The 49870-nt window shown below is 64.1% G+C and carries 50 protein-coding genes and 3 tRNA genes (1 of these 53 only partly in view); 22 read left to right on the forward strand and 31 right to left on the reverse strand.

The genetic code is table 11. The features are described 5' to 3' along the window. From AADZ90_RS17310 to AADZ90_RS17345, 8 genes are all read right to left on the reverse strand, one after another. On the reverse strand, positions 1 to 368 hold the 5' end (the start) of the coding sequence (locus AADZ90_RS17310) for a 3-hydroxyacyl-CoA dehydrogenase NAD-binding domain-containing protein (protein ID WP_367311153.1). Its footprint begins 1825 nt before the window's first position; the window shows 368 of its 2193 coding nt (coding positions 1-368); its start codon is at positions 366 to 368; its stop codon lies off the left edge, out of view. Positions 369 to 378: 10 nt separating this feature from the next. Further along, complete coding sequence (locus AADZ90_RS17315) at positions 379 to 861, reverse strand: hypothetical protein (RefSeq protein ID WP_367311152.1); 483 nt, start codon at positions 859 to 861, stop codon at positions 379 to 381. 58 nt (positions 862 to 919) lie between these two features. After that, positions 920 to 2134: an acetyl-CoA C-acetyltransferase gene (locus tag AADZ90_RS17320; protein WP_367311151.1), complete on the reverse strand. Its 1215-nt coding sequence runs from the start codon at positions 2132 to 2134 to the stop codon at positions 920 to 922. 14 nt (positions 2135 to 2148) lie between these two features. Then, complete coding sequence (locus tag AADZ90_RS17325; protein ID WP_367311150.1) at positions 2149 to 2784, reverse strand: glutathione S-transferase family protein; 636 nt, start codon at positions 2782 to 2784, stop codon at positions 2149 to 2151. A 400-nt stretch (positions 2785 to 3184) separates the two neighbouring features. Next, positions 3185 to 4963 (reverse strand): acyl-CoA dehydrogenase C-terminal domain-containing protein, encoded by a 1779-nt coding sequence (locus AADZ90_RS17330; protein ID WP_367311149.1) that lies wholly within the window; start codon positions 4961 to 4963, stop codon positions 3185 to 3187. A 52-nt stretch (positions 4964 to 5015) separates the two neighbouring features. Further along, positions 5016 to 5414, reverse strand: coding sequence for a MerR family transcriptional regulator (locus AADZ90_RS17335; RefSeq protein WP_367311148.1), 399 nt, complete (start codon positions 5412 to 5414; stop codon positions 5016 to 5018). A gap of 173 nt (positions 5415 to 5587) precedes the next feature. Continuing rightward, positions 5588 to 6076: a hypothetical protein gene (locus tag AADZ90_RS17340; RefSeq protein ID WP_367311147.1), complete on the reverse strand. Its 489-nt coding sequence runs from the start codon at positions 6074 to 6076 to the stop codon at positions 5588 to 5590. Next, a complete protein-coding gene (locus AADZ90_RS17345; protein ID WP_367311146.1) occupies positions 6073 to 6465 on the reverse strand; it encodes a MerR family transcriptional regulator in 393 nt (130 codons plus the stop codon). Before AADZ90_RS17345 ends, AADZ90_RS17340 begins: the two co-directional genes overlap by 4 nt. Positions 6466 to 6587: 122 nt before the next feature. Here AADZ90_RS17345 and AADZ90_RS17350 point away from each other — a divergent pair, with 122 nt between their 5' ends. From AADZ90_RS17350 to AADZ90_RS17390, 9 genes are all read left to right on the forward strand, one after another. Beyond that, a complete protein-coding gene (locus AADZ90_RS17350; protein WP_367311145.1) occupies positions 6588 to 7010 on the forward strand; it encodes a PaaI family thioesterase in 423 nt (140 codons plus the stop codon). After that, positions 7007 to 7540, forward strand: a complete 534-nt coding sequence (locus AADZ90_RS17355) for a PaaI family thioesterase (protein WP_367311144.1) — start codon at positions 7007 to 7009, stop codon at positions 7538 to 7540. Before AADZ90_RS17350 ends, AADZ90_RS17355 begins: the two co-directional genes overlap by 4 nt. Before the next feature lie 179 nt (positions 7541 to 7719). Then, positions 7720 to 7926, forward strand: a complete 207-nt coding sequence (locus tag AADZ90_RS17360; RefSeq protein WP_367311265.1) for a cold-shock protein — start codon at positions 7720 to 7722, stop codon at positions 7924 to 7926. A gap of 78 nt (positions 7927 to 8004) precedes the next feature. Beyond that, entirely contained in the window at positions 8005 to 8244 is a 240-nt protein-coding gene (locus AADZ90_RS17365; protein ID WP_367311142.1) for a hypothetical protein, read from the forward strand. Positions 8245 to 8493: 249 nt separating this feature from the next. Beyond that, entirely contained in the window at positions 8494 to 8907 is a 414-nt protein-coding gene (locus AADZ90_RS17370) for a hypothetical protein (protein WP_367311141.1), read from the forward strand. A gap of 659 nt (positions 8908 to 9566) precedes the next feature. Then, positions 9567 to 9641, forward strand: a tRNA-Glu gene (locus AADZ90_RS17375). Positions 9642 to 9651: 10 nt separating this feature from the next. Beyond that, positions 9652 to 9726, forward strand: a tRNA-Asp gene (locus AADZ90_RS17380). 416 nt (positions 9727 to 10142) lie between these two features. Further along, positions 10143 to 11483: an MATE family efflux transporter gene (locus AADZ90_RS17385; RefSeq protein ID WP_367311140.1), complete on the forward strand. Its 1341-nt coding sequence runs from the start codon at positions 10143 to 10145 to the stop codon at positions 11481 to 11483. After that, positions 11480 to 12367: a hypothetical protein gene (locus tag AADZ90_RS17390; RefSeq protein WP_367311139.1), complete on the forward strand. Its 888-nt coding sequence runs from the start codon at positions 11480 to 11482 to the stop codon at positions 12365 to 12367. The genes AADZ90_RS17385 and AADZ90_RS17390 overlap by 4 nt, the downstream gene beginning before the upstream one ends. On the opposite strand, the gene AADZ90_RS17395 is transcribed toward AADZ90_RS17390, so the two are convergent. The 4 genes from AADZ90_RS17395 to AADZ90_RS17410 form a co-directional block, all read right to left on the reverse strand. Further along, complete coding sequence (locus AADZ90_RS17395) at positions 12360 to 13133, reverse strand: crotonase/enoyl-CoA hydratase family protein (RefSeq protein ID WP_367311138.1); 774 nt, start codon at positions 13131 to 13133, stop codon at positions 12360 to 12362. The two genes, AADZ90_RS17390 and AADZ90_RS17395, sit on opposite strands and share 8 nt — an antisense overlap. Before the next feature lie 12 nt (positions 13134 to 13145). Next, positions 13146 to 14021: a hydroxymethylglutaryl-CoA lyase gene (locus tag AADZ90_RS17400; RefSeq protein WP_367311137.1), complete on the reverse strand. Its 876-nt coding sequence runs from the start codon at positions 14019 to 14021 to the stop codon at positions 13146 to 13148. Between the two features lie 117 nt (positions 14022 to 14138). Next, on the reverse strand, positions 14139 to 14789 hold the full coding sequence (locus tag AADZ90_RS17405; RefSeq protein WP_367311264.1) for a glutathione S-transferase family protein: 651 nt from the start codon (positions 14787 to 14789) through the stop codon (positions 14139 to 14141). A gap of 289 nt (positions 14790 to 15078) precedes the next feature. Next, entirely contained in the window at positions 15079 to 15471 is a 393-nt protein-coding gene (locus tag AADZ90_RS17410) for a c-type cytochrome (protein ID WP_367311136.1), read from the reverse strand. A 78-nt stretch (positions 15472 to 15549) separates the two neighbouring features. Here AADZ90_RS17410 and AADZ90_RS17415 point away from each other — a divergent pair, with 78 nt between their 5' ends. Further along, a complete protein-coding gene (locus AADZ90_RS17415) occupies positions 15550 to 15987 on the forward strand; it encodes a DMT family transporter (protein ID WP_367311135.1) in 438 nt (145 codons plus the stop codon). On the opposite strand, the gene AADZ90_RS17420 is transcribed toward AADZ90_RS17415, so the two are convergent. From AADZ90_RS17420 to proS, 3 genes are all read right to left on the reverse strand, one after another. After that, complete coding sequence (locus AADZ90_RS17420; protein ID WP_367311134.1) at positions 15984 to 16664, reverse strand: ABC transporter ATP-binding protein; 681 nt, start codon at positions 16662 to 16664, stop codon at positions 15984 to 15986. The genes AADZ90_RS17415 and AADZ90_RS17420 overlap by 4 nt on opposite strands. After that, positions 16657 to 17979 (reverse strand): FtsX-like permease family protein, encoded by a 1323-nt coding sequence (locus AADZ90_RS17425; RefSeq protein ID WP_367311133.1) that lies wholly within the window; start codon positions 17977 to 17979, stop codon positions 16657 to 16659. Before AADZ90_RS17425 ends, AADZ90_RS17420 begins: the two co-directional genes overlap by 8 nt. A 64-nt stretch (positions 17980 to 18043) precedes the next feature. After that, positions 18044 to 19381 carry a proline--tRNA ligase gene (proS, locus tag AADZ90_RS17430; RefSeq protein WP_367311132.1) on the reverse strand — a complete coding sequence of 446 codons (1338 nt, stop codon included), beginning with the start codon at positions 19379 to 19381 and terminating at the stop codon, positions 18044 to 18046. Positions 19382 to 19514: 133 nt separating this feature from the next. Here proS and AADZ90_RS17435 point away from each other — a divergent pair, with 133 nt between their 5' ends. The 4 genes from AADZ90_RS17435 to AADZ90_RS17450 are packed head-to-tail and all read left to right on the forward strand — an operon-like array spanning position 19515 to position 25076. After that, positions 19515 to 20639: an AI-2E family transporter gene (locus AADZ90_RS17435; RefSeq protein ID WP_367311131.1), complete on the forward strand. Its 1125-nt coding sequence runs from the start codon at positions 19515 to 19517 to the stop codon at positions 20637 to 20639. Between the two features lie 3 nt (positions 20640 to 20642). Continuing rightward, a complete protein-coding gene (locus tag AADZ90_RS17440) occupies positions 20643 to 21317 on the forward strand; it encodes an HdaA/DnaA family protein (RefSeq protein ID WP_367311130.1) in 675 nt (224 codons plus the stop codon). A gap of 55 nt (positions 21318 to 21372) precedes the next feature. Beyond that, positions 21373 to 23547 (forward strand): RNA degradosome polyphosphate kinase, encoded by a 2175-nt coding sequence (locus tag AADZ90_RS17445; RefSeq protein ID WP_367311263.1) that lies wholly within the window; start codon positions 21373 to 21375, stop codon positions 23545 to 23547. Beyond that, on the forward strand, positions 23544 to 25076 hold the full coding sequence (locus AADZ90_RS17450; protein ID WP_367311129.1) for a Ppx/GppA family phosphatase: 1533 nt from the start codon (positions 23544 to 23546) through the stop codon (positions 25074 to 25076). Before AADZ90_RS17445 ends, AADZ90_RS17450 begins: the two co-directional genes overlap by 4 nt. Before the next feature lie 107 nt (positions 25077 to 25183). On the opposite strand, the gene AADZ90_RS17455 is transcribed toward AADZ90_RS17450, so the two are convergent. The 14 genes from AADZ90_RS17455 to AADZ90_RS17520 all read right to left on the reverse strand — a co-directional run bounded on the left by AADZ90_RS17455 (position 25184) and on the right by AADZ90_RS17520 (position 40274). Continuing rightward, positions 25184 to 25675 (reverse strand): hypothetical protein, encoded by a 492-nt coding sequence (locus AADZ90_RS17455; RefSeq protein ID WP_367311128.1) that lies wholly within the window; start codon positions 25673 to 25675, stop codon positions 25184 to 25186. Between the two features lie 92 nt (positions 25676 to 25767). After that, positions 25768 to 26283, reverse strand: coding sequence for a hypothetical protein (locus AADZ90_RS17460; RefSeq protein WP_367311127.1), 516 nt, complete (start codon positions 26281 to 26283; stop codon positions 25768 to 25770). A gap of 6 nt (positions 26284 to 26289) precedes the next feature. After that, positions 26290 to 26670, reverse strand: a complete 381-nt coding sequence (locus AADZ90_RS17465; RefSeq protein WP_367311126.1) for a hypothetical protein — start codon at positions 26668 to 26670, stop codon at positions 26290 to 26292. A gap of 2 nt (positions 26671 to 26672) precedes the next feature. Further along, a complete protein-coding gene (rpoD, locus tag AADZ90_RS17470; protein ID WP_367311125.1) occupies positions 26673 to 28658 on the reverse strand; it encodes an RNA polymerase sigma factor RpoD in 1986 nt (661 codons plus the stop codon). A gap of 461 nt (positions 28659 to 29119) precedes the next feature. Next, positions 29120 to 31042 (reverse strand): DNA primase, encoded by a 1923-nt coding sequence (gene dnaG / locus AADZ90_RS17475; protein WP_367311124.1) that lies wholly within the window; start codon positions 31040 to 31042, stop codon positions 29120 to 29122. A gap of 111 nt (positions 31043 to 31153) precedes the next feature. Beyond that, a complete protein-coding gene (locus AADZ90_RS17480; protein ID WP_367311123.1) occupies positions 31154 to 31690 on the reverse strand; it encodes a sarcosine oxidase subunit gamma in 537 nt (178 codons plus the stop codon). Then, positions 31683 to 34586 carry a sarcosine oxidase subunit alpha family protein gene (locus AADZ90_RS17485; protein ID WP_367311122.1) on the reverse strand — a complete coding sequence of 968 codons (2904 nt, stop codon included), beginning with the start codon at positions 34584 to 34586 and terminating at the stop codon, positions 31683 to 31685. The genes AADZ90_RS17480 and AADZ90_RS17485 overlap by 8 nt, the downstream gene beginning before the upstream one ends. After that, positions 34583 to 34825 (reverse strand): sarcosine oxidase subunit delta, encoded by a 243-nt coding sequence (locus AADZ90_RS17490; RefSeq protein ID WP_367311121.1) that lies wholly within the window; start codon positions 34823 to 34825, stop codon positions 34583 to 34585. The genes AADZ90_RS17485 and AADZ90_RS17490 overlap by 4 nt, the downstream gene beginning before the upstream one ends. Next, the gene (locus tag AADZ90_RS17495; RefSeq protein WP_411997078.1) at positions 34822 to 35457 is read right to left on the reverse strand and encodes a hypothetical protein; all 636 of its coding nucleotides are present in this window, start codon (positions 35455 to 35457) and stop codon (positions 34822 to 34824) included. The genes AADZ90_RS17490 and AADZ90_RS17495 overlap by 4 nt, the downstream gene beginning before the upstream one ends. 159 nt (positions 35458 to 35616) lie before the next feature. Beyond that, entirely contained in the window at positions 35617 to 36117 is a 501-nt protein-coding gene (locus tag AADZ90_RS17500) for a hypothetical protein (RefSeq protein ID WP_367311119.1), read from the reverse strand. Between the two features lie 2 nt (positions 36118 to 36119). Further along, complete coding sequence (locus AADZ90_RS17505; protein WP_367311118.1) at positions 36120 to 36554, reverse strand: hypothetical protein; 435 nt, start codon at positions 36552 to 36554, stop codon at positions 36120 to 36122. Next, positions 36532 to 37785: a sarcosine oxidase subunit beta family protein gene (locus AADZ90_RS17510; protein ID WP_367311117.1), complete on the reverse strand. Its 1254-nt coding sequence runs from the start codon at positions 37783 to 37785 to the stop codon at positions 36532 to 36534. The genes AADZ90_RS17505 and AADZ90_RS17510 overlap by 23 nt, the downstream gene beginning before the upstream one ends. A gap of 89 nt (positions 37786 to 37874) precedes the next feature. Continuing rightward, complete coding sequence (locus AADZ90_RS17515; RefSeq protein WP_367311116.1) at positions 37875 to 38492, reverse strand: DUF4453 domain-containing protein; 618 nt, start codon at positions 38490 to 38492, stop codon at positions 37875 to 37877. Between the two features lie 342 nt (positions 38493 to 38834). Continuing rightward, entirely contained in the window at positions 38835 to 40274 is a 1440-nt protein-coding gene (locus AADZ90_RS17520; RefSeq protein WP_367311115.1) for a Glu/Leu/Phe/Val family dehydrogenase, read from the reverse strand. 355 nt (positions 40275 to 40629) lie between these two features. On the opposite strand from AADZ90_RS17520, the gene AADZ90_RS17525 reads away from it, so the two are divergent. Genes AADZ90_RS17525 through AADZ90_RS17535 form a run of 3 tightly spaced genes read left to right on the forward strand, consistent with a single transcriptional unit; the run spans position 40630 to position 44032 of the window. Next, positions 40630 to 42807 carry a Tad domain-containing protein gene (locus AADZ90_RS17525; protein ID WP_367311114.1) on the forward strand — a complete coding sequence of 726 codons (2178 nt, stop codon included), beginning with the start codon at positions 40630 to 40632 and terminating at the stop codon, positions 42805 to 42807. Then, positions 42807 to 43427, forward strand: a complete 621-nt coding sequence (locus AADZ90_RS17530; RefSeq protein WP_411997079.1) for a TadE/TadG family type IV pilus assembly protein — start codon at positions 42807 to 42809, stop codon at positions 43425 to 43427. The genes AADZ90_RS17525 and AADZ90_RS17530 overlap by 1 nt, the downstream gene beginning before the upstream one ends. A 2-nt stretch (positions 43428 to 43429) precedes the next feature. Further along, positions 43430 to 44032, forward strand: a complete 603-nt coding sequence (locus AADZ90_RS17535; protein WP_367311112.1) for a TadE/TadG family type IV pilus assembly protein — start codon at positions 43430 to 43432, stop codon at positions 44030 to 44032. On the opposite strand, the gene AADZ90_RS17540 is transcribed toward AADZ90_RS17535, so the two are convergent. Further along, entirely contained in the window at positions 44029 to 44499 is a 471-nt protein-coding gene (locus AADZ90_RS17540; protein ID WP_367311111.1) for a hypothetical protein, read from the reverse strand. The two genes, AADZ90_RS17535 and AADZ90_RS17540, sit on opposite strands and share 4 nt — an antisense overlap. After that, complete coding sequence (locus AADZ90_RS17545) at positions 44496 to 45137, reverse strand: TetR/AcrR family transcriptional regulator (RefSeq protein WP_367311110.1); 642 nt, start codon at positions 45135 to 45137, stop codon at positions 44496 to 44498. The genes AADZ90_RS17540 and AADZ90_RS17545 overlap by 4 nt, the downstream gene beginning before the upstream one ends. Positions 45138 to 45237: 100 nt before the next feature. Between AADZ90_RS17545 and AADZ90_RS17550 the strand changes: the two genes are divergently transcribed. The 5 genes from AADZ90_RS17550 (at position 45238) to AADZ90_RS17570 (ending at position 49760) form a co-directional block, all read left to right on the forward strand. After that, entirely contained in the window at positions 45238 to 45525 is a 288-nt protein-coding gene (locus tag AADZ90_RS17550; protein ID WP_367311109.1) for a hypothetical protein, read from the forward strand. 42 nt (positions 45526 to 45567) lie between these two features. Then, entirely contained in the window at positions 45568 to 46854 is a 1287-nt protein-coding gene (locus AADZ90_RS17555; RefSeq protein ID WP_367311108.1) for a homoserine dehydrogenase, read from the forward strand. Positions 46855 to 46877: 23 nt separating this feature from the next. Beyond that, complete coding sequence (glpX, locus tag AADZ90_RS17560; RefSeq protein WP_367311107.1) at positions 46878 to 47840, forward strand: class II fructose-bisphosphatase; 963 nt, start codon at positions 46878 to 46880, stop codon at positions 47838 to 47840. Next, positions 47837 to 49582 (forward strand): single-stranded-DNA-specific exonuclease RecJ, encoded by a 1746-nt coding sequence (gene recJ, locus AADZ90_RS17565; RefSeq protein WP_367311106.1) that lies wholly within the window; start codon positions 47837 to 47839, stop codon positions 49580 to 49582. The genes glpX and recJ overlap by 4 nt, the downstream gene beginning before the upstream one ends. A 103-nt stretch (positions 49583 to 49685) precedes the next feature. Further along, a tRNA-Glu gene (locus AADZ90_RS17570) sits at positions 49686 to 49760 on the forward strand. The last annotated feature ends 110 nt before the right edge of the window (positions 49761 to 49870 follow it).

Here is a 49870-nt window from a genome sequence, read left to right on the forward strand (position 1 = left end):
GTGCCGGGCAAGGCCGCCGCGATCGGCTTGCCACCCTTGTTGGTCTTCGGGTCTATCCCTGCCCGCTCGATCCGGCGCAGCACGCCGTGCATGTCCATCACGCCCTCGAATAGCGACGTCGCCGGATCATCCCCGCCATCGTCCTTCATCTTGGCGATGACGTTCAGATCCATCCCGCCGCCGAACGAGCCGTCCTTGCCCGAGGTGATGACGATCCCCTTCACCGCATCGTCACCCAGAGCCTCGGCCACCAGGTTGTCGAGATCGGTGAACCCTTGCTGGCTCATCACGTTCATCGACTTGCCCTGGGTGTCCCAGGTGATCACGGCCACGCCGTCGGCATCCGTCTCCATCGTGAAATCGGTCATCTCTCTCTCCTCAGTCTCGTGTTGTCTCAGGCCCCTTAGGGCAAATCTTCCGGCCCGCCTCGACCATCACCTGGTTGAAGAGCGAGGGGTCGGGCAGCGCATTTTGCGACGACGCGGCTTTCCAGAGATCGCCGCGCAGCTTCATGATCGACGTCACCGGAAACGGATCCTCAATATAGATCCCGCCCCGCAGGCAGGAGGAGACATGGGTCCCCTCGATCCGCTCCGGCCCCTGGAACTGCGCGGCAAGGCAGGTTCGCACGAACTGCGTGACGCCGATCTGCTCCAGTCGTTTCCGGAACGCGTCGAACATCACCCGCAGGTCGGATCTCGTCCGCATCGTGATCGTGTGATCGAACGTCGCGAGCGTGAAGGGCCATTCGATCACCTCGCAGTAATCATCGAAATCTCCGCTTTCGTAGGCCGCGCCCATCCTGTCCAGCATCTCCTGGTAAAGCCGCTGCGCCCGGTCCGGCGTGAGGTCTCCGGCCACGGGGCCGCCCGGCGGTGTCCCGCCCGATTCCCCCGGCTGGCCGGATCCCGTCACCGGATCAGACCCGCTCGATCACCGTGGCCGCGCCCATGCCGGACGCCACGCAGAGCGTTGCGAGGCCCACTTCCTTGTCGGTCCGCTCCATCTCGTCCAGCAGCGTGCCGATGATAATCGCGCCCGACGCGCCCAGCGGGTGGCCCATCGCGATCGCGCCGCCATTGACGTTGAGCTTCGCATGATCGACGTCGAACCGCTGCACGAAACGCAGCACGACGCTGGCGAAGGCCTCGTTCACCTCGAAAAGGTCGATATCGCCGATCTCCATGCCCGTCTCGGCCAGGATCTTCTCGGTCACGGGCACCGGCCCGGTCAGCATGATCGTGGGATCGGTCCCGATCTTGGCCGTCGCCTTGATCCGCGCCCGCGGCGTCAGGCCATTGGCCTCGCCGAACGCCTTGTCGCCGATCAGCACCGCCGCGGCCCCGTCCACGATGCCGGACGAGTTGCCCGCATGGTGGATGTGGTTGATCCGCTCCAGATGCGGGTACTTCATGATCGCGACCTTGTCGAAGCCGGGCATCACCTCGCCCATCTCCTTGAAAGAGGCCTTCAGCGCGCCGAGCGACTGCATGTCGGTTCCCGGCCGCATGTATTCGTCATGATCCAGGATCGGCACGCCGTTCACGTCGCGCACGGTCACGACGGACTTCTCGAACCGCTTGTCGTCCCAGGCGGCCTTGGCGCGCTTCTGGCTTTCGACCGCATAGGCATCCGCATCGTCCCGGCTGATCCCGTATTCCGTCGCGATGATATCGGCCGAGATCCCCTGAGGCACGAAATAGGTGTCCATCGCGATCGACGGATCGACGGCGATCGCCGCCCCGTCCGATCCCATGGCGACCCGGCCCATCATCTCGACCCCGCCGGCGATATAGCCGTGGCCCGCACCGCCCTTCACCTGGTTCGCGGCCAGATTCACCGCTTCCATGCCAGAGGCGCAGAACCGGTTGATCGACAGGCCCGGGATCCTCTCGTCGAGGTCCGAGGCCAGCACGGCGGTCCGCGCCAGACACCCGCCCTGCTCGCCCACCTGCGTGGCGTTGCCCCAGATCACGTCCTCGACGGCATAGCCGTCCAGCCCGTTGCGTTCCTTCACCGCGTTCAGCGTCAGCGCCGACAGCCGCGCCGCCGTCACCTCGTGCAGCGCCCCGTCCTTGCGGCCCTTGCCCCGCGGCGTCCGCACCGCGTCGTAGATATAGGCGTCTTGGGTCATGTCTCTCTCCTCGTTCAGGCGCGGTCCGCGGGGGAGCCGGGCATCAGGTCGTAAGGGTGTTTCCATCCTGGCAGGGCGGCGATCCCCGTCAGCCAGCGGTCGATATTCAGATAAGCGCTGCGGTCGAAGCCGAAAGGCTCGTCGTAGAAAAGATACCCGCAGCAGGCGAGATCCGCGATGCTCGGACGATCCGCCACCAGCCAGTCCCGCCCCTCGAGATTGGCATCGAGCACCTTCAGCGCCGAGTTCAGCCGCATCGCCATGAACGCGTTCACATCCGCATTCCGCTTGGCCTCGGGCAGGAAGTTCATGTTGAACCTCAAGGGCCCGCCCACACCCGACAGCTTGTGGTTGTCGAAGAGCAGCCAGCGCAGGATCTCCCGCCGCTCCGCATCGCCGGTCCAGCCGAACTTGCCGCTTGTCTCGGCCACGTAATCCTGGATGACACCCGACTGGCTCAGCACCAGGTCGCCATCGACCATGACGGGGACCTCATACATCGGATTGAGCGCCTTGAATTCCGGGCTCCGCGTCGCGCCGTTGAAGAAGTCGACAAAGACCGGCCGCCAACCGAGCCCCGACAACTCCAGCGTCAGCGCCGCCTTGTAGGCGTTCCCGCTCTCTCCGAAACAATGCAGCTCGATCGTCATCTCACCCCTCCCGGCCGTCGGTCCGACGGCACCCGCCGATTTGAGTATTTTTGGCCAGATGAAGCGGAAACACTCTTCTCCGCTAACCGGCCATTAAGGTTAACGCGCCTATCCTCGGATCGCGGTACAGGCTGGAGAGCCGATGACCGCGCCAGGTGAAGCTCCGCCCCTCTACGGCCGCAGGGCAGCCGCCGAGTGCCGTGGACGGGCGAAGTGGATCTGCCATCTTCATCTGGCCGAAAATACTCAACTCCCGAACCCGCCACTCGCGCCGACGCAAGAGCCGCAGGCAGGCGGCCCCAGCCAAGGCCACGGACATCACGCTCCCGCAAGGGCAGCCGTTCGGTCATCGTTCCTCCCGTATGGAAAGGGCGGCCCGCGAAAGGCCGCCCTGCCCGTCTCAGAAATTCGCCGCTTCCAGCGCCATCACCGGCTCGGCCCCGCTTTCGATGCGGGCCAGGTGCGTGCCGGTCATCGGCAGCTGGCGGGCCATGTAGTAGCGGCCCGTCGCCAGCTTCGTCTCGTAGAACTCCGTATCCGACGCGCCGCCCTCCAGCGCCGTCAGCGCCGCCTTGCCCATCCGCGCCCACATCAGCCCGAGGCAGACATGACCGAAGAGATGCATGAAGTCGTAAGACCCCGACAAAGCCGCATTCGGGTTCTTCATGCCGTTCTGCATGAAATACATCCCCGCCGCCTGCAGATCCTTCGACGCCGCCTTCAGCGGATCGAGGAAATCGGCCTTCAGCGCCGCGTTCCCCTCGTTCTCCTTGATGAACGCCTTCACCATCTCGAAGAACGCCATCACCGTCTTGCCGCCGTTCTGGGCCAGCTTGCGGCCCACCAGATCCAGCGACTGGATCCCGTTCGTGCCCTCGTAGATCATCGTGATCCGGCAATCGCGCACGAACTGTTCCAGCCCCCATTCCCGGGTGAAGCCCGACCCGCCCAGCGTCTGCTGGGCCAGCACCGTCGTCTCGAACCCCTTGTCGGTCAGGAAGCCCTTGATGACCGGCGTCAGAAGCGAGATCATCGCCTCGGCCTCGTCATCGCCCGCCTTGTGCGACCGGTCGATGAGGGACGCGCCCCAGAAGGTGAAGGCCCGCGCGCCTTCGACAAAGCTCTTCTGGTCCATCAGGTTCCGCCGGACATCGGGATGCACGATGATCGGATCGGCGGGCTTTTCGGGTGCTTTCACGCCGGTCGCGTCGCGGCCCTGCAGCCGGTCCTTCGCGAAGCCCAAAGCGTTCTGGTAGGCGACAACGCCCTGCGCATAGCCCTGCAGGCCCACACCCAGCCGCGCCTCGTTCATCATGGTGAACATGGCGCGCATGCCCTTGTGCTCTTCCCCGATCAGGTAGCCCACCGCGCCGTCGTAGTTCATCACGCAGGTCGCGTTGCCGTGGATGCCCATCTTCTTCTCAAGGCCGCCGCAGGACAGCGAATTCCGCTCGCCCAGCGAGCCATCCTCGTTCACCAGGAACTTCGGCACGATGAAAAGGGAAATCCCCTTCACCCCGTCCGGCCCGCCCGGGATCTTGGCCAGAACCAGATGGATGATGTTGTCGCACATGTCGTGCTCACCGGCCGAAATCCAGATCTTCTGACCCGAGATGCGGAAGCTCCCATCCTCCTGCGGCTCGGCCTTGGTGCGGATCAGGCCCAGATCCGTGCCGCAATGGGGCTCGGTCAGGTTCATCGTCCCGCCCCACTCGCAGCTCACCATCTTCGGCAGATAGGTCGCCTTCTGCTGCTCCGACCCATGGGCGTGGATCGCGTTATAGGCGCCGTGGGTCAGGCCCTGATACATGTTGAACGCCATGTTGGCCGACGAAAACATCTCGCCCACCGCCGTCGACATCACGTAGGGCAGGCCCTGCCCGCCATACTCCGGGTCGCAATCCAGCGCCGTCCAGCCGCCCTCGCGGACCTGATCGAACGCCTCCTTGAACCCTTTCGGCGTGCGCACCACGCCGTTTTCCAGGACGCAGCCCTCTTCGTCGCCCGTGGCGTTCAGGGGCTGCATCACCTCCATCGCGATCTTGCCCGCCTCGCCCAGGATCGCATCGGTGAATTCGCGGTCCAGGTCCTCGTAGCCCGGAATGTCCTGCGCACTCACATCCAGCACATCGTGCAGGACGAATTGCATGTCCTTGGTCGGGGCGTCGTAGATCGGCATATGTCTCTCTCCCTAAGGTTCGTATGCGGCGCCCACTCCGCGCCGCGCAGTCTTACTCGGCGGCGACGCGCGCCCCCATCTCGGCGAGCTTTTCTGCCCCCCATTGCATCTGGTCCTTCAGCTCCGCGATCGCCACGTCCAGCTCCGCGCGCTGTTCCTCCATCTCCTTCAGATGACGCCCGGCCACCTCATAGGTGCGGGCCAGCTGGACCTGCTGGGTCGGATCGGCATCGTAAAGGTCCAGAAGCTGCCGGATCTCCTCCAGGCTGAAGCCAAAGCGCTTGCCGCGCAGGATCAGCTTGAGCCGCGCCCGGTCCCGCTTGGTGAACAGCCGCTTGGTGCCTTCACGGATCGGGAAGATCAGCTCTTTCGCCTCGTAGAAGCGCAAGGTCCGGGGCGTGACTTCGAACATGTCGCACATCTCCCGGATCGTCATGGTTGTTTCAGTCATTACTCGGTCCTCGGTTGCCGCACGGTTAGTTCGTGCCGGGCGGCGATGTGAAGACTTCGAGGCCACCTTACAAGCAAGGCTTACGTGAACGTAAACGTAACGCGGCGTCACGACATCGGTTTACGAAAGGTCAATAAAAGTGACCCTACGGCAGGCGCAAGAATTGAACGCCCCTATTCGAGGATCAACAGGAACGGATCGGGCTTCAGCTTCCAGCGCCCGCCATCGGGCGTGGTGAGTCGCCAGCCCCCGCCGGACCAATCATGCTCGTTCGAAACCCAGATGAAGTGCGACACCGTCGGCACCAGCAGATAGGTCTCGATCAACTGCTCCAGCCGCACCTCGCCAATCCGGTCGCCCGGGGCCGCATACAGCTCGTAGACGACGAAATCCGGATCATTCGAGGAAATCAGATTGTCCGCGTTTGGGATCAGCAGGAACCGCCCCGTCGGATCGGGCACCGCCACATGGGCGTAGCGATCGACGCTCCACGGCGGGATATCGGCGCTTTCCGGCAGAACCTCGATCCGCGCCCGCCCGGCATCCGCCGACACGACGACCCCGTCATAGTCGCGCTGCCAATCCGTGGGCGGTGTCTTCGGTGTATCCGCCCCAGCCGTCCCGCCCAGGACCAGCGCCAGAAGGATCGCCGCCAGCCTCACCCCAGCGTCTCTGCCGTCTCGTCCCGCAGCGACTTCAGTTCGGCCATCGTCTCTTCCAGCTGCACCTTTTCCTGGGCCAGGTTCTCCAGCTGCCGGTCCGCAAGCTCCACGAAGGCGCGCATCTGCGCATTCGTCCCCTCATGTTCGTAGATCAGCAGCCATTGCCGGATCTCCTCCAGCGAAAACCCCCAGCGCCGCCCGCGCAGGATCAGCGTCATCCGCGCGATCTCCTTGGATCCGTAGAACCGCGACCGGCCCTGCCGCTCGGGGGACAGCAGCTCGATATACTCGTAATAGCGCAGCGTGCGGGGTGTCACATCGAACCGCTCGCACATCTCCTTGAAAGACAGGCGGATATCGTCCCCGCCACCCGGTTCACTATCGGCCATGCACACACTCCCTTACCCTATGGTAGGACGGTTCGCCGGGTCGGGCAACGCCCCAGAAGCGTTCACCTTTTTCCTTGAAGCCCGCGCCCCTCCCGGTCCACATGGACGATGAAGGAGCCTCCATGCCAGACGTCGAAAAACTTGCCCGCCAGTTCATCGAGGCGATCCCCCACGCCCGCGCGCTCGGGATGAAACTGGCCGAAATCGACGCGGGCCGGGCCACCATCGTGATGGCCTACGACGAAAAGCTGATCGGCGATCCGGAAACCGGCGTGATCCATGGGGGCGCCGTGTCGGCGCTGATGGATACCTGCGGCGGGGCGGCGGTCATGTCCCACCCCTCGGCGCCCATCGGCACGGCCACCATCGACCTCAGGATCGACTACATGCGCGCCGCGACGCCGGGCCAGGCGATCACCGCACGCGCCGAATGCTACCACGTGACCCGCTCCGTCGCCTTCGTCCGCGCCACCGCGACGGATGAGGATACGGACAACCCCGTCGCCGCCGCCACCGGCGCCTTCACGCTGGAACGCAAGCCATGAAGCGCCCCGAACCTGTGCAAGAGGTCAAGCAACGCCGGGATACCGCGCTCGAGGCGCTGGTCGGCGGCGTCCCCTATATCCAGTTCCTCGGCATCACCTTCGACCGCCGGGGCGACGAACTCACCGGCGTCCTCCCCTTCGACGACAAGCTCATCGGCAACCCGATCCTCCCCGCCCTCCACGGCGGCGTGACGGCGGCGTTCCTCGAGACCACCGCGATCATCGAACTCACCTGGGCGCTTCTCTGGGAGGATATCGAGGCGGGCCGCCTCGACCCCGCGAACGGCAGCCGCCCCCGCATGCCCAAAACCATCGACTTCACCGTCGACTACCTCCGCTCCGGCCTGCCGCGCGACGCCTATGCCCGCGCCCGCGTCAACCGCTCGGGCCGCCGCTACGCCTCGGTCCATGTCGAGGCTTGGCAGGACAACCGCGACCGCCTGTTCGCCCAGGCCACCGGCCACTTCCTGATGCCGACCGGCAAGGGCGACGTGCTGGCCCACGCCCGCGCGCCGGACCATACCGGCTGACGCGCCGCGCGTCCCCATTTCTCCGCTGCACTGGTAAACGGGCGCAGAACGATATACCTGATCGACGCGAAGCTTCTTCTTAAGACCTTCTGTTTCCTAGCGGCTGCAGGTGATCATTCGACGACACTAAGCCGGGCCATTGCGTTTCGCGGATGGCGATCAGATCAGGAAACACCCGAATGCCCGAAGGCAAGGTAAAATGGTTCGACGCCCAAAAAGGGGTCGGCTTCATCGCACCGGATTACGGATCGAAGGACATCTTCGTCCACATCTCATCGCTCGAACGCGCCGGGATCAGGCGGCTGAAAAACGGGCAGGCGGTGCGCTTCGATATCGAGAAGGGCCGGGGCGGGCGCGACTTCGCGAGCAATCTCGCCCTCGCCTGATCCGCCATCGGAGGTCCCCCCGAGGCACCGGCAGTCCTGCCGCGCACCGGCAACCCGACCTACAAAGGAGATTGAAAAATGCCCAAGGTCACGAAAAAAACGCTCTTCAAGACCCCCGATCCCCGGCCGGAAACGCTGCTCGACAAGACGACGCGCGCCGTCCGCCAGATCACCGACGACGAAACCGAACAGCGCCAGGCCAAGACAGAGCGGCTCCGCAATGCCCGCCTGCAACAAGAGGCCAAGGCCCAGGCCGACGCGGCCGAGCAGGCCGCCGACAAGCCGCGCAGGACATCCAAAGCGAAATCCGCGAAATAGCCGCGGGAGATCGCGCCGCCCTCGCAGACCGGCCAGGCGCGTGGGATCGCCACCGGCTTTGTGTCGCGGGTCGCGTCGCGCACGTTTCTCGACACGCTGGCAGAGCCTTCGGCCAGCGCGGCCTCCTGATCCGGCGCGTTTGCCCGCCCGGACGCCCGGCCTCCTCAAACCCCTTTGCGTCTCGTCAATAAGATCGCGGCCGAGACCTGCAACTCTCCTGACCATATCGGTACCAGGGAGTCACAGCCCATGTCGCATCTCAGACCATTTGCCGCCATCGCCCTCCTGCTTGCCGGCTGCACGGAACAGGGCCAACCACAGACCCCTCAGGCAGGGGGCACCACGGTCCTGCTGGGTCCCGAAGTGACCTCCATCAACTACCCGCTCTCCGCGCTGCCCCTGTCGAACCCCATCCGCCTGGAACTGACCTTCGAACTGGCCGCCCTGGCCTCGCCAGAGGTCCAACGCGCCTGCACCGCCCAAGAGATCGAATTCACGGAACTCAGCGTGATCCTCCTCGCCGTCCGATCCGAAGAATGGCGAACCTCCCCCTGGACCAACCGCCAGCGGCGCGAGGTGGAACGGCTTCAGCAAAGATGGGAAACCCTCGGCGGCGACGCACAAACCATCTCCGACAGGTGCCGGTCCGTCATCGCGGCATAAGGTGCCAACGCGCTCAGGTCTCATCTGAGATCGACGCGGGCACCCAACCAGCAACCTGTCACCCCCGGCCTGCGTCAGCCCGCCTTGCGCACCCGATCCGGGAGCGCGCCAATACTCAACGAGAGTCAAAGCCCATTGGGCAAGCAGTTGGCCGAAGAATCAGCGCCGGCCCCTGCACTCCGCCTGATCGCCATGCATCGCTGCCGGGGTCAGCAACGTCGCAGAACTTGATGGATACGTCGGCCGTATGCTACGTCGCGTTCAAAGAGGATAAGTCGTGAAACATCGTTTGTCAGAACGAGATACCGAAACCAACGCCCGGGACGGGTGCGTGGGCTAAGTATGCGCATCCTCCAAGGCAAGGCCGGCAGGCCTTGTCACGCGGGCGGCACCGGACGGTGGCCGCCTTTTTTTATGTCCGGAATGAAAGGAGACCAGCGCTGTGACCGATCAGCATTTCGAAGAACCCGACGATATTGAGGAGGCGGTGCAGCTCTGCCCCGCCTCCCTCCCGTCACCTTCACGCATACGACACCAGCGACCTGTTCCAGCCGTTGCACCCTCGTGCAGCGGGTCGGAAAGTATTCTCTAACCTTTTGTTATTAAATCGTTTATTTGACGCATTCTGTATCTAAAAATACAAGCACACCATCCACTAAGGGGCGTTCGTCTAGTGGTCAGGACATTCGTCTTTCGAACGAAAAACACGGGTTCGAGTCCCGTACGCCCTACCAGGTGGAGCGCGGTCGCGTAGCTCAACGGGAGAGCACCGGATTGTCTATCCGGGTGTTGCGGGTTCGAATCCCGTCGCGACCGCCAGCGACCTTCCCACCCCGTTAGAACGATCACGAAGCTGATCCTCGAAAGGGCGATCCGGCGTTTGGCACGACCATATCTGGCGCGCGATGATCGAAGCGACGGCATCCGCAGCCGCCATCGGACGTCATCCCTGGGCGTAAACAGGGGGCATGACTTCATCGTCCTACTAAGGTGATCCCAATCACCGACCCGTAAGCCCCTACCTATCCCACCCTTACCATCCCGTGAACAAGCCCCACCGCGCGCAGTGTTAACCCCGGCATTCCGCGCGGAGCCCTCCGACCGAATGCCGACGTGATGCCAACCAACTGCCGACCCGCCAAATCCCCTTGTTTCCCTGCCTTAACCTTCGATTCGCACGGACCCGGCGCTTCACACCATTGCGGCCGCCGCAACGCCCCCCTAGCGTCGCCGCCATGACAGCGCCCAGCCCGACCGCCAGCGCCGAGGAGGGTCCGATCTCCAACCGCCGCGTCCTCAAGATCGCGCTGCCCATCGTCCTGTCGAACGCCACCATCCCGATCCTCGGCCTCGTCGATACCGGCGTCGTCGGCCAGATCGGCACGGCAGAGCCCATCGCCGCCGTCGGCGTGGGCGCCGCCATGATCACCGCGATCTACTGGGTCTTCGGCTTCCTCAGGATGGGGACCGTCGGCCTCGTCGGCCAGGCCCTCGGCGCGAACGACAGGGACGAGGTCTCACTCCTTCTGACCCGCGCCCTCCTGATCGCGGGTGCTGCCGGTATCACCCTGATCCTGCTGCAAATTCCCGTCATCTGGGGTGCCCTCAGGATCTCCCCCTCGCCTTCGGACGTCGAAGACCTCGCCCACACTTACATGGCGATCCGCATCTGGTCCGCGCCTGCCGCCATCGCGCTTTACGGCGTCACCGGCTGGCTGATCGCGCAGGAGCGCACCCGCGCCGTCCTCGTCCTCCAGCTCTGGATGAACGGGCTGAACATCGTCCTCAGCCTCGCCTTCGTCCTCGGCCTGAACTGGGGCATCGGCGGCGTGGCCTTTGCCACCTTCCTTGCCGAATACAGCGGCCTCGCCCTCGGCCTCTGGCTCTGCCGCGACGCCTTCCGCAATCCGGTCTGGCGCGCCCGCCTGCGCGTCCTTGACCCGGACAAGCTCCGCCACATGGCGCTCGTCAACCGCGACATCCTGATCCGCTCGCTCCTCCTCCAGGCGATCTTCCTCAGCTTCATCCTGCTCGGCGGCCATTTCGGCGCCACGCCCCAGGCGGCCAACCAGATTCTGGTTCAATTCCTGTACGTTACGGCCTACGCCCTAGACGGCTTCGCCTTCGCGGCAGAGGCGATCGTCGCCCGCGCCATGGGCGCGAAACGTCCCGTGGCGCTCCGCCGTGGCGCCCTCCTCACCTCGGCCTGGGGCACCGCCATCGGCGCCGCGCTCACCCTCACCTTCTGGATCGCCGGCCCCGCCATCATCGACATCATGGCCAAGTCTCCCGAGGTCCAACAAGCCGCCCGCACCTACCTCCCCTGGATGATCGCAGCCCCCCTTCTGGGCGTCGCGTCCTGGATGCTCGACGGCATCTTCATCGGCGCCACCCGCTCCCGCGACATGCGCAACATGATGGTCCTTTCCGCCGCGATCTACTTCGCCGCCCTCTGGCCCCTGATGGCGCTCTACGGCAATCACGGCCTCTGGATCGCGCTGCTCCTCAGCTTCATCGCCCGTGGCATCACCTTGGGCGCCCGTTACCCCGCCCTGGAACGGGCCGCAGCGGGATGACCCCAGCCGACTGGCCCTCCCTTCAGCCGCAAATCGCCCTCGCCCAACGCCTCGGCCCGCCCCACGAAGCCGCCCTAACCGCTTGGCTTGCCGAGCAAGACACCCGCCGCACCGACCCCGCCTTCGCGCGCCTCTTCAGCGACCATATCAGCCTCCCCGGCATCGCCCCCGGGGACTACGCGCACCGCCTTGTCCGCAGCCGCCACGGCAACCTGCTCGGTGGCATCCGCTTCTACGGCCAGGATATCTCGCGCCCCTTCGTCGAAATCGTCGCCCACAGCTTTCCCGACCTCCCCTCCCTCGCCGCCTGCGTCGCCACTGAATGGAGCCCCTTCGCCCCCACCGACCTGCGCCTCCTGACAGCCGAGCCTCTCCCGCCCCCGGCCCGCACCGACATGACGATCCACGCCGCCCCCTGCGGCCAGATGAGCCCACCCGATGGCCGCGTCCGCCTTACCATCCCGGACTCGCCCGATCTCGCGATAAGCCTTGTAAAACAACGTTATACAGATCTGGCCGAAACAGACCCCACCCTCGCCGCCAACCTCCAACCGGCCAACCCCGAAGACCTCCGCGACTGGCACGCCGCAGGCGCCCTTCGCCTGATCTTGGTGGATAACCAGCCGGTCGGTTGCCTAATTATCACCGACGGCGCCGTCGCCTGGCTCAACGGAGACGAGGTCATGGAGGAAGTCATCGCGACCCACGCCACCGGCCAAAGCTACGCCGCCTCCGCCCAGATGGCCTGGGCCGCCGAACCCGGCCGAGCCCCCACGCGTCTCCTCACCGGCACGATCGACACGGCCAACCCGGCCTCCCGCCACAGCGCTCAGAAGGCGGGCCGCCCCGTCGTCCTCCGCTACGTCTTCGTCCCGCTCAGCTGACCCAATCCGCCTTGCGCTTTGCGAAGAACGCCCCGGTGCCTTCCTCGGCCTCGGTACTCTCCCACCGGGCCACCAGCGCCTCGATCGACCGCGCCACATCGTCCTCGCCCCCGAAGGACGCCAGCAAGGCCTTCGCCTCCGCCACCGCCCCCGGCGCCGCGGCGAGATATGGCGCGACCTCCTCCTCGACCGCCGCGTCCAGATCGCCCTCCGCTACCGCCCGGCGCAATAACCCCAAAGTCACCGCCTCCTCGGCCCCGAAGAGCCGACCCGAGAAAAACACACGCCGCGCCAAGGACTTGCCGATCCGCGCCGCCACATAGGGCCCGATCGTCGCCGGGATCAGCCCCAGCCGCACCTCGGTCAGCCCGAACCTTGCCCCCTCGACGGCCACGGCGACATCACAGACCGAGATCAACCCGACCCCGCCGCCGAATGCATCCCCCTGAACGCGCCCGATCACCGGCTTCGGCACCCGGTCCCACGCGCCCAGCATCTCGGCCAGCTTCCGCGCCTCCGACGCGCGTTGCGCGCCATCCGCCGCCATCTGCTCCCGCATCCAGCCGAGGTCGCCCCCCGCGCAGAACGACCGCCCCGCCCCGGTCAGAACCACCACACGCACGCCCTCATCCGCGCCCAACTCCTCCGCCGCCGCCCGCAGCTCCGCGATCATCCCGGCCGACATCGCGTTATGCTTCTCCGGCCGCGACAGAGTCACGGTCGCCACGCCGCGCGCGTCACGCGAAATCCCTACAGTCTCACCCATCCCAGCCCCTCCTCAGGCCACCACGCCCATCTTGATCCGCCGGGCCAAAGCCGCGGCCTCGGCCAACAGATCCTCATCGACCCCCGTCTCGAACCCCAACTCCGCCAGCCGCGCCACGACCGCCTCGGTCGCCACGTTCCCCGGCGCCCCCGGCGCGTAAGGGCACCCCCCAAGGCCGCCGACCGCCGCGTCGAAGACCCGCAGGCCCGCCTCCAGCGACACCTCGATATTGGCCAAAGCCCGCCCACCGGTATCATGGAAATGCCCCGCCAAGACCTCCGCAGGCGCCACGTCCAACACCGCCTCCAGCATCGCGCCAACCGTCTCGGGCACCCCCGCCCCGATCGTGTCCCCCAGCGATACCTCCATCGGTGCAAGCTCTCTCAACCGCTCCACCACCGACGCGACCTGCCCCGGCGCCACGTCCCCGTCAAACGGGCAGCGCACCACGCAAGAGACATAACCCCGCACCGGCACGCCAACCTCCACAGCCCGCGCCACGACGTCGCCCACCCGCTCGAAACTCTCGTCGATCGAGGCGTTCAGGTTCGCCCGGCTGAACCCCTCCGTCGCCGAGACAAACACCGCGATCTCCCCGTCGAACCCCTCCGGCACAGCCGCCAGATACCGCTCGAAGCCCGTCACATTCGGCACCAGCAACCCATAGCGCAGCCCGGCGACCCGGGGCACCGCCGCCACGATCTCGTCGGTCCCGGCCATCTGCGGCACCCATTTCGGGCTCACGAAGCTGCCGATCTCGATCCGGTCCAGCCCCGTCGCCGCCAGCGCCTCGATCAGCGCCAGCTTCTCGGCCACCGGGATCGCGCGCGCTTCGTTCTGCAGCCCGTCCCGCGGCCCCACCTCATAGATCCTCACCCGGTCTGCCATACCGCCCCGCCTTAACCTTCCGCGCGATTAACCTTAATGCCCCCCGGAGAGGAAACCCCACCCTTCATCTGGCCCCAAATACTCCCGCCGGAGGCGTCCAACAGCCCAGCCAGGCGCTCAGCCCTCCCAGGCCGGATAGAACGGCTCCGGATAAAGCCGCGCCTCCCCCGGCAGGCTCGCCTGGAACCCCGGCCGCTCCTCGATCCGCCCGTACCAGCGGGCCATCTCCGGCCGCTCGCCGATCCGCGTGAAGTGCCGCGCCATGTAAACCGCCTGCCCCACCGAAACGTCCGCCGCCGAAAACCCGCCGTCCAGCAACCACTCCCGCCCGGCCAGCCGCGCCTCGATCGCGTCGTAGCACTTGCCGATCCGTGCGGCCTCGATCTTCATCACGACGGGCGACCGCATGGCGTCGTCATAAAGCACGACATGCTGCTGGGTCAGCGTCGCCGCATGCTGGCTCACCGTTTCGGCGAAATGCACCCAGACCAGCCAGTCCCGCCGCTCCGGATCCCCGGGCAACCGCCCCAGCCCGGCCTCGGGGAACCGCTCGCACAGATATTCGGTAATCGCCCCGGTCTCGACCATCACGTCGCCGTCGATCTCCAGCGCCGGCACCCGCCCCGCCGGGCTGATCGCCAGGAACTCCGCGGCCCGCAGGGTCTTGTCGAAAGGCCGCTCCACCACCTCGAACGGCACATCCAACTCGTGCAGCAGCCACAGCGTCCGCATCGAGCGGGTCTGCGGACAATGATGCAGCCGGATCACGTCCCCCATCGCATCGCCCACATCGAAAACCGCTCCGCAAAACTCTCTCTGCGGGCACACTAGAACAGCCCCATCACCAAAGCCAAGGCAACGGGGGCAGATCGACAAGTTACGGCCTATGGGTCCGCAGGCACCGATAAGCGACGAACGATGGATCAGCCGACCCATCGTCCACGACCTATGGGTCGAACGGGCCGATGTCCCTTGTTTTCAAAGGCCTGGCCCGATCCGGCCACAAAGCATGTCCGACAGATAGCCGACGGTATGCCGACCGGATGCCGCAGCCCCGCTATTCGACCTGAACGCTCTCCAGCCAGGCCACCAGATCGAGCATTCCCTGTTGCGTCACAAGGGGTTGGCCCGAAGGCAGCTTCATCGTCGCGGGCTCCCCCTCGAAGAGCATCCCGAAGGCGGGCATCACCCCCGAATGCACCGGCTCCGGATCGCGCCCGTCGATCTGGCGAAGCACGCTAACCGTCGGAAATTCCCCGCCATTTTCCACCGCAAGCTGCGTCAGGTCGGGTGGCACCACGGTCAGGATCTCCGCCATCGGGCCATTGCCCTCGGCATTGTCCCCATGACAACTTGCACAGAACACAAAGAACGTCCGCCCCCCTTCCTCGATGTCCTGTCCAAGGGCGGGGCTCGCCAGAAAAATAAGTGAAATCAGCAGGTTTCGCATGATTGTGCCTCCTTGCGCCCACCCTAGCAGCCCCGATACAACCCCGATTTGATCCCAATCAAACCTTCGAGCCAATCCATGCAAAACGCCCTTATCATGCTCGCCGCGGGCCTCGGCATCCCCATTCTCGCCGCGCTCAACGCCCGCCTCGGCACGCTCATCGGCTCCCCCTCGGCGGCGGCACTGATCCTCTTCACCGTAGCGCTTCTGGCCACCGCCGCGGCGACGTTTGTCACCGGCCCGCAGGCCCTCGCCAAGGCGCTGTCCCAGCCGCCGCACCTTTTCCTCGCAGGGCTTCTCGTTGCCTTCTACGTGCTGTCCATCACCTATGTCGCGCCGACCTTCGGCGTTGGAAATGCTGTCTTTTTCGTGCTTCTCGGCCAGCTTGTCTCGGCTGCGATCATCGACCATTTCGGCCTCTTCGGCGCCCGCCCGGCCGAGATTTCGCCGATCCGCCTGGCGGGCATCGCCGTCATGGCCATCGGCGTCACGCTCACCCAATTGGCAGGCCGCTAGGCCGGCACGATCCGCCCGCCATCCAGCCGCACGACCCGGTCCATCCGGTGGGCCAGCTCCAGGTTGTGCGTGGCGATCACCGCGGCCAGCCCGGTTTCGCGCACCAGCCCCATCAGCGCCCCGAACACCACATCCGACGTTGCGGGGTCCAGGTTTCCCGTCGGCTCGTCCGCCAGAAGCAATTTCGGCTTGTTCGCCAAGGCCCTGCAGAAGGCCACCCGCTGCTGTTCCCCGCCCGAGAGTTGCGCGGGACGGTGCCCGGCACGCGCCGTTAACCCGACCTTAGCCAACAGCTCCGATGCTCTCTCCTCAGCCGCACCTTTCGCGACGCCGTTCGCAAGCTGCGGCAACACGATGTTCTCAAGCGCCGTGAATTCCGGAAGGAGATGGTGAAACTGATAGATAAAGCCGACATGCTCGCGCCGTAGCGCCGTGCGCCGCCGGTCCGAAAGGCCCGCGACCGCCTCGCCCGCAATCGCGATCCGCCCGCCCGTCGGCGTATCAAGCAGCCCGGCGATGTGCAGCAGCGTCGACTTACCGGCGCCGGAGGGCGCGATGAGCCCAACAACCTCGCCCGAGGAAATGGTCAGCTCCGCACCGGACAAGACATTGATCTCGTTCGGTTTTCCCGCGTTATAGGTCTTCTCGACAGCTTCCAGCCGCAACGCCTCACTCATAGCGCAGCGCCTCGACCGGGTTCATCCGCGCCGCCCGCCGGGCCGGGAAATAGGTGATCGTCCAGCTCAGCCCCAGCGACAGGACGACGGCGGACAGCACGTCGTTCAACTGCAACTCCGCCGGCAGATCATAGATCCCCCGGATCGACGGATCCCAGATCCCGCCCCCCATGACGAAATTCACGAAGGAGAAGATCGGGTCGATATAGATCGCGAAGAGACATCCCAGGATCACCCCGCACAACGTCCCGATCGTCCCGATGCTCGCCCCGCAAAGGAAGAACACCCGCAGGACCGATCCTTCCGATAGCCCGATCGTGCGCAAGATCCCGATATCCCGCCCCTTGTTCTTCACCAGCATGATCAGCCCCGAGACGATGTTCATCGACGCGATCAGAACGAGGATCGAGAGGATGACGAACATCACGTTGTCCTCGACCTCGAGCGCCCTGAGATACGCCCCTTCGTTATCCTTCCAGGAATAGAGCCAGTAGAGCCCCCCCGCCGCGTCATAGACCGGCGTGATCCACTGCTCGACCCCCTCGGGATCGGCCACGAAGATCTCGATCGCATCCACCTGTCCAGGCCGGTTGAAATAGCCCTGCGCCTCGGCCAAGGGCATGTAAATACGGGTATTATCAGTCAGAACCCGGCCCGTCTGGAAGATGTAGACGACGTCATAACTCTCGCTTCGGGTCGACTGACCCGCCGCCGTCTGCGCCCCGGTCCGCGACAGCAGCGTCACCCGGTCGCCCACACTGACGCCCAACGACCGCGCCATGCCCCAGCCCAGCGCCAAGCCCTCGCCGAAATCGGCGATGTTCCCCTCGCTCATCCGCGGTGCGGCGATCAGCGGGATATTCCCGAAATCCTCCGCCGAGATCCCATAGACCTGCGCGAAGCTCTGCGCCTGCCCCGCCGTCGCCAGCGCCTCGCCCCGCACGACCCCCGCGGCCCGGTCGATGCCCTCGACCGCCGCGATCCGCGCCGCCATCTCCTCGTAATCGGATAATGTCGTGACCCGTCGCGTGATCTCGACCGGATCGGCACCCTCGGGCACCGGGACCGTCACCGTCTCCATCCGGTCCTCGCGCAGCGTCAGGTGCGCGGTCGACCCGATGATCGTCTCCACGAATTCCGTGCGAAATCCGGACCTTACGGCGAGCGTCGCGATCAGCGCAAAGACGGCCAGCGTGATCCCGATCAGCGAGATCCACGTCATCACCGACACCCCGCCCTCGGCCCGCTTGGCGCGGACATAGCGCCAGGCGATCATCCATTCGAAGGCGGCGAAAGGGGCGGTCCGTCCGGCCAAAGTCCTGTCCTGTCCTGCTCGCGCGGGGTGTCTCCTCCGCCTTGTGCCGCGAAGTGTCGCCCGTTTAGCGCCCGGCGTAAATCCCCGCGACCTTCTCCAACGCGGCCTCGGGCGGCAGCTCCTCGCTTTCACCCGTCCGGCGCGAGGTCAGCTCGACCACGCCGTTCTTCAGCCCCCGCGGGCCGACGGTGATCCGCCAGGGCAGCCCGATCAGGTCCATCGTCGCGAATTTCGCCCCCGCCCGCTCGTCCCGGTCGTCGTAAAGCGGCTCCAGCCCCAGCGCCGTCAGCCCGTCATAAAGCCCCTCGCACGCCCCGTCAGCCTCCGCATCGCCCTGCTTGAGGTTGACGATCCCGCAATGGAACGGCGTCACCCCCTCTGGCCAGATGATCCCGTTCTCGTCATGGCTCGCCTCGATGATCGCACCGACCAGCCGCGACACCCCGATCCCGTGAGAGCCCATATGCACCGGCACGGGCTTGCCGTCCGGCCCCTGCACATGCGCCCCCATCGGCTCGGAATACTTGGTGCCGAAATAGAAGATCTGCCCAACCTCGATCCCCCGGGCGCTCCGCCGCCGCTCCTCGGGCACCTGACCGAACAGCGCCTCGTCGTGGGTCTCGTCTGTCCGGGCGTAGCGCGTTGTGAACTCGTCGAGGATCGACTGGCACTGGGCCACATCGTCATAGTCGATCTCCCGGTCACCGAAGGTCAGGTCGGTCACCGCACTGTCGTAGAACACCTCCGACTCGCCCGTTTCGGCCAACACCAGGAATTCATGGGTATAATCCCCGCCGATCGGCCCGCCATCGGCCCGCATCGGGATCGCCTGCAGGCCCATCCGCTCGTAGGTGCGCAGATAGCTCACCAGATGCCGGTTATAGGCGTGCAGCGCATCGTCCTTCGTCAGGTCGAAGTTATAGCCGTCCTTCATATAGAATTCGCGCCCCCGCATCACGCCGAACCGCGGGCGGATCTCGTCCCGGAACTTCCACTGGATATGGTAAAGCGTCAGCGGCAGCTCCTTGTAGCTGCTGACATGGGACCGGAAGATGTCGGTGATCATCTCCTCATTTGTCGGCCCATACAGCATCTTCCGCCCTTGCCGGTCGGTGATCCGCAGCATCTCGGGCCCATAGGAGTTGTCGCGCCCCGATTCCTGCCAAAGCTCCCCCGGCTGCACCGTCGGCATCAGCATCGGGATATGGCCCGCCCGCTGCTGCTCTTCGTGGACGATCCGCTCGATATTCTTGAGCACCTTCCAGCCCAGCGGCAGCCACGAATAGATCCCCGCCGCCTGCTGTTTGACCATCCCGGCCCGCAGCATCAGCCGATGGCTGGCGATCTGCGCATCGGCGGGCGTCTCCTTCAGGACGGGCAGGAAATAGCGGGTCAGACGCATGGCGCGGATCTTTCAGGCAAACTCACGTTCCGCCCGCTCTAGCCTTGCCACACCGTGCAAGCAAGAGAGGCCCGCCCTTGAACCGGGGCCAGCCATAGGCAATGTGGAGAGAACCGCGCGCGAAGGAGGCCACATGGCGTTACCCGTTCACAGGCAAGCCCAGTACTGGGGTCTCGCCACACTCGTCTTCTTCGTCATTCTCTACCTGCTGGGCGATGTGATCCTTCCCTTCGTCCTTGGCGGCGCGATCGCCTACCTTCTGGATCCGGTGGCCGACCGCCTGGAGAGGATGGGCCTCAGCCGTGCGCTCGCCACGGCGCTGATCACGGTGGTCGGCATCCTCGTCTTCGTCCTTCTGACGCTCCTCATCATCCCGACGCTGGTCCGGCAGACGACCGCGCTGATCCAGGCCATCCCGCAGATCCTCGGCAATCTCGAAGCCTGGATGACCCAGCGCTTCCCCTCGATGATGTCCGAAAACGGCGTCGTCCGCGAACAGCTCGCCGCGATAGGAGAGCTGATCCGCTCCCGCGGGAACGAGCTTCTGCAAGGCGTCCTGACCTCGGCCCGGGGCCTTCTGAACATCATCGTGCTGATCGTCATCGTGCCGGTCGTCTCGGTCTATCTGCTCCTCGACTGGGACCGCATGGTGGCCGAGGTCGACAAGCTCCTGCCGCGCGACCATGCCCCGGTGATCCGCCGGCTGGCCAAGGAAATCGACGACACGCTCGCCGGCTTCCTGCGCGGCCAGGGCACCGTCTGCCTGATCCTCGGCATCTATTACGCCGTGCTCCTGATGATCGTGGGCCTCAACTACGGCCTTGTCGTGGGCTTCATCGCAGGCCTGATCAGCTTCATTCCGTATGTTGGCGCCATTGTCGGCGGGGCACTGGCCATCGGCCTCGCCCTTTTCCAGTTCTGGGGCGAATGGTGGTGGATCGTCGCCGTCTACGCGATCTTCCAGTCCGGCCAGATGATCGAGGGCAACATCCTGACGCCCAAGCTCGTGGGCGACAGCGTCGGCCTCCACCCGGTCTGGCTGATCTTCGCGCTGTCCGTCTTCGGCACGCTCTTCGGCTTTGTCGGCATGTTGGTCGCCGTACCGGTGGCGGCAATGCTTGGGGTGGTCGCCCGCTTCGCAATCGAGCAATATCAGCAAAGCCGCCTCTACTGGGGCCTCTCGGAACGGGAAACGCTCGACACGGCCGAGGCCGATCCCGACGCCGCAGTACCCGAACCCGCCGAGGAGAATGCCTGAGACATGGCACACCAACTGGTCTTTCCCCTACCCGCCCATGTGGCGCTCGGTGCGGAAGACTTCTTCGTGTCAAAGGCCAACGAGGCCGCCTATACCACCGTTCTCGACCGCGCGCGCTGGCCCGACCGACGCCTCGTCCTGACAGGGCCGGAGGCGTCTGGCAAAAGCCACCTCGTCCGTATCCTTTCCCGTCAGGCGGGGGCAGAGGTGATGCCCTCCCAGACCCTCTCCCGGCTAGCTCGGCCGCCGCAAACCCCGCTTGTCGTGATCGAGGACGCCGACCGGATCGGCACGCCAGAGGCGGAAGAGGCGCTTTTCCACCTCCACAATCACCTCGCCAGTACCGGCGGCAAACTTCTTCTCACCGCCCGCACAGCGCCCGCCCGCTGGCCGCTCACGCTGCCCGACCTCGCCAGCCGGATGCAGGCCATCACGCCCGTCACCATCGACGCCCCCGACGATGCACTCCTGCGCGTCCTGCTGGCCAAGCATTTCACCGACCGCCAGCTGAACCCGCCCCCCGACGTCATCGAAAAGCTGGCGACCCGGATCGACCGCTCCTTCGCCGCCGCCGCCCGCATTGTCGCCCACCTCGACCAACAGGCGCTCGCCCAGCAGCGCCAGATCACCTGGCCCTTCGCCCGCACCGTTCTGGAAGGAACCGAAGATGCCCTCTGAGGCCGCAACCGACCCGCGTCACGACCCTGTCACGCAGGACAGCCAGAACGCGCCCATGACCTATGCCGACTTCCTCAAGGCCGACTTCCCGCCCGTCGTTTCGCTCAACGCCGACCTCACCGGCCCCTCCCGCTTCGTCAACCGCGAACTCTCTTGGCTCGGCTTCAACTGGCGCGTCCTGGAAGAGGCTGAAAACACGCGTGTCCCCCTCCTCGAACGGCTGCGCTTCCTGTCGATCTCGGCCGCCAATCTCGACGAATTCTACACCGTCCGCGTCGCCGGCCTGCGTGAACTCAAGATCTCGGGCAACACCATCCCCGCCGCCGACGGCCTGACGCCCGCCGAACAGCTCATCCTGATCGACAAGGACGCCCGTCAACTCATGGCCAAGCAGCAGACCGTCCTCGACGACCTGCTGGAAGAGATGGAGACGGCGGGCATCTCGGTCTGCACCCCGGACGACCTGACCGACGAAGACCGCACCTTCCTCGCCGACTACTTCATCGAACAGGTTTTTCCCGTCCTCTCGCCGCTGGCCATCGACCCAGCACATCCGTTCCCGTTCCTGCCCAATGCGGGCTTCGCGCTCGCCCTCGAGCTACGCCGCAAGAAGGATAACCAGCCGCTTCGCGCGCTCCTGCCGATCCCCCAGCAGATCCGCCGCTTCGTGCAGCTGCCGTCGGCCGAGGGCCACCGCTTCCTGCCGCTCGAGGATCTGCTTCTGACCCATGTCGACCGGCTCTTCCCCGGCTACAAGACGACCGGCCATTGTGCCTTCCGCGTCCTGCGCGACAGCGACCTGGAACTGGAGGAAGAGGCCGAAGATCTCGTCCGCGAATTCGAGGTCGCGCTGAAGCGCCGCCGCCGCGGCGATGTTGTCCGCATGAAGATCTCTGCCGGGGCCCCCGAGGGCCTGAGAAAGCTGATCATGGAGGAGCTCCACGTCACCGACGACGAAGTGGTCGAGGTGGTGGGCCTGATCGGCGTCGCCGACCTGTCGGAACTCGTCCTCGGCGACCGCCCAGACCTCCTCTGGCCGTCCTTCACGCCGCGCATCCCCGAACGTGTGCAGGACCACGACGGCGACATGTTCGCAGCCGTCCGCCAGAAGGACATGCTGCTTCACCACCCCTACGAGACGTTCGACATGGTCGTCCGCTTCCTTCAGCAGGCGGCGCGCGATCCGAACGTCGTGGCGATCAAGCAAACGCTCTACCGCACCTCGACCCAGTCCCCGATCGTCGAGGCGCTTTGCGAAGCGGCCGAAGATGGCAAGTCGGTCACCGCGCTGGTCGAACTCAAGGCCCGCTTTGACGAGGCCGCTAATATCCGCCAGTCCCGCCGCCTGGAACGCTCCGGCGCCCACGTCGTCTACGGCTTCCTGAACTACAAGACCCACGCGAAGATGAGTGTCGTGGTCCGGCGCGAAGGCGACAAGCTGGTCACCTACAGCCATTTCGGCACCGGCAACTATCACCCGATCACCGCCAAGATCTACACCGACCTCTCGCTTTTCACGACCGATCCCGCGCTTGGCCGCGATGCCCACAAGGTCTTTAACTACCTCTCGGGCTACGCCATGCCCGAGGTGCTCGAGAATCTCTCGATCTCGCCCACCTCGCTGAAGCAGACCCTGCTCGACCGCATCGCCGAAGAAGCCGCGCTGGCGGAAGAGGGAAAACCGGCCGAGATCTGGGCCAAGATGAATTCGCTCATCGAGGCCGACGTGATCGACGCGCTCTATGCCGCCTCCCAGGCGGGCGTGAAGATCAATCTCGTCATCCGCGGCATCTGCGGCCTGCGCCCCGGCGTGAAGGGGCTCAGCGAAAACATCCGCGTCAAATCCGTCGTCGGCCGCTTCCTGGAACACAGCCGCATCGTCTGCTTCGGCGCGGGCCACGGGCTGCCGCACAAGAAGGCCCGCGTCTATATCTCGTCCGCCGACTGGATGGGCCGGAACCTCAACCGCCGGGTCGAAACCCTGGTCGAGGCGACGAACCCGACCGTCAAGGCGCAGATCGTCAGCCAGATCATGGCGGCCAATCTCGCCGACACCGCGCAAAGCTGGGTGATGGACGCAAACGGCAGCTTCACCCGCGCCGCAACCGAAGAAGGGGCTTTCGCGTTCAACTGTCATAGGTTCTTTATGGAGAACCCGTCGCTGTCCGGACGTGGGTCGGCCGGGGCGGCGGATGTGCCCAAACTGACCCATACCGAGGATACGGTGTGAACGAAGTTGTTCCTGATTTCGGCCCCTTCGGCCGCCCCCTTTTCGACAGTCCCGAAGCCCGCGCGCTGGCCCGCGTCGGCGTGGTCGATGTCGGATCCAACTCCGTCCGCCTCGTGGTCTTCGACGGCGCCGCCCGATCGCCCGCCTATTTCTACAACGAAAAGATCATGTGCGCCCTCGGCGCCCACATCTCCGAAACCGGCCGCCTGAACCCCGAAGGCCGCACCCGCGCGCTGTCCGCCATGCGCCGCTTCCGCGCGCTGGCCGACGGGATGGGCATTTCTCCTCTCACCGCCGTCGCCACCGCCGCCGTCCGCGAAGCCGAAGACGGCCCCGATTTCCGCGCCGAGGTCGAGCGCGAGACGGGGATCCGCCTCTGGGTCATCGACGGCACCGAAGAGGCACGGCTCTCCGCCCAGGGCGTCCTCCTCGGCTGGCCCGGCTCCTATGGCCTCGTCTGCGACATCGGCGGCGCCTCGATGGAACTCGCCGAACTCGACGATGGCCGCGTCGGCCGCCGCATGACCTCCCCTCTCGGTCCGCTGCGCATCGAAGACGTCAAAGGCGGCAAGTCCGGCCAGAAGAAGTACATCAAGGACGAAATCGCCAAACTCGCCGACGAAATGGGCTCCACCGGCAAGCGGCTCTTCCTCGTCGGCGGCTCCTGGCGGGCGTTCGCACGGATCGACATGGAACGCCGCGGCTACCCGCTGACCGTCCTGCACGAATACCGCCTCACGGCATCCGCCATCCAGAAGACCGCGAAACTGATCGAGGAAAGCGACCTCGACGAACTCCGCAACCGCTGCGGCATCTCCTCGGCCCGGATGTCCCTCATCCCGCTCGCGGCCCCGGTCCTCAAGCGCCTCGTCCGCGCCTTCCAGCCTCGCGACATCACCATATCCAGCTACGGCATCCGCGAGGGGATGCTCTACGAACAGATGCCCGCCCCCCTCCGCCAGCGTGACCCGCTGATCGAGGCCTGCCGCTTTGCCGAGGCCAAGGATGCCCGCGTCCCCGGCTTCGGCCGCACGCTCTACGCCTTCATCCGCCCGCTCTTCAAATCCGCGCCCGAGGGCAAGCGCCGCCTGATCCGCGCCGCCTGCCTGCTCCACGACGTCAGCTGGCGCGCCCACCCCGATTACCGCCACGAGGTCTGTTTCGACCTGGCGACCCGCGCCAATCTCGGCGGGCTCAAGCATTCCGAACGCATCTGGCTCGGCCTCGCCCTGCTCCACCGCTACAAGTCGAACCGCGACGGCACCCGCTTCGAACATCTCTACGACCTGATCCCCGAAGACGACCAGCGCCAGGCCGAAGCCGTCGGCAAGGCCATGCGCTTTGGCGCCATGCTCTGGCAGACGACCGACGAGCTGATCGGAGAAATGCGCTTCTTCCCCAAGAAAAAGCGCCTCGAGCTGATCCTCACCAAAGAGGCCGCCCCCCTCTTCGGAGAGGTCGCGGAGTCTCGCTTCGCCTCGCTGGCCAGTGTTCTGGAATCGGAAACGGACGTACGCTACCGCGGGTGAGCGCCGAAAGGGAAATCGTCCAGTGGACGATTTCCGGCGTGAACGGGCGAAGCCCCGGCTCTCTGACTAACCTGTTGGCGTCATCCGACGAAGATTAACCGGACGGGTCATCTGCCTGCACACAAGCCCCCGGACGCTCGCCCCTCTTTCCAAACGAATTCCCGGTTGTCCCAGCACTGCCCCGCGTCGACTTTGGCGTCGTAGATAGCACTGCTGAATCCATAGCCCGTAGGCCCCGGATCGCAGTTGAGCTGAGCCACTCGCTCCTCACCGCGACGGACGGAGACACCTCCGAACGGTTCCGTCTCGACCTCCTCGGTCTCATGGTTGGTCTCACGGTGAAACCCACCGAAGACCTCGTAGGCATAGTCGCCACGCCGGAACGTCACGGCCTCCCAGATCGACCGCGATACACCCGGCCAAGGCTCGAACTCCACCTCGCGCACCGGCACCGACATCGCAAGCTCCGGCGGCTGCCCCACCTCGCCGAAGCGATAGGTCACGATGTCGCCCTCAAGACAGACGTCGAGGCTCTTCCGTCCGTCTTCGATTGTGCAGGACACGAAGGCCTCGCTCCCGTCAGGGCAAGCCGAAAGCATGGACGCCACCCCGGACAGACCGACGAGACACAGGACACGCAACCATGCACCCTTGCAAAACGCATTTGGAGAGATCCGGCCAGAGAATAGCATCAATTCATGTCGCAGTCGGACCAAGTCAGTTCGGGATGATTCCAGCACTGACCCGCATCCTGCTTGGCGTTATAGATCGCTTGCGACCACGGAAAATCGACTGACCCCGCATCGCAAGACAGCACAGCCACGTTGATGCCGTCCTGCTCCACAGTCAGCCTACCGCTTGGTTCGGCCAAGTCCTGCTCGTCATCTACCGGTCCACGGGACGCAAGTCCGGCAACGCGGTAGGTCGTATCGCCGTTGTGAAAGCTCAGATCCTCCCCAACCGTCCAACCGGCACCTGACCAGGGCGTGTATCCGACACTCTCAAGCGGCTCGGAAAACTCCAGGTCCGGTGTCTGACCTGTCCGCCCGAAGCGATACGTGGCGCTGCCGCTCTGCACACATGTCTCAACGTACTTCGCGCCACCTTCGAACGTGCAGGACAGGAACGTCTCCGACCCGGCCGGACAGCCGACCGCCCCAGACGCCGAGGCAAACAGAAAAGCGGTTGAGCCGACCAACCGCCGCATCAGAGGCTACCGCGACACCGGCCGCGTGAACCGGCAGACCCCTTCGTAGGACCGCGGCGACGGGCAGCTCAGCTCCTGCTGGGGGAAGCCGATCACCTCGTCGGCGAAATCGATCCGAACGCCACCGGCGGCCCAGCCCCACTCGCCGTCGCCCAGCACTTCCGAGAACGCGTCGCAGCTGCGCCCCAGATAGATCGGCTGCGTCTGGAACGGCTCCAGCGGCGCGCGCAAGGCGCCTGGCTCGGCCAGACGCACCACCGGATCGGCAGGCGTCAGAACGTAGCCGCTGCTGTTACAGGCAAGCTCGTAGGTCCGCCCCTCATCCGTCGTATACCCGGCCGCCGTCGTCCCCAGACCCACGCCAAGAATGATCGCCGCACCCCACATCGTTACTGATCCAGGAACGACCGCAGCTTGCGCGACCGCGACGGATGCTTGAGCTTCCTGAGCGCCTTCGCCTCGATCTGGCGGATCCGCTCGCGCGTCACCGAAAACTGCTGGCCGACCTCTTCCAGCGTGTGGTCCGTGTTCATCCCGATCCCGAATCGCATCCGCAAAACCCTCTCTTCCCGTGGGGTCAGTGATGCCAGAACTCGGGTCGTGGTTTCCTTCAAGTTTTCTTGAATGGCACTGTCGAGCGGCAGGACGGCGTTCTTGTCCTCGATGAAATCGCCAAGCTGGCTGTCTTCCTCGTCGCCGATCGGCGTCTCGAGGCTGATCGGCTCCTTGGCGATCTTCATCACCTTGCGGACCTTCTCCAGCGGCATCTGCAGCTTTTCGGCCAGCTCCTCCGGCGTCGGCTCGCGGCCGATCTCGTGCAGCATCTGGCGACCGGTCCGCACCAGCTTGTTGATCGTCTCGATCATGTGGACCGGGATGCGGATCGTCCGCGCCTGGTCCGCGATCGACCGGGTAATCGCCTGCCGGATCCACCACGTCGCATAGGTCGAAAACTTGTAGCCCCGGCGATACTCGAATTTGTCGACCGCCTTCATCAGGCCGATGTTCCCCTCCTGGATGAGGTCCAGGAACTGCAGGCCCCGGTTGGTATATTTCTTCGCGATCGAGATCACGAGCCGCAGGTTCGCCTCAACCATTTCCTTCTTGGCCTGACGCGCTTCCTTCTCGCCCTTCTGGACCTGCTGAACGATCCGCCGGAACTCGCTGATATCCAGACCGATATACTGGCCGACCTGCGCCATATCACTGCGCAGTTCCTCGATCTTCGGCGTCGACTTCTCGATCAGCGCCTTCCAGCCGCGGCCCGACTTTTCGCCCATCCGGTCAAGCCAGCCGGGATCCAGCTCATGACCGCGATACTCATCGATGAATTCCCGCCGGTTGATCCGCGCCTGGTCCGCCAGTTTCACCATGTTGGAATCGATCGACATGATCCGCCGGTTGATCCCGTAAAGCTGGTCGATCAGCGCCTCGATGCGGTTGTTGTGAAGGTGCAGGGAATTCACCAGCTCCACGATCTCGGACCGCAGCGTCTGATAGGTCGTCTCGTCCTTGTCCGAGAACGAGGAATCCTTGTTCAGCGTGGCCGAGATCCGCGCGTCCTGCATGTCGCTCAGCATCGCGAAGTCCTGGGCGATCCGCTCCAGCGTCTCCAGCACTTGCGGCTTCAGCGCGGCTTCCATGGCAGCAAGCGACATGTTCGCCTGCTCATCCTCGTCGTCGTCATCGTCCTTGGCGATGGGGTTGCCGTCGGCATCCAGCTCCGGCCCGTCGTCGGAGCTTTCCTCGCTGCTGGGCGACGCAGCTGCGGTATCGACGACCGTCTCCTCGCCGTCCTCGCCCATCTGGTTGCCGAACGTGGTCTCCAGATCGATGACGTCGCGCAGCAGAATGTCTTCGGACAGCAATTCGTCGCGCCAGATCGTGATCGCCTGGAAGGTCAGCGGGCTCTCGCAGAGCCCCAGGATCATCGTGTTCCGACCGGCCTCGATCCGCTTTGCGATCGCGATCTCGCCTTCGCGCGACAACAACTCGACCGAGCCCATTTCGCGCAGATACATCCGCACCGGGTCGTCCGTCCGGTCGAGCTTCTCCTGCTCGCCCGACGACACGGCGACTTCGCGGTTGCTGGACGTCGTGACAACCTCGGTCGACCCCTTCTGGTCCTCGCCCTCCTCGGCCTCCTCGTCCTCGATGATATTGATGCCCATCTCGCTGAGCATCGACATCACGTCTTCGATCTGTTCGGAATTCACCTGATCCGGCGGCAGAACCTGGTTCAGCTGATCGTAGGTGATGTATCCCTTCTCGCGCGCTTCGGCGATCATCTTCTTGACCGCCGTCTGGCTCATATCGAGCGAGATGTCGGCGTCAGCGTTGTCCGATTTGCTGTCGTCGGTGTCCTTCGCGGCCATCCAAGGCTCCTGTCACTTGATACCCAGCCAGATAGCGCGGCCGGACCATTTCCCAAGGGGCGATTCGCGTTGATTCGATTTCGAACGAATCAACCTGCCCTAAAGCTGATTCGCAAGGCGATCGCCCCACGAAATAAGAACGTGTGGCCTCGTGCCACAATGTAAGCCTCTGCTTTCCCGGATATCGGTGCTTCAAGTCCGCTTGCACGCCGGCTGAAAGACGGGCCGCACCCGGTCACTCCCGCAGGCGACGCGCTCGGCGATGTCACACTCACCTCATACAGCAGTGATGCTTTGAACGGCTCACGTCGACCAGAGATCGCCCCCACCAACCCCGGGGTCGGACTTGGACCTCTTCACACTGCACGGGTCTTACCCGGAACCTCCTGAACACTCATGAACGTCACGTTACTCTCTCCCGGCCCACCGCATATGGGGACCGACCCATAGGACCAAGACACCTACCCCTCACCAGCCTCCCGTCCGATCTGCTTGAGCAGCGCGTCGAACGCCGACCGCTCGTCTTTCTTCATCCGCGCCCCGTTTGGCCCGATCTCGTATTCCGTGCGGTCCTCGTCATCGCCGCTGCCCGCCTTCTCAAGATCGCGGTTCGACCGGACAATCCGCCATGTCAGCACATCGTCGCCGTCATCCGCGGCGCTGATATCCGCCTCGGCCTCCTCGATCTCGCGCTTGTGCCCGCGCCGCGCCTCGAGCTTGGCGAACTCCTCGGCCAGACAAGCTTCCGCAGCCTCCGCCCGCACGGGTGCGACGGCCCACGGCATCACGCGCAGATGGCCCTGCGACAGCAGCCGTTCAAGGGGCTCGCCGATGTCTTTCGCCACGGCATCCCGCAACGTTCCGTCCTCTCCAACCTCCGCCCGCAGGATCGCGTCGCGCAGCGCCCCGTGATCCGGCCGGCTGCACTCCATCCGCTCCACCGCGTCCTCAAAGCTATCCCGCAAATCTGGATGCATGGTTAACGTCGCCAGGATCACCGCTTCCCGCAGCGCCTCCTCCGCATCCGCCGCCACAAGCGCCGAGGCCTTCGTCGCCTGCCGCGCCGTCTCCTCCGTCTTCGCCTTCCAGCCACCGGATCGCGGCTTGCGGAAAAACTGCCACGTCCTGTCCCGGATCTCCGCCTCATAGAACCGCCGGACCGAGGCATCCCTGATCGTCCCGACCCGCTCTTTCAACGCCTGGTCCAGCGCCGCCTTCCGCTCCGGGCTGTCGAAACTCCGCCCCTCCGTCTCGCGCCGCCACAGCAGATCCAAGAGCGGCACCGCCCCGTCGAGCAGCCGCCGCACCTCCCCCGCCTGCCCCGCACGGATCAGGTCATCCGGATCCTGCCCTTCTGGCATCAGCGCGAACCGCAGCGACCGCCCGGCCTCCAGCATCGGCAGCGCCACATCGACAAGCCGCATCGCCGCCCGCAGCCCCGCCATATCCCCGTCCAAGGCGATGATCGGCTCCGGAGCGATCCGCCAGAGCAACTGCAGCTGATCCTCGGTGATCGCCGTTCCCAGCGGCGCCACGGCCCCGTTGAACCCGGCCTCCGACAGCGCGATCACGTCCATATACCCTTCGGCCACGACCAAAGGCTGGCCCTTCCCCGCCGCCTCCCGCGCCCGCTGCTGGTTATAAAGCTGCCGCCCCTTGTCGAAGAGCAGCGTCTCGGGCGAGTTCAGATACTTCGCCCGTGCATCCGCCGCCATCGCGCGGCCCCCGAACGCAATCGCCCGCCCGCGCGCGTCCCGGATCGGAAAGATGATCCGGTCCCGGAACCGGTCATAGGGATCGCCGCCCCGGTCACTCTCCGCCGCGATCCCGGCATCGATCACGTCCCGCGCCGCAACTCCCTTACCGGTCAGCGCCGCAAAGGCCCCGCCCCGCTCGGGCGCGAACCCGATCTCCCACCGCTCCAGACGGCCTTCATCGAAGCCCCGCCCCTCCAGATACCGCCGCGCCTCCTCCGCCGCGCCAGTCTTGAGCTGCAGGCGGAACCACTTCACGGCCTCCTCCATGACAGAGGTCAGCTCCGTCCGCCGATCCGCCTTGGCCTGCGCCTCGGGCGAGGCCTGCGGCACCTCCATCCCCGCTTCCCCCGCAAGGATCTTTACCGCCTCCATGAAGCCGACATTCTCGGTCTCTCTCACGAACGAGAACACGTCCCCCTTCGCGTGACATCCGAAGCAATAATAATAGCCGTCCCGATCCAGCACGTGAAACGAAGCGGTCTTCTCCTGATGGAACGGACACGGTGCCCAATAGTCGCCCTTCCCCTGGTTCGACTTCCGCTGATCCCAGGCCACCTTGCGCCCCACGACCTGAGCCAGGCTCAGCCGGTTGCGCAATTCATCCAGAAATCCGGGGGGCAGACTCATGCCTGTCTTTATCAGCCCACGTCTTCCGTGAGTCGAGGTCATATCAAATGCGATGAGGGCAGCGCCCGGCATTACCGCCGGGCGGGACATCTCTTCAAAGCGAGGCCAGATCTACCCCCGTCGCAGGCTCAACCCGTCCGCCGCCTCCCGCAGATCCCCGGCCAAGGTGCGCGCGAACGACCGCATTACCCAGACCTCGACCGCGTCCTCGGCGACCCGCGCAATCAGACCGCTCGTATGCTTCACAATCGTCCGGGCCACGGCCCCCACCGGAAACGCGCTCACCCGCAGGTCCACCGGCACCAGCCGCGCCAACAACTCCACATGGCTCGCCCCGCCAACCCGGCAGGCCACCCACCCGTCCGACTGATCGGCCACCGCCGCCAAGCCCTCTAGATCCACCTCAAGCGGCGCTCCGATCACCAGCCACTGTCCGCGCCCGAACCACAGGATCCGCCCGTCCGCCACCGCAACGGCGCGCCCCGCCTCCGGCAATTGCGCCCCCAACGCCGTCCCGACCGCGGCCTCCTGCCCGTCGAACGGCGCAATCCACGTTACCGGCCCGGGCGCCACCGCTTCGGCCGACACCCCGGCCTCCCGCCACGGCAAGGCACCTCCGAACGGATCTGACGCGACCAGGCTAACCACGCATCCGCCCTCCCTCGGGATCGTAAAACACCGGCCCCGTCACTTCGCAGAGCGTCCGCTCGTCCCGCAGATGATCGACCATCTCCACCAACTCGCCGTGCCGCGCCCGCCCGTTTTGCAGGAACCCCAACGCCAGATCATGACCGAAGGTCGGTGAATATCCCGCGCTCGTCAGATAGCCCTGCGAATTCTTCCGCACCGCCTCCGCCCGCTCGGCGAACAGATGCGACCCGGCCAAAAGCCGCCCGTCCTGCGCCATCGGCCGCAAACCCACGAGCTGCTCCCGCTCCGGCCCGCTCAGCCCCGGCCGAGCGGCCATTGTCTTCCCGATGCAATCCTTCTTGTCCGACACCATCCGCCCGAGCCCCAGATCGAAGGCCGTCGTCCGCCCGTGCAACTCCGCATGGGTCAGAAACCCCTTCTCGATCCGCAGGACGTTCAACGCCTCCATCCCGTAGGCCCCGCCGCCCAGCGTCTCGGCCTGTGCCACCAGCAGACGGAACAGCGACTCCCCGTACCGCGCCGGAACCGCGATCTCGTATCCCAACTCGCCCGAGAACGAGATCCGGAAGAGCCGACCGCCCACGCCCTCAACCGGCGCCCAGCCCATGAACGGCAGATCGACCTCTCCGATCAGGCTTTCCAGCACCTCCCGCGCCCGTGGCCCGGCCACGGCAAACTGCGCCCACTGATCGGTGACCGAGGCGATCCGCACGTTCCAGCCGGGCCGCAGCACCTGCCGGACGAAGTCCAGATGCCGCATCACCTGCCCCGCCGCGGCGGTGGTGGTCGTCATCAGATAGTGGCCCTCGCCCAGACAAGCACAGGTGCCGTCATCCATGACGTGCCCATCCTCGCGCAGCATGATGCCATAGCGAACCTTGCCCGGTTTCAGGGTGGACATCACATTGCCATAGACGAAGTCGAGGAACGCCCCCGCATCCGGCCCCTGAATATCGATCTTGCCCAGGGTCGTGACATCGCAGACGCCCACCGCCTCGCGCACCATCCGCACCTCGCGGTCGCAGCTTTGCTGCCAGATTTCCTCTCCGGGCGCCGGGAAGTAGGAGGGCCGGAACCACAGCCCCGCCTCGATCATCGGCGCACCGCGCGCGACGCTCGCCTGATGCGAGGTCGTAAACCGCTCCGGCGCGAAGCCATGGCCGCGCCCGCCCGCCCCCAGCGCCGCGATCGGCACGGGGACATAAGGCGGGCGGAACGTCGTCGTCCCCGTCTCGGCGATCCCGCGCCCTGTCGCATCCGCCAGCACGGCAAGGGCCGTCACGTTCGACCCCTTGCCCTGATCCGGCGCCATGCCCTGCGTTGTGTACCGCTTCATATGCTCGACCGACCGGAAGTTCTCCCGCGCCGCCAGCCGCACATCCTTGACCGTCACATCGTTCTGCAGGTCGAGCCAGGCGCGCCCCTTCCCCTCGACCACCCAGAGCGGCGCGATCTCATAAGCCCCGTCACCCGCCTTCGGCAAAGCGACGGACGGCGCGCTCACCCCCAGATCCTCCAGAGCCCCTCGCGCCGCCTCCGCCCCTCCCGACAGACAGCCCGCGGTCGAGAACTCCCCCGCCGCTGCGCCCGCGACCCGCATCCCGGGCACCGCGCCTTCCTTCGGCACGAACGCCGCGATCCCCTCGTCCCAGACCGGCCGCGCGCCCAGATGGCAGGTCAGATGAACCGACGGGTTCCACCCGCCCGAGACGGCAAGGCAATCGCCCCGCACCTCCCGCACACCCGATGGCGTCTCGACCATCACCTGTTCGATCCCGCGCCGCCCCTTGGTCCCGCAGACCCGCGCCCCGTAATAGACCGGCACGTCCCAGCTTTCCGAGCCACCGTCCCGCGCGTCGATCACCGCGGCCACCCGAACGCCCGCCTCCATCAGGTCCGCCGCCGTCCGGTGCCCGCTGTCGTTGTTGGTAAAGACGGCGACCCGCTGCCCCGGCGCCACGCCCCAGCGGTTCACGTAAGCCCGGACCGCCGCCGCGCTCATCACCCCGGGCCGGTCATTCCCCGGAAACGCGATCTGCCGCTCCAGCGCGCCCGCACACAGCACCGCCCGCTTCGCCGCGATCCGCCAGAAGCAATCCTTCAGCCCGCGCGCCCGGTGCCGTCCGACCCGCTCCAAAGCGCCGTAGGTCCCCTGATCGTAGGCCCCGGTCACGGTCGTGCGCGCCATCAGCCGCACATTCTCCATCCCCGACAGCCGCGCGACCATTTCGGCCGCCCAAACCGCCCCCGGCTTGCCGTCCACCTCTTCCGTCTCGGCCAGTAAGCGCCCACCGAACAGGCTGTCCTCATCGGCGAGGATCACGTCCGCCCCGCCCTCGGCCGCCACCAAGGCCGCCATCAGCCCCGCCGGCCCGCCGCCGATCACCAGAAGATCGCAGAACGCAAACGCCGTCTCCGACCGGTCCGGATCCGCCTCGCCCGACAGCGCGCCCAGCCCCGCCGCCCGCCGGATCGCCGGCTCGTAGAGCCTTTCCCAAAAGGCCCGCGGCCACATGAACGTCTTGTAATAGAACCCCGCCGCCAGCATCGGAGCCACCGCGTCGTTCACGCTCATCATATCCCAGCGCAACGACGGCCAGGCATTCTGGGCCGACACCTCCAGCCCGTTGAACACCTCCTGCACCGTCGCCCGTACATTCGGCTCCCGCGCAGCACCGCGGCCTACGCTCACCAGAGCATTCGGCTCCTCCGACCCCGCGCCATAGATCCCCCGTGGCCGGTGATACTTGAACGACCGCCCGACCAGCCGCACCCCGCTCGCGAGCAGCGCCGAGGCCACCGTATCCCCCTGAAACGCCGCAATCTCCCGCCCGTCAAAGCGGAACTTCAAAGGCAAGCTCCGATCGATCAGCCCCCGCCCGTCGAGCCTCATCCCGCCAGCTCCACGCCAGTGATCTCGTGGGAGACCGTATCCCGCTCCACGACCAGCCACGCCCCGCAACCCGCCTCGTGATACCAAAGGTCCCGCACCCGCCCCGCCGGGTTCTCCCGCAGATGCACATAAGCCTCCCACGCCGCCGGATCGTCCCCCTCCGGGCGCTCCAAAGCCATGCCTTCGTAATAGAACTCGCGTCGGTCACGCTCACCGCAAAGGGGGCAGGTCAACCTCATCTTCTAAGATCCTCGCACGCGTTATCGTCGAGGGGAGGGAGCATATAGGTTGTCGTTTCGCTTACCCCGCTCATCGCGGCACGAATAACCCCGCATCCAAATGGCTCGATGCCCAGATCCTGCGATGGTTTGATCTCAAGCCTCAGTCTCATATCGGGATAAAAGATTTCGTAGATCACGTTGCGAGATCTTGCAAAGGCTTCAAGCTCAAAGCCATCGCACTGGACAATGCAAGGCATCTCCGCCTCTGGGCGCCTGCAAAGCATCTCGGCGGAGTAGCGTCTCGCCTGTCCCTCATCCGAGAATGCCCTTCCGGGTTCATAGAGCTCAAAAGTTAGACGAAGGGGAATCTCGTAGAAGCTGCCTCCTGGGAGCAACTCGCCATATGCAGCCCGAACTTCACCCGGTAACGGAGCAAAGCCTAAATCAAGTGATGACGGATCGAGCTCATTTAGAAATCGGTGTGTTTGGTCGAATCGTGCGGTCTCCCCAAATTGCGATGTGAAGACACCGCTAAGTGGGCCGTTATAATCTGTCGCGAACATCACATCGATGCTTGGGTTAGCAGGAACCTCAGTTTCATCAGCCAAGAGATCTTCTCCATAGCAGCCTTCGCTGAAGAGAAAATCCACTTCGGAAACTGCGGGCCTACTAAGAACGGCAAATGCGAGCGCACTAATGCAAATTATGCTGCGCACCTGTCCCCTCCTCATCCATAAGCCCCACGCCATCCCGGAACCGGTCCAACCGTCGGCGCGCCGCCGGTGACAGCCCTGTTCTGCCCGACTCGCTCAGCGTTCATCATGCTTGAACCCCTCGCAGGCCTCATTCTCGGCGCGATAGAGGCGATAGACCACCGGATCGCCGATCTCTTCGGCAAGGTTGGAATATCCGCCGCAACCCTCGATCTCCCCGACCGTCAAATGGTTGGTCAGAATATCCAGAAGACCATCTTCCTGCCGAAGGATCCGAAAGGTGCCGCCATCGCAATCCACGATGCACATCGTCGACCCCTGATGATCTTTGCAGTAAAGCGACTGCGACAGGACCTGACCGCCGAGCTCTTCGTCCGCGGCGTGACCTTGGTTGGCAAAAACCGCTTCGATATCGGCGCCCGCCGCATCTGGGTTCTCTTCGAAAAGTGTCAGCCGCAACCGCATCGCGGCCACCACCTGATCCGGGTTCTCTGCCAGATGCCGCTCGCCATAGATCCGGGCATAGCACCCTGCCTCAGGCATCGCGCCCACCGCCCCGGACCAGAGGGCTGCCATCATGCCGATGGCCAGGCGCATCCTCATCGCCCGCACGAATTCATGACGAAGTCGTTCAGCACGGCGCGGTCATTGCCCACGATCCGCACCCGCATCAGCGCTCCGTAATCGAAGAAAAGCTGCGTATCCGGATCCTCGCAGAACCCTTCGGCGAAGGCCCGCTGCGCCTCGCTCGCGATGTTGCTGCGCAGCCCCGCCCCCATCGACCCGACAGCGAGGTCGAGGCCCAGTTCCATCGCCAGCGTGTTCTGCTGCGCCGTCACGGCATTCAGCGTCAGACCATCGGCGATCTCCGTGCCGACCTCCGGGCGCATCTCTTCTGCCGCCATGGTGGCCAGGAATATCCCTTGTTCCTGCGATCCCACGACCGCCGGCTGCGGCTCGCAGGCCGCAAGGCCGAGGGCCAGCGCGGCCCCCGCAATGACTTTCGATCCGCTAATGCAAGTTATGTTGGGCACCTGTCCCCTCCTCATCCATCAGCCCCACACCATCCCGAAATCTGTCCAGCCGGTAGCGCGCGGCGACCGGATGCGGCGCGCCCTTGGCCATCAGATGGGCGAACACGTTCCCCGACCCCGGCACCGCCTTGAAGCCGCCATAGCACCAGCCGCAATTCAGAAAGAGCCCGTCGATCCCCGTCCGATCGATGATCGGCGAGCCGTCGGGCGTCATGTCCATGATCCCGCCCCACGACCGCAGTACCCGCGCCTTGCCGATCATCGGCATCAGCGTCATCCCGGCCTCCATCACATGCTCGACCATCGGCAGGTTTCCCCGGGCCGCATAACTCGCGTAGAAATCCAGATCGCCGCCGAAGACGAGGCCGCCCTTGTCCGACTGGCTGATATAGAAATGCCCCATCCCGAAGCTGACCACATGGTCGATGACGGGCTTCAGCCCCTCGGTCACGAAGGCCTGCAGGACGTGGCTCTCGATCGGCAGCCGCATCCCCGCCATCGCCGCGACCTGGGACGACCGGCCCGCCACCACGATCCCGACCTTGCCCGCGCCGATCCGGCCACGCGTCGTCTCGACCCCCGTGACGCGCCCGTCCTTAACCTCGATCCCCGTCACCTCGCAGTTCTGGATCAGATCGACGCCCAGCGCATCCGCCCCCCGCGCATAGCCCCAGGCCACCGCGTCGTGCCGCGCCGTGCCGCCGCGCGGATGGTAGAGCCCGCCATAGATCGGGAACCGCCCCTGATCGAAATCGAGATAGGGCAGCTTCTCCCGCACCCCCTCCCGGTCCAAGAGGATCGCATCGTCCCCCTGATTGATCATCGCATTGCCGCGCCGGGCAAAGGCATCCCGCTGCCCGTCCGAATGGAACAGGTTGATCAGCCCCCGCTGCGAATGCATCACGTTGTAGTTCAGCTCGCCCTCGAGCCCCTCCCACAGCTTCAGCGAATGGGAATAGAACTCGGAATTGCCGGGCAGAAAGTAATTCGCCCGCACGATCGTGGTGTTCCGGCCGACATTCCCGCCGCCGAGATAGCCCTTCTCCAGCACAGCGACGTTCCGAATGCCGTGTTCGCGCGCGAGGTAGTAAGCGGTGGCCAACCCGTGCCCGCCGCCACCGATGATAACGACCTCATACCCGCCCTTCGGCTCCGGATCGCGCCAGACGGGCTGCCACCCGCGCTGCCCGCGCAAGCCTTCCGTGAATACCCGCCAACCCGAATAGCGCATCAGGGCCCTCCGTTCGCGCCGACCCTAACCACGGGGTCTTGGCAGAGACAATCGCCCCGCGACATCGCCCGGTCGCTTTGCGCCAACCCTCACCCGGCCATGAAAAGGCAAATCTCCGTGTAGTCCTCGACCTCGGGCAGGTCCGCCAGCCAGACCCAGCCGGCCGCCTTCGGGACGCCCTGCCAGGGCTCATCGCTGACCTCGGTCACCGTCACGAAGTCCCATCCGTCCCAAGTATCATGGTTTACGCTGAAGCCATCGCCCGTCTCGATCCAGCCCAGGATCTCGGCCTCCGCCTCGGGGGCGGCCAGGACGGGACGGCGCGGCTGCTGAAACCGATCACAGGACCATTCGGTGAACTCCGACCGCCCCAGCACCGGCTGCGATGTGACCGCCCGGCGATACTCAAGCGAAAAAATCTGCGCGTCGTCCAAAGAGGTCGCGGATGTATCCACCTCGCACGCGAACGCGTCTTCCACCTCGACGATCCGTGCCACGATCCGCGTATTCAGCTCCGACAGAACCGGCGCCTCTGTCGTACAATCGGAATTGTCGAACACCGCCTGCCCCAGCGGGGACGAGAAGCAATAGCCCACATCATTCCACATCGCGTTCCGCGAAAACCAGAGGTCATGGCAGTACTGCGCGGCCGCGGATTGTGCTGCGCCGATGCAGAGCAAAAATGTCCCGCTGAGAATCCGTCTCATACAAAATCGCCCGAACGTGCCTTCGATGCGCTCAACAGACGGCACCTGCCGGCGCATCGTCAACCAGGATAAGGCGGCGCAGAACCAGAAATGGAATTCACCAATAAGCTCCATGGGGCTTATTGTTTCCAAATTTGGCCTCAATCTGTTGCGCAGCCTCCCCACCGCACGCTCCGTTACTGGTGCAAACCGGGCCTCGATGTCCGACAGAAGTCCGACAAAAGGCCGACGGAAAGCCGCACGCTGTTTTTACTGCCTAGGTAGGCTTTAACACCCGATTCGCGTTGCTATGGGCAGATACCGCCGCGCATCCCGTTAGGATCCAGTTCACAAAGAAGGCGCTCAGAGGCCCTTCGACTGGTAGCTCGCCGCCACCTTGTCGATCGCAACGAGGTACCCGGCCGTACGCAGATCATCGACATCGTTGCGCGACCACCAGACCGACCGCATCGCCTGGTAGGCGCCCCGCATCGTGTCATCGAGGCCGGACCGCACCAGCTCCAACTCGCCGGCGCCCTTCAAATACTTGTCCTTGAAGCCGTCGCTCAGTTGCCAGCCGATGCCGGTATCCGCGCTCAACCGCTCCAGTTCCTTGACCAGCATGTGGTGTCGCGTCTCCTCCGCCCGGCGCTGCATCCGACCGAACCGGATGTGAGAGAGGTTCTTGACCCACTCGAAATAGCTCACCGTCACACCGCCCGCATTGGCATAGAGGTCAGGAATGATGACCGTGCCCTTCTCCCGCAGGATCTCGTCGGCCCCCGCGGTAACCGGGCCATTCGCCGCCTCGATGATCAACGGCGCCTTGATCCGCGCCGCATTCCCCTTGTGAATAACGCTCTCCAGGGCCGCCGGGATCAGGATATCGCACTCCGCCTCAAGCAGCGTGGCCCCGTCCTCGATATAGTGCAGGTCCGAAAAGCCCTTCACGCCGCCTTCCCGACCGACCCAGTCGCGGATGGCGTCCAGGTTCAGCCCGGCCTCGTCATAAAGCGCGCCGTCCCGTTCGATGACCGCGATGACCTTGGCGCCGTCCTCTTCGCTCAGGAACTTCGCGGCATGGTAGCCCACATTGCCAAGCCCTTGGACGATCACGCGCTTTCCGTCCAGGCTGCCGCTCAGGTTGGCCTTCGCGACGTCCTCCGGATTGCGAAAGAACTCCTGCAGCGCGTATTGCACCCCGCGCCCCGTAGCCTCCACCCGGCCTGCGATCCCTCCGGCATTCAGCGGCTTGCCGGTGACGCAGGCACTGGCATTGATGTCGGTCGTGTTCATGCGCCGGTACTGGTCGACGATCCACGCCATCTCGCGCTCGCCAGTGCCCATATCGGGGGCGGGCACGTTCTGGCTGGGGTGGATCAGGTCGCGCTTGGCCAGCTCGTAGGCGAAGCGGCGGGTGATCAGCTCCATCTCCCGCTCGTCCCACTCGCGCGGGTCAATACAAAGGCCGCCCTTGGACCCTCCGAACGGCGTCTCGACCAACGCGCATTTGTAGGTCATGAGCGATGCCAGCGCCTCAACCTCGTTCTGATTGACGGCGAGAGAGAAGCGGATGCCGCCCTTGACCGGCTCCATATGCTCGGAATGGACGGATCGGTACCCGGTAAACGTCTCCAGCCGTCCGCGCAGGCGCACCCCGAAGCGCACCGTGTAGGTCGCGTTGCAGACCCGGATCTTCTGGCCCAGCCCGGGCGGCAGATCCATCAGCGCCATCGCGCGCCCGACCATGATATCCACACTGTCGCGAAAGCTCGGCTCGGTCGGGGGGGCAGTCGTCGTCATCGCCTTGGTCCTTGTCTAGTCTAGGCTGTTCTCGCGGCGCAGCCTAAGACCGGGCGCCGGTGCTGTCGCGTGGAATCTTTTTTCGTCTTTAAGGGTTAGTTAACGGGACCCCGGTAAGGTCCACTTCAGCGAGTCGCCCTCCCGTCTGACGCGAGATATCGCCAAAACTGTTTCCTCTTACCGGACAACGGCTTGCGAACAGGCCGACTGTCCCCCTTCCGCAAAGTCTCTGCCCGATTTTTGCCTTGTTTCGCCAAAATTTAGCCACGGGTGTTTGAACAAGTCTAAGTGTCGCGACCCCCTCTGCTCGGGGTGAGTCGTCTGTCCGGCATTCCTGCGGCTGAAAGGTAGAAAAATGACGATTGTTTCATCCACGGCCCAAGCGCTCCGTGCGGGTGCGTCCGCGACCGCGATCGGCCGCGCTTTGACTTCCTTCCGCCGCGATGAAGACGGCAATATGACCGTCTTTAGTCTCTTTCTGCTGCTACTAATGTTGATGGTTGGCGGCCTTGCCGTGGATTACATGCGTCTTGAGTCTGAACGTGTTGCTCTTCAAGGGACTATTGACCGAGCGGTGCTCGCAGCCGCCGATAAGCAGCAAAGCTTGGATCAGAGACAAGTCATCGAGGACTTCCTCGAAATCGAAGACCAAAGGTATCGCGTCAAAGACTCAGACATCAAGGTTCCAAGCGATGAACAGCTTGCAAGGGGTGAAAGAACCGTCTCGGTCAAAGGTCGGGTAGAACTTGATACCCTGCTCATCCGTCTCGTTGGCATCGATCAGGTGGCGGCCGGTTCCGCTGCGACGGCAACGGAAAGCGCCATGAATGTCGAAGTCTCGCTCGTCCTCGACGTCTCGGGTTCGATGGATGACAATTCGACGACTAACGCGCCTACGGTAACCGGAGACTCGAGCTATCTTGATGGATGTTCCGGGCTCTCCGAGCGGCCGAGCAATGACAACGCGATTGGCGAACCAGATCATTGCGGACGTATTGGCGCCATGCGTGAAGCAGCAAGAGTTTTCGTGGAAACGGCTATTCCCGAACCACAGAGTGCGTCAGACGCGGCGATTACGTCGATCTCGATCATTCCTTACAACGCTCAGGTGGTTCTTCCAGACAACCTTTTCGCGGCGTTCAACGTCACCAGAGATCATTCTACGTCGCAGTGCGTAAATTTCACCTATGGCACGAACGGTGGGGGAGGGCAGATGGGCACTCTTGCGCTAAGCCCGAGCGAGAGCATCGAGCAGATGGCGCATGTCGACTCGCGGGAGCGTGGATACGAAGACCACCCCGACTACAACAATGCAGAGCAACGGATCGTGGGTCCGCTCTGCAATCGGTCCCTGGTTGATGCAAACGGAAATCCCATTGCTCCGGGCACCGATGCAAACGGGAACCCGATAACAACCGAGCTCAATGCCATCATGCCGCTTGAGACAGATGCGGATGTGTTGCTCGACTATATCGATACGCTCCAGGCTGATGGCGCCACAGGCATCGATATCGGAGCAAAGTGGGGGCTAGCGCTTCTGGATCCAGCCGCACGGCCGGCAATCGCCGCATCGCTCGATAACATCGTCAGCGATAGGCCTTATGATTACAGCCGGATTGGGGGGACGACCCGTAAGGTCTTCGTGATCATGACGGATGGGAAGATGAACCGCAAGCCATCGCTCCGCGACGAGATGCGGCAAGACGGGACGATGTCTAACTTCTTCTATGACGAAGATAGCAACAGGGCCTCCATCTTACTTCGCGGTGGCGAATTCCGTGACCCAGTCCAAAGCGCCAACCACATTGCAACCGGCACTTACGACGATACGCAGGATGTCTGGTACTGGGTCAGTGAAGAGCGAGTTATGCCGTGGCCAGATACCGACTACGCGCGTATCGCTTGGGACTATCTGCGGAACAACAACCAAGGCCGGAACTACCGCTGGAACGAAAACTACCTCGTGGACATGATGGTCGTCGGGGAAAGTGGCCACAATGGCCAGACTATAACTCAGGAAGACTTCGACGAGTGGGAGAAGAGGGATGACTGGGACATCCTCTACCCTGTTGACATAACGGATCCCCTGACACCAACGCGCCAGCTCGAACGGCTTACATGGCTCGACGTGTTTGATCGCTGGGAGGCTCCAGACTTTGTCGATATCTACCAGGATATCTGGGACAAACGAAATAACAACAATGACAGGACATACTTCACCCAGAATGAATGGGACGTTTATCGCCAGCCGCACGGAAATGGCGTTAGCAGCACCATCAATAGCGTTGGAAACGCCAATCTGAGGAAGCTTTGTTCCCTCGCCCGCGATGAAGGGATTGAAGTGTATGGCGTCACCCTAAACATGAGCTCTGGCTCGACCGCGCGTAACCTGATCGAGGAATGTGTCTGGGGCACCGCTGGTGCGAACACAAATGATCGTTTTCAGAACGTTAGTGACGCTAACCTCCAAGAATTGGTCACTGTGTTTGAAAAAATTGCGAAAAACATCGCTGAACTCCGGTTGACTGAATGATGGTAGCTTTTGCAAGATCAAATCACGCGATTTGGCGGCACTTCCGTCATTTCCGCAAACAGGAAAATGGCAGCTCGACAATTGAGTTTGCCATTCTCTTTCCACCAGTAATTCTTCTATTCTTGGCAGCCGTTGAAGTTGGGCTTTATTCAATGCGACATGTCGCTTTGGAGCGCGGGACGGATATTTCGGTTCGCGCGATCCGTCTTAATCTCGTAGGACTTGACATTGAAGATGGCTTAACATCAGACATACTTCGTGATCTGGTCTGTGCGAGCAGCTTCATGATCCCGAATTGTCAAAACTCTGTAAGGGTTCAACTTACTAGGTTGGATCCAGAAGATGTTGGGACGCAGCTATCTGATTTCCAGGGCAGGACTGTAGACTGCGTTGATCGAGATTCCGGCAGCCCAATGCCAGTCGTACCTTATGGACCACCTGCGTCGAATGAACTGATGGTTGTCCGGGTATGTGCGATATTCGACCCGGTCTTTCCAACAACTGGCTTTTTCGCAAACCCAATACCCAAGCAACCAAATACCCCTGACATGTACGCGCTTGTCTCAACCTCCGCCTTTGCAGTGGAACCTATTCCGAATACTACCAACGGAGCTTCGTAAGTATGAAATATGACATTTCAAAGTTTCGTGATAATGAAGACGGCGGAGTATCTGTAGAGGTTGCTATCCTTTTCCCCATACTCGCTTGGGCTTTTCTCGTTTGCTTCATCTGGTTTGACAGTTTTCGTCTTAAAACAATTGACAGACAAGCTGCCGAAACGATTGCGGATATCATCAGCCGAGAAAATGTTGCTATAAGCCCGGAGTTCCTGACCGGCATGCATGATCTCCTGCGACTGCTTACACGGACTACCGCCGAGCCCCAGTTGGTGGTGTCCAGCTTTTCTTTCGACGGCACTGATTATGTTCTCGAATGGTCGGAGGCACGCGGCTCCGGCGCCAGTCGACTGACAGAGGCTGATATTCCACTTATCGAAGAAGAGCTGCCGATCCTGGATGATACGAATACCGTTATCGTCGTTCAAACTGCGACCGATTATCGCCCGATCATTCAATTCGATATCCTTGGTTTCAGTCAGACAATCACAGACTTTGAACTGACACAGTTCATTCGGGTCAATCCAAGACGCGCGACGGAAATATGCTACGACGAATGCACGACCAACAATGATGGTACCGACGGTGACGGTACGGACAATATCTAGCGTTTAGGTAGCCGCGCGGCGATCATCTCTGCCATCGCGGTCGCGGCTGGTTTTGGTGTAACACCCCCGATCCCCACATGGCGTCCGCTACGCCACCAAAGACCAAGCACCCAAGCACGCGAGCGTGGCTTGGTCAGACGGATCGAGAAGCCATTTGATGGCTTGAACGCGAATAACCCGCGATCGACGCGCTCAATCTCATCCAGTTGTGCGATGACCCGGCCCGTCCCTTCTTCTTCCAGACACTCGTTAGTAAGCACGATGGCTTTCGACGTTGCTCGACGCAAAGCCTCCGCGGTGACAAGTGCTCCGACACCAAAGGCGACAAGAAGGGTCCGGTGACCAAGCCCTGAAGCTCCAACAAACGCCAGATAAACCAGCAGGACACCAAGAAACAGCAGGCATCCGTAAGCCAAGTATCGGCGTGGCGGCGACGGGCGTAGAATCATCAGGACAGGTTGTGTCACGACGCGCGCGCCGCCAGAACCGAGGTGGGCAGTTCCGCGCCTTCGATCGGTAACACGGCCACCATATTGCGCACCATCGCCCAATAAAGCTCCTCGATCCGCCCGACCGACAAACGCCCACCCTCCCGATACCAGTTGCTGATCCCGGTCAGCATCGCGATCAGCGCTAGCGTGGTGATCTTGGTGTCCGCAACCGCAAACGCTCCTTCCTCCACGCCCTGCCGCAGGATCCCCTCAAGCTCGTCTTCGTAGAGGCGCCGCAACCGCTCGACCTCCTGAAAGTTCTCGGGCTCCAGGTTGCGCAATTCCATATAGGAGACAAAGACCTGCTGCCCCCGTGGCAGATGAAACCGGATGTGGAACCGGGTGAACTCCTCAAGCCGCTCAAGGGCGGAGCCGCCGCCCGCCGAGGTCACGCGGGACTCCAGAAGCTCTTCCATGTGAGAGCGCATGAGATCGAACAGAAGGCTCTGCTTATCAGGCGTGTAATTATAAAGCGCCCCGGCCTGGATCCCCACCTCGGCCGCGATCTGCCGCATGGAGACGGCCGCAAAGCCGTGGCGCGCGATCAGCCGCAGTGCCGCCTCACGTACTTTCGGGCCTGTGATCTCGGAATGGGAACCCGCCTTGCGCCCCATCTCGCCCTCTAATTGAACGCTCGTTCAAATCCAAGGTGCCCTTGCCCCGGCTTTGGTGCAAGCCTAATCTCGCGAAAGCGATGGCAAGGATCCGACCCACGTGCGAGCGACCCTCCTCATTCCCCTCATCCTCGCTGCCTGCACCCAGTTTCCCGAGCTTGACGCACGGCTCGACGACGCCTCACTCACAGCCCCCTATCCGACGCTCGCCCCGCTGGACCAGTTGCTGGCGCAGGCAGACCAGACCGGCTTCGACCCGACCGCGTCGCTTGAGGCCCGGGCGGACGCCTTACGCGCCAGGGCGGCGCGTCTCCGCGCACCGGTGATCGAACCGCGCCTGCGTCGCCGCATGCTCCAGTCCATCACGTTGCAGCAGCGTGGGGTCTAAGCTAACAGCGTCCCGAACCACTGGACGCTTCGGGATACCCTCATGACCAACCCACTCAGGCTCGGCATTGCAGGATTGGGAACGGTCGGGACGGGCGTCGTCAGAATCATCCAGACCCATGCCGAGATGCTGGCGCAGCGCGCCGGGCGACCCGTTGAGATCACGGCCGTTTCGGCGCGCAGCAAGGAGAAAGACCGGGGCATACCCCTCGGCGACTATGCGTGGGAGGATGATCTGGTCGACCTCGCGAGCCGGGACGATGTCGATGTTCTGGTCGAACTTATCGGTGGCGATGCGGGGCCAGCGAAGCAAGCCGCCGAGAAGGCGCTTCTCGCCGGCAAGGACGTGGTGACCGCAAACAAGGCGATGCTCGCGCTTCACGGTCAGGCCCTGGCCGAGGCGGCCGAGGCGGCAGGCGCCGTTCTGCGGTTTGAGGCGGCGGTGGCGGGCGGTATCCCGTGTGTAAAGGCGCTGACAGAAGGGCTTGCCGGGAACGAGATCAAGCGGGTGCTCGGCGTCATGAACGGCACCTGCAACTATATTCTGACCCGGATGGAGCAGGCCGGCCTCCCCTACGAGGAAGTCTTCGCCGAGGCAGAAAGCCTGGGCTATCTCGAGGCCGACCCGACGCTTGATGTCGGCGGCATCGATGCCGGACACAAGCTCGCCCTTCTCGCAGCTATCGCCTTCGGAACACAGCCGAATTTTGATGGTCTCGCCATCGAGGGAATCGAACGGGTCGCAATCGAGGATATCCGGCACGCGGCGGATATGGGCTTTCGCATCAAGCTCCTGGGCGTGGCCCAGATGACCGGCCGCGGCCTCGTCCAGCGGATGTCGCCCTGCCTGGTGCCCGCAGGATCACCGCTGGGCCAGCTGCAGGGCGCGACCAACATGGTGGTCATCGAAGGCGACGCCTCGGGCCAGATCGTCCTGCGCGGCGCCGGTGCTGGTGAAGGCCCGACTGCTAGCGCCGTTCTCTCCGATGTGATGGACATCGCTCGCGGCACCCGCCTTTCGACCTTCGGGCAACCGGCGATCGCCCTGCGCAAGGTCCGCTCCGCGATGAGTTCCGTCCCCGCCCCCTACTACCTGCGGATGACCCTGATCGATAAGCCAGGCGCCTTGGCCAAGATCGCGACCGTGCTGGGCGACGCTGGCATCTCGATCGACCGGATGCGCCAGATGGATCATGAAGAAGCGCTCGCGCCGGTCCTGATCGTCACTCACAGGACGACGCGCATAGCCCTCGACGAGGCGCTTGATGCGATGGCCGGAACTGGCGTCATGCAAGGCGATCCTGTCGCCCTCAGGATCGAAGCTGTCTGATCATTTTTGAAGGAGAACTTGCCATGACGACCAGCGTAGAATTCTATGACCGAATGCTCTCGCTTGGCTTGGCGAGGGTGTCGGAAGCCGCCGCGATGGCCTCGGCCCGCCTAATCGGCCGGGGCGATGAGAAGGCGGCGGATCAGGCCGCCGTCGACGGGATGCGGACCCAACTGAATAAGCTGGATATTCAAGGCGTCGTCGTCATTGGTGAAGGCGAACGGGACGAGGCGCCGATGCTCTATATCGGCGAGGAAGTCGGGACGGGAGAGGGTCCCGCCGTCGACATCGCGCTCGACCCGCTGGAAGGCACGACCCTGACGGCCAAGGACATGCCGAACGCCCTGGCGGTCATCGCCATGGGCCCGCGCGGATCGCTCTTGCACGCGCCAGACGTCTACATGGACAAACTCGCGATCGGCCCCGGTTATCGCCAGGGGGTCGTGACACTCGATATGTCGCCCGCCGAACGCGTTTCGGCATTGGCTGCTGCGAAAGGATGCTCGACCGAAGACATCACGGTCTGCGTTCTCGAACGGCCCCGCCACGAAGAGATGATCAAAGAAATTCGCTCAACCGGGGCGGCAATACGGCTCATCACCGATGGCGACGTCGCCGGCGTCATGCATTGCGCCGAGGCGACGCGCACGGGCGTGGACATGTATATGGGATCCGGGGGGGCGCCAGAGGGCGTTCTCGCCGCCGCCGCGCTCAAATGCATGGGCGGCCAGATCTACGGCCAGCTGATGTTCCGCAACGGTGACGAAAAGGCGCGTGCCGAAAAGGCCGGGATCAGCAACCTCAACCGGGTCTATACCCGCGATGACATGGTGACCGAAGACGTCATCTTTGCAGCGACCGGGGTCACGGACGGCTCGCTTCTGCCCGGCATCAAACGGGAAGTCGGATATCTGACAGCCGAGACGATCCTGATGCGGTCAAAAACAGGATCCGTTCGTCGGATGACCTATCGCAACCCGACGTGAACTTCCTCGGGGTCGACCACTCCCTCAGCGGCCGCCGCTGGATCGGCCCCGATGCGGCCCGGGAACGGGCGGCTGATGCGATCTGCCAGGAAACCGGCCTTGATCGCGCGATCGGGATGATCCTCGCGCGGCAGGGGGTCGCCCCGCACGAGGCCGAGGCCTACCTCTCCCCCGCCCTGCGCGATCTGCTGCCCGATCCGCGGAAGCTCAAGGATATGGATATCGCGGCCCAGCGCCTGGTCCGCGCAGCAATCCGAAAGGAACGGATTGCCGTCTTTGCGGACTACGACGTCGACGGCGGAACGTCTGCAGCCCTGCTGTCCGATTGGTTCGGCTTTTTCGGGCTGCGCCCGACGCTCTACGTCCCCGACCGTATCGATGAGGGCTATGGTCCAAACGTGCCCGCAATGACCGAACTCGGTGCTGTGCACGACCTGATCATCTGTGTCGACTGCGGAACCTTATCCCATGATGCAATCGCGGCCGGCGCCCCTGCGGACGTCATCGTGCTGGACCATCACTTGGGCGGCGAAACGCTCCCCGACGCACTCGCAGTCGTAAACCCGAACCGGCAGGATGAAGACGGCGAACTGGCCCATCTCTGTGCCGCGGCAGTGGTGTTCCTCTCTCTTGTCGAGGCCAATCGACACCTCCGGGCCAGGGGCGACAAAACACCCGATCTTCTGACCTCACTCGATCTCGTCGCGCTGGCGACGGTGGCCGATGTCGCGCCCCTGATCGGAGTGAACCGCGCCTTTGTCCGCCAGGGGCTAACCGTGATGGCGCGGCGGACGCGGCCAGGGCTTGTCGCCTTGAGCGATGTCGCGCGGCTCGAAGCCGCGCCGAGTCCCTATCACCTCGGCTATGTCCTCGGGCCGCGGATCAACGCCGGCGGACGGGTGGGAGCGGCGGATCTTGGCGCCCGCCTTCTCTCGACGCAGGACGTTCACGAAGCTGCTGCTCTCGCCCAGCGCCTCGACTCCCTGAACGATGAGCGGCGGGAAATCGAGGCACAGGTTCGCGAGGCCGCCATGGCCCAGCTGGAGGCACTGAGCACAGACGCACCACTCGCCTGGGCCGCAGGCGATGGATGGCACCCCGGCGTCGTCGGCATCGTCGCCTCGCGCGTCAAGGAGGCGACGCATCGCCCCTCGATCGTGATCGGGTTCGATGGCGATGTGGGAAAGGGATCGGGCCGCTCGATCACCGGGGTTGATCTGGGTGCCGCCATACAGACCCTTGCTGCAGAAGGACTGCTTCTCAAAGGAGGCGGGCATCGAATGGCCGCCGGGCTCACGGTGACGCGTGACAAGCTCGATGATGCGATGGCGCGCCTGTCGGATCTGCTGGAGCGTCAGGGCTCAGGTCAGCGTGGAGTTGAAGACCTCACTCTCGACGGCTTGATTATGGCGCCAGCTGCAACAGGCGATCTGATCCGCTCTATCGAGCGCGCCGGTCCTTTCGGGTCGGGTTCGCCAAACCCGCGTTTCGCCGTGCCGGACGTCACCGTTGCCCATGCTCGTCCCGTCGGCGATGGCCACTTGAAACTGACGTTGAAGGATGCCGGAGGCACCTCGCTCGACGCTATCGCATTTTCAGCCGCCGCGTCCCCGATGGGTGTCACCTTGTCCTCGGGATCGGGCGAGCGTTTCCACGTCGTAGGCCACATCGAGATCAATCACTGGCAGGGTCGAGAGCGTGTACAGCTTCGCCTCGAAGATGCTGCCAGAAGCAATAGTTAATGCAGATAATATCGCGGAGATGCCGCAGTGACATGTTCAAAAATGGCGGAAGAATCCGCTTGCCCTTCAAGAACGGGTTGCTTAATAGACCGCTACCTCGCGCGGCCCGTTCGTCTATCGGTTAGGACGCCAGGTTTTCAACCTGGAAAGAGGGGTTCGATTCCCCTACGGGCTACCATTATCCAAAAATATGCTGAAAAATCAGCCCCTTACGGGGCCGTTCTGCAAAAAACCATCCTCATTTTGCAGGTTCTGTTTCCGTTCTGTCCCCATCACGGTCCGGCGGCG

The organism is Aestuariibius violaceus (assembly GCF_040779325.2).
Classification (GTDB): Bacteria; Pseudomonadota; Alphaproteobacteria; order Rhodobacterales; family Rhodobacteraceae; genus Aestuariibius; species Aestuariibius violaceus.

Coding starts and splice junctions, on each gene's coding strand:
- AADZ90_RS17440 (WP_367311130.1), top strand. CDS start 20,643: ATGGCACACCAACTGGTCTTTCCCCTACCCGCCCATGTGGCGCTCGGT.
- AADZ90_RS17420 (WP_367311134.1), bottom strand. CDS start 16,664: ATGAGTGAGGCGTTGCGGCTGGAAGCTGTCGAGAAGACCTATAACGCG.
- AADZ90_RS17400 (WP_367311137.1), bottom strand. CDS start 14,021: ATGGCAGACCGGGTGAGGATCTATGAGGTGGGGCCGCGGGACGGGCTG.
- AADZ90_RS17435 (WP_367311131.1), top strand. CDS start 19,515: ATGGCGTTACCCGTTCACAGGCAAGCCCAGTACTGGGGTCTCGCCACA.
- glpX (WP_367311107.1), top strand. CDS start 46,878: ATGACGACCAGCGTAGAATTCTATGACCGAATGCTCTCGCTTGGCTTG.
- AADZ90_RS17370 (WP_367311141.1), top strand. CDS start 8,494: ATGTCGCATCTCAGACCATTTGCCGCCATCGCCCTCCTGCTTGCCGGC.
- AADZ90_RS17360 (WP_367311265.1), top strand. CDS start 7,720: ATGCCCGAAGGCAAGGTAAAATGGTTCGACGCCCAAAAAGGGGTCGGC.
- proS (WP_367311132.1), bottom strand. CDS start 19,381: ATGCGTCTGACCCGCTATTTCCTGCCCGTCCTGAAGGAGACGCCCGCC.
- AADZ90_RS17465 (WP_367311126.1), bottom strand. CDS start 26,670: ATGTGGGGTGCGGCGATCATTCTTGGCGTGGGTCTGGGGACGACGGCG.
- AADZ90_RS17345 (WP_367311146.1), bottom strand. CDS start 6,465: ATGGCCGATAGTGAACCGGGTGGCGGGGACGATATCCGCCTGTCTTTC.
- AADZ90_RS17520 (WP_367311115.1), bottom strand. CDS start 40,274: ATGACGACGACTGCCCCCCCGACCGAGCCGAGCTTTCGCGACAGTGTG.
- AADZ90_RS17445 (WP_367311263.1), top strand. CDS start 21,373: ATGACCTATGCCGACTTCCTCAAGGCCGACTTCCCGCCCGTCGTTTCG.
- AADZ90_RS17545 (WP_367311110.1), bottom strand. CDS start 45,137: ATGGGGCGCAAGGCGGGTTCCCATTCCGAGATCACAGGCCCGAAAGTA.
- AADZ90_RS17500 (WP_367311119.1), bottom strand. CDS start 36,117: ATGCGCCTGGCCATCGGCATGATGGCAGCCCTCTGGTCCGGGGCGGTG.
- AADZ90_RS17530 (WP_411997079.1), top strand. CDS start 42,807: ATGGTAGCTTTTGCAAGATCAAATCACGCGATTTGGCGGCACTTCCGT.
- AADZ90_RS17350 (WP_367311145.1), top strand. CDS start 6,588: ATGCCAGACGTCGAAAAACTTGCCCGCCAGTTCATCGAGGCGATCCCC.
- AADZ90_RS17385 (WP_367311140.1), top strand. CDS start 10,143: ATGACAGCGCCCAGCCCGACCGCCAGCGCCGAGGAGGGTCCGATCTCC.
- AADZ90_RS17390 (WP_367311139.1), top strand. CDS start 11,480: ATGACCCCAGCCGACTGGCCCTCCCTTCAGCCGCAAATCGCCCTCGCC.
- AADZ90_RS17325 (WP_367311150.1), bottom strand. CDS start 2,784: ATGACGATCGAGCTGCATTGTTTCGGAGAGAGCGGGAACGCCTACAAG.
- AADZ90_RS17535 (WP_367311112.1), top strand. CDS start 43,430: ATGAAATATGACATTTCAAAGTTTCGTGATAATGAAGACGGCGGAGTA.
- AADZ90_RS17365 (WP_367311142.1), top strand. CDS start 8,005: ATGCCCAAGGTCACGAAAAAAACGCTCTTCAAGACCCCCGATCCCCGG.
- AADZ90_RS17515 (WP_367311116.1), bottom strand. CDS start 38,492: ATGAGACGGATTCTCAGCGGGACATTTTTGCTCTGCATCGGCGCAGCA.
- AADZ90_RS17395 (WP_367311138.1), bottom strand. CDS start 13,133: ATGGGTGAGACTGTAGGGATTTCGCGTGACGCGCGCGGCGTGGCGACC.
- AADZ90_RS17555 (WP_367311108.1), top strand. CDS start 45,568: ATGACCAACCCACTCAGGCTCGGCATTGCAGGATTGGGAACGGTCGGG.
- AADZ90_RS17335 (WP_367311148.1), bottom strand. CDS start 5,414: ATGACTGAAACAACCATGACGATCCGGGAGATGTGCGACATGTTCGAA.
- rpoD (WP_367311125.1), bottom strand. CDS start 28,658: ATGGCCGCGAAGGACACCGACGACAGCAAATCGGACAACGCTGACGCC.
- AADZ90_RS17490 (WP_367311121.1), bottom strand. CDS start 34,825: ATGAGGTTGACCTGCCCCCTTTGCGGTGAGCGTGACCGACGCGAGTTC.
- AADZ90_RS17460 (WP_367311127.1), bottom strand. CDS start 26,283: ATGCGGCGGTTGGTCGGCTCAACCGCTTTTCTGTTTGCCTCGGCGTCT.
- AADZ90_RS17330 (WP_367311149.1), bottom strand. CDS start 4,963: ATGCCGATCTACGACGCCCCGACCAAGGACATGCAATTCGTCCTGCAC.
- AADZ90_RS17510 (WP_367311117.1), bottom strand. CDS start 37,785: ATGCGCTATTCGGGTTGGCGGGTATTCACGGAAGGCTTGCGCGGGCAG.
- AADZ90_RS17355 (WP_367311144.1), top strand. CDS start 7,007: ATGAAGCGCCCCGAACCTGTGCAAGAGGTCAAGCAACGCCGGGATACC.
- AADZ90_RS17320 (WP_367311151.1), bottom strand. CDS start 2,134: ATGACCCAAGACGCCTATATCTACGACGCGGTGCGGACGCCGCGGGGC.
- AADZ90_RS17485 (WP_367311122.1), bottom strand. CDS start 34,586: ATGAGGCTCGACGGGCGGGGGCTGATCGATCGGAGCTTGCCTTTGAAG.
- AADZ90_RS17415 (WP_367311135.1), top strand. CDS start 15,550: ATGCAAAACGCCCTTATCATGCTCGCCGCGGGCCTCGGCATCCCCATT.
- AADZ90_RS17410 (WP_367311136.1), bottom strand. CDS start 15,471: ATGCGAAACCTGCTGATTTCACTTATTTTTCTGGCGAGCCCCGCCCTT.
- AADZ90_RS17455 (WP_367311128.1), bottom strand. CDS start 25,675: ATGCTTTCGGCTTGCCCTGACGGGAGCGAGGCCTTCGTGTCCTGCACA.
- AADZ90_RS17525 (WP_367311114.1), top strand. CDS start 40,630: ATGACGATTGTTTCATCCACGGCCCAAGCGCTCCGTGCGGGTGCGTCC.
- dnaG (WP_367311124.1), bottom strand. CDS start 31,042: ATGAGTCTGCCCCCCGGATTTCTGGATGAATTGCGCAACCGGCTGAGC.